The organism is Spiroplasma endosymbiont of Aspidapion aeneum (genome assembly GCF_964031045.1).
Classification (GTDB): domain Bacteria; phylum Bacillota_I; class Bacilli_A; order Mycoplasmatales; family Mycoplasmataceae.
In genome coordinates this window covers 1,038,087-1,095,757 of record NZ_OZ034994.1, presented here as the reverse complement: position 1 = coordinate 1,095,757, position 57,671 = coordinate 1,038,087, and the positions used below count along the sequence as shown (strand labels likewise).

Annotated in this window: 67 protein-coding genes (2 of these 67 cut by a window edge); 64 read left to right on the top strand and 3 right to left on the bottom strand. The window is 28.6% G+C overall.

Going from position 1 to position 57,671, the window contains the following annotated elements:
• Positions 1–755, bottom strand: partial view of a hypothetical protein gene (locus tag AAHM97_RS04805; protein WP_342268811.1) — the 5' portion only. The gene continues 409 nt to the left of window position 1, outside the view; 755 of the gene's 1,164 nt are visible here — the first part of the coding sequence; the start codon lies at positions 753–755; the stop codon falls past the left edge of the window.
• Between the two features lie 135 nt (positions 756–890).
• Here AAHM97_RS04805 and rpsL point away from each other — a divergent pair, with 135 nt between their 5' ends.
• The 7 genes from rpsL to AAHM97_RS04770 all read left to right on the top strand — a co-directional run bounded on the left by rpsL (position 891) and on the right by AAHM97_RS04770 (position 10,774).
• The gene (rpsL, locus tag AAHM97_RS04800) at positions 891–1,310 is read left to right on the top strand and encodes a 30S ribosomal protein S12 (RefSeq protein WP_342268810.1); all 420 of its coding nucleotides are present in this window, start codon (positions 891–893) and stop codon (positions 1,308–1,310) included.
• 36 nt (positions 1,311–1,346) lie between these two features.
• Positions 1,347–1,814, top strand: coding sequence for a 30S ribosomal protein S7 (rpsG, locus tag AAHM97_RS04795; protein WP_342268809.1), 468 nt, complete (start codon positions 1,347–1,349; stop codon positions 1,812–1,814).
• Positions 1,815–1,835: 21 nt separating this feature from the next.
• Entirely contained in the window at positions 1,836–3,905 is a 2,070-nt protein-coding gene (gene fusA / locus AAHM97_RS04790) for an elongation factor G (RefSeq protein WP_342268808.1), read from the top strand.
• Positions 3,906–3,984: 79 nt separating this feature from the next.
• The gene (tuf, locus tag AAHM97_RS04785; protein WP_342268807.1) at positions 3,985–5,172 is read left to right on the top strand and encodes an elongation factor Tu; all 1,188 of its coding nucleotides are present in this window, start codon (positions 3,985–3,987) and stop codon (positions 5,170–5,172) included.
• A gap of 93 nt (positions 5,173–5,265) precedes the next feature.
• The gene (locus AAHM97_RS04780) at positions 5,266–5,868 is read left to right on the top strand and encodes a hypothetical protein (protein WP_342268806.1); all 603 of its coding nucleotides are present in this window, start codon (positions 5,266–5,268) and stop codon (positions 5,866–5,868) included.
• 54 nt (positions 5,869–5,922) lie between these two features.
• Positions 5,923–8,649 carry an alanine--tRNA ligase gene (gene alaS, locus AAHM97_RS04775; RefSeq protein ID WP_342268805.1) on the top strand — a complete coding sequence of 909 codons (2,727 nt, stop codon included), beginning with the start codon at positions 5,923–5,925 and terminating at the stop codon, positions 8,647–8,649.
• A gap of 7 nt (positions 8,650–8,656) precedes the next feature.
• On the top strand, positions 8,657–10,774 hold the full coding sequence (locus tag AAHM97_RS04770) for a hypothetical protein (RefSeq protein ID WP_342268804.1): 2,118 nt from the start codon (positions 8,657–8,659) through the stop codon (positions 10,772–10,774).
• A 363-nt stretch (positions 10,775–11,137) separates the two neighbouring features.
• On the opposite strand, the gene AAHM97_RS04765 is transcribed toward AAHM97_RS04770, so the two are convergent.
• Both AAHM97_RS04765 and AAHM97_RS04760 read right to left on the bottom strand, forming a co-directional pair.
• Positions 11,138–11,995: an ABC transporter permease gene (locus AAHM97_RS04765; protein ID WP_342268803.1), complete on the bottom strand. Its 858-nt coding sequence runs from the start codon at positions 11,993–11,995 to the stop codon at positions 11,138–11,140.
• Positions 11,988–12,707 (bottom strand): ABC transporter ATP-binding protein, encoded by a 720-nt coding sequence (locus AAHM97_RS04760; RefSeq protein ID WP_342268802.1) that lies wholly within the window; start codon positions 12,705–12,707, stop codon positions 11,988–11,990. Before AAHM97_RS04760 ends, AAHM97_RS04765 begins: the two co-directional genes overlap by 8 nt.
• Positions 12,708–13,309: 602 nt before the next feature.
• Here AAHM97_RS04760 and AAHM97_RS04755 point away from each other — a divergent pair.
• The 57 genes from AAHM97_RS04755 to AAHM97_RS04475 form a co-directional block, all read left to right on the top strand.
• Complete coding sequence (locus tag AAHM97_RS04755) at positions 13,310–13,645, top strand: hypothetical protein (RefSeq protein ID WP_342268801.1); 336 nt, start codon at positions 13,310–13,312, stop codon at positions 13,643–13,645.
• A complete protein-coding gene (locus AAHM97_RS04750; protein ID WP_342268800.1) occupies positions 13,635–13,937 on the top strand; it encodes a hypothetical protein in 303 nt (100 codons plus the stop codon). The genes AAHM97_RS04755 and AAHM97_RS04750 overlap by 11 nt, the downstream gene beginning before the upstream one ends.
• Positions 13,913–14,380, top strand: a complete 468-nt coding sequence (locus tag AAHM97_RS04745; protein WP_342268799.1) for a hypothetical protein — start codon at positions 13,913–13,915, stop codon at positions 14,378–14,380. Before AAHM97_RS04750 ends, AAHM97_RS04745 begins: the two co-directional genes overlap by 25 nt.
• 32 nt (positions 14,381–14,412) lie before the next feature.
• Positions 14,413–15,198 (top strand): DNA adenine methylase, encoded by a 786-nt coding sequence (locus AAHM97_RS04740; protein WP_342268798.1) that lies wholly within the window; start codon positions 14,413–14,415, stop codon positions 15,196–15,198.
• A 36-nt stretch (positions 15,199–15,234) separates the two neighbouring features.
• Complete coding sequence (locus tag AAHM97_RS04735; RefSeq protein ID WP_342268797.1) at positions 15,235–15,378, top strand: hypothetical protein; 144 nt, start codon at positions 15,235–15,237, stop codon at positions 15,376–15,378.
• On the top strand, positions 15,378–15,587 hold the full coding sequence (locus AAHM97_RS04730; protein ID WP_342268796.1) for a hypothetical protein: 210 nt from the start codon (positions 15,378–15,380) through the stop codon (positions 15,585–15,587). Before AAHM97_RS04735 ends, AAHM97_RS04730 begins: the two co-directional genes overlap by 1 nt.
• Positions 15,588–15,744: 157 nt before the next feature.
• Entirely contained in the window at positions 15,745–16,116 is a 372-nt protein-coding gene (locus tag AAHM97_RS04725) for a hypothetical protein (protein ID WP_342268795.1), read from the top strand.
• 78 nt (positions 16,117–16,194) lie between these two features.
• Positions 16,195–16,623 carry a hypothetical protein gene (locus AAHM97_RS04720; RefSeq protein WP_342268794.1) on the top strand — a complete coding sequence of 143 codons (429 nt, stop codon included), beginning with the start codon at positions 16,195–16,197 and terminating at the stop codon, positions 16,621–16,623.
• A 3-nt stretch (positions 16,624–16,626) separates the two neighbouring features.
• Positions 16,627–18,021 carry a hypothetical protein gene (locus AAHM97_RS04715; RefSeq protein ID WP_342268793.1) on the top strand — a complete coding sequence of 465 codons (1,395 nt, stop codon included), beginning with the start codon at positions 16,627–16,629 and terminating at the stop codon, positions 18,019–18,021.
• A 6-nt stretch (positions 18,022–18,027) separates the two neighbouring features.
• Positions 18,028–19,734: a hypothetical protein gene (locus tag AAHM97_RS04710; RefSeq protein WP_342268792.1), complete on the top strand. Its 1,707-nt coding sequence runs from the start codon at positions 18,028–18,030 to the stop codon at positions 19,732–19,734.
• Between the two features lie 12 nt (positions 19,735–19,746).
• Entirely contained in the window at positions 19,747–20,259 is a 513-nt protein-coding gene (locus tag AAHM97_RS04705) for a hypothetical protein (protein ID WP_342268791.1), read from the top strand.
• The gene (locus AAHM97_RS04700) at positions 20,237–20,692 is read left to right on the top strand and encodes a hypothetical protein (protein ID WP_342268790.1); all 456 of its coding nucleotides are present in this window, start codon (positions 20,237–20,239) and stop codon (positions 20,690–20,692) included. Before AAHM97_RS04705 ends, AAHM97_RS04700 begins: the two co-directional genes overlap by 23 nt.
• A gap of 60 nt (positions 20,693–20,752) precedes the next feature.
• On the top strand, positions 20,753–22,540 hold the full coding sequence (locus tag AAHM97_RS04695) for a phage terminase large subunit (protein WP_342268789.1): 1,788 nt from the start codon (positions 20,753–20,755) through the stop codon (positions 22,538–22,540).
• A 262-nt stretch (positions 22,541–22,802) separates the two neighbouring features.
• A complete protein-coding gene (locus AAHM97_RS04690) occupies positions 22,803–23,933 on the top strand; it encodes a hypothetical protein (RefSeq protein ID WP_342268788.1) in 1,131 nt (376 codons plus the stop codon).
• Positions 23,923–25,500 carry a hypothetical protein gene (locus tag AAHM97_RS04685; protein WP_342268787.1) on the top strand — a complete coding sequence of 526 codons (1,578 nt, stop codon included), beginning with the start codon at positions 23,923–23,925 and terminating at the stop codon, positions 25,498–25,500. The genes AAHM97_RS04690 and AAHM97_RS04685 overlap by 11 nt, the downstream gene beginning before the upstream one ends.
• A gap of 13 nt (positions 25,501–25,513) precedes the next feature.
• Entirely contained in the window at positions 25,514–25,957 is a 444-nt protein-coding gene (locus AAHM97_RS04680; protein ID WP_342268786.1) for a hypothetical protein, read from the top strand.
• The gene (locus tag AAHM97_RS04675) at positions 25,926–26,144 is read left to right on the top strand and encodes a hypothetical protein (RefSeq protein ID WP_342268785.1); all 219 of its coding nucleotides are present in this window, start codon (positions 25,926–25,928) and stop codon (positions 26,142–26,144) included. The genes AAHM97_RS04680 and AAHM97_RS04675 overlap by 32 nt, the downstream gene beginning before the upstream one ends.
• Positions 26,144–28,237 (top strand): hypothetical protein, encoded by a 2,094-nt coding sequence (locus AAHM97_RS04670; protein WP_342268784.1) that lies wholly within the window; start codon positions 26,144–26,146, stop codon positions 28,235–28,237. Before AAHM97_RS04675 ends, AAHM97_RS04670 begins: the two co-directional genes overlap by 1 nt.
• A gap of 32 nt (positions 28,238–28,269) precedes the next feature.
• Positions 28,270–28,863, top strand: coding sequence for a hypothetical protein (locus AAHM97_RS04665; RefSeq protein WP_342268783.1), 594 nt, complete (start codon positions 28,270–28,272; stop codon positions 28,861–28,863).
• A 65-nt stretch (positions 28,864–28,928) separates the two neighbouring features.
• Positions 28,929–30,050: an IS3 family transposase gene (locus tag AAHM97_RS04660; RefSeq protein ID WP_342268782.1), complete on the top strand. Its 1,122-nt coding sequence runs from the start codon at positions 28,929–28,931 to the stop codon at positions 30,048–30,050.
• A gap of 305 nt (positions 30,051–30,355) precedes the next feature.
• Positions 30,356–30,667 carry a 30S ribosomal protein S10 gene (gene rpsJ / locus AAHM97_RS04655; protein WP_342268781.1) on the top strand — a complete coding sequence of 104 codons (312 nt, stop codon included), beginning with the start codon at positions 30,356–30,358 and terminating at the stop codon, positions 30,665–30,667.
• A gap of 59 nt (positions 30,668–30,726) precedes the next feature.
• Positions 30,727–31,548: a 50S ribosomal protein L3 gene (rplC, locus tag AAHM97_RS04650; protein WP_342268780.1), complete on the top strand. Its 822-nt coding sequence runs from the start codon at positions 30,727–30,729 to the stop codon at positions 31,546–31,548.
• 11 nt (positions 31,549–31,559) lie between these two features.
• Positions 31,560–32,180, top strand: a complete 621-nt coding sequence (rplD, locus tag AAHM97_RS04645) for a 50S ribosomal protein L4 (protein WP_342268779.1) — start codon at positions 31,560–31,562, stop codon at positions 32,178–32,180.
• Positions 32,180–32,464 carry a 50S ribosomal protein L23 gene (gene rplW, locus AAHM97_RS04640; RefSeq protein ID WP_342268778.1) on the top strand — a complete coding sequence of 95 codons (285 nt, stop codon included), beginning with the start codon at positions 32,180–32,182 and terminating at the stop codon, positions 32,462–32,464. The genes rplD and rplW overlap by 1 nt, the downstream gene beginning before the upstream one ends.
• Positions 32,465–32,523: 59 nt before the next feature.
• The gene (rplB, locus tag AAHM97_RS04635; RefSeq protein WP_342268777.1) at positions 32,524–33,363 is read left to right on the top strand and encodes a 50S ribosomal protein L2; all 840 of its coding nucleotides are present in this window, start codon (positions 32,524–32,526) and stop codon (positions 33,361–33,363) included.
• A gap of 17 nt (positions 33,364–33,380) precedes the next feature.
• Positions 33,381–33,650: a 30S ribosomal protein S19 gene (rpsS, locus tag AAHM97_RS04630; RefSeq protein WP_342268776.1), complete on the top strand. Its 270-nt coding sequence runs from the start codon at positions 33,381–33,383 to the stop codon at positions 33,648–33,650.
• A 22-nt stretch (positions 33,651–33,672) separates the two neighbouring features.
• Complete coding sequence (rplV, locus tag AAHM97_RS04625) at positions 33,673–34,008, top strand: 50S ribosomal protein L22 (protein ID WP_342268775.1); 336 nt, start codon at positions 33,673–33,675, stop codon at positions 34,006–34,008.
• A gap of 17 nt (positions 34,009–34,025) precedes the next feature.
• On the top strand, positions 34,026–34,736 hold the full coding sequence (rpsC, locus tag AAHM97_RS04620; protein WP_342268774.1) for a 30S ribosomal protein S3: 711 nt from the start codon (positions 34,026–34,028) through the stop codon (positions 34,734–34,736).
• 2 nt (positions 34,737–34,738) lie between these two features.
• On the top strand, positions 34,739–35,158 hold the full coding sequence (gene rplP / locus AAHM97_RS04615) for a 50S ribosomal protein L16 (RefSeq protein WP_342268773.1): 420 nt from the start codon (positions 34,739–34,741) through the stop codon (positions 35,156–35,158).
• Complete coding sequence (gene rpmC / locus AAHM97_RS04610; RefSeq protein WP_342268772.1) at positions 35,151–37,088, top strand: 50S ribosomal protein L29; 1,938 nt, start codon at positions 35,151–35,153, stop codon at positions 37,086–37,088. The genes rplP and rpmC overlap by 8 nt, the downstream gene beginning before the upstream one ends.
• A complete protein-coding gene (rpsQ, locus tag AAHM97_RS04605) occupies positions 37,088–37,351 on the top strand; it encodes a 30S ribosomal protein S17 (protein ID WP_342268771.1) in 264 nt (87 codons plus the stop codon). Before rpmC ends, rpsQ begins: the two co-directional genes overlap by 1 nt.
• A gap of 21 nt (positions 37,352–37,372) precedes the next feature.
• Positions 37,373–37,741 carry a 50S ribosomal protein L14 gene (gene rplN, locus AAHM97_RS04600; RefSeq protein ID WP_342268770.1) on the top strand — a complete coding sequence of 123 codons (369 nt, stop codon included), beginning with the start codon at positions 37,373–37,375 and terminating at the stop codon, positions 37,739–37,741.
• Positions 37,742–37,753: 12 nt separating this feature from the next.
• The gene (gene rplX, locus AAHM97_RS04595) at positions 37,754–38,071 is read left to right on the top strand and encodes a 50S ribosomal protein L24 (protein ID WP_342268769.1); all 318 of its coding nucleotides are present in this window, start codon (positions 37,754–37,756) and stop codon (positions 38,069–38,071) included.
• A gap of 14 nt (positions 38,072–38,085) precedes the next feature.
• Positions 38,086–38,628: a 50S ribosomal protein L5 gene (gene rplE, locus AAHM97_RS04590; protein WP_342268768.1), complete on the top strand. Its 543-nt coding sequence runs from the start codon at positions 38,086–38,088 to the stop codon at positions 38,626–38,628.
• Positions 38,629–38,638: 10 nt separating this feature from the next.
• On the top strand, positions 38,639–38,824 hold the full coding sequence (locus tag AAHM97_RS04585; RefSeq protein WP_342268767.1) for a type Z 30S ribosomal protein S14: 186 nt from the start codon (positions 38,639–38,641) through the stop codon (positions 38,822–38,824).
• 26 nt (positions 38,825–38,850) lie between these two features.
• Positions 38,851–39,240: a 30S ribosomal protein S8 gene (gene rpsH, locus AAHM97_RS04580; protein WP_342268766.1), complete on the top strand. Its 390-nt coding sequence runs from the start codon at positions 38,851–38,853 to the stop codon at positions 39,238–39,240.
• Between the two features lie 19 nt (positions 39,241–39,259).
• Complete coding sequence (gene rplF, locus AAHM97_RS04575; protein ID WP_342268765.1) at positions 39,260–39,799, top strand: 50S ribosomal protein L6; 540 nt, start codon at positions 39,260–39,262, stop codon at positions 39,797–39,799.
• Positions 39,800–39,818: 19 nt separating this feature from the next.
• Positions 39,819–40,169, top strand: coding sequence for a 50S ribosomal protein L18 (gene rplR, locus AAHM97_RS04570; RefSeq protein ID WP_342268764.1), 351 nt, complete (start codon positions 39,819–39,821; stop codon positions 40,167–40,169).
• A gap of 15 nt (positions 40,170–40,184) precedes the next feature.
• Positions 40,185–40,853: a 30S ribosomal protein S5 gene (gene rpsE, locus AAHM97_RS04565; RefSeq protein ID WP_425288827.1), complete on the top strand. Its 669-nt coding sequence runs from the start codon at positions 40,185–40,187 to the stop codon at positions 40,851–40,853.
• 11 nt (positions 40,854–40,864) lie between these two features.
• Positions 40,865–41,302, top strand: coding sequence for a 50S ribosomal protein L15 (gene rplO / locus AAHM97_RS04560; protein ID WP_342268763.1), 438 nt, complete (start codon positions 40,865–40,867; stop codon positions 41,300–41,302).
• The gene (gene secY / locus AAHM97_RS04555; protein ID WP_342268762.1) at positions 41,302–42,777 is read left to right on the top strand and encodes a preprotein translocase subunit SecY; all 1,476 of its coding nucleotides are present in this window, start codon (positions 41,302–41,304) and stop codon (positions 42,775–42,777) included. The genes rplO and secY overlap by 1 nt, the downstream gene beginning before the upstream one ends.
• 14 nt (positions 42,778–42,791) lie before the next feature.
• On the top strand, positions 42,792–43,433 hold the full coding sequence (locus AAHM97_RS04550; protein WP_342268761.1) for an adenylate kinase: 642 nt from the start codon (positions 42,792–42,794) through the stop codon (positions 43,431–43,433).
• Positions 43,433–44,191 carry a type I methionyl aminopeptidase gene (map, locus tag AAHM97_RS04545; protein ID WP_342268760.1) on the top strand — a complete coding sequence of 253 codons (759 nt, stop codon included), beginning with the start codon at positions 43,433–43,435 and terminating at the stop codon, positions 44,189–44,191. Before AAHM97_RS04550 ends, map begins: the two co-directional genes overlap by 1 nt.
• Before the next feature lie 11 nt (positions 44,192–44,202).
• The gene (gene infA, locus AAHM97_RS04540) at positions 44,203–44,433 is read left to right on the top strand and encodes a translation initiation factor IF-1 (RefSeq protein WP_342268759.1); all 231 of its coding nucleotides are present in this window, start codon (positions 44,203–44,205) and stop codon (positions 44,431–44,433) included.
• 61 nt (positions 44,434–44,494) lie between these two features.
• A complete protein-coding gene (gene rpmJ / locus AAHM97_RS04535; protein ID WP_342268758.1) occupies positions 44,495–44,608 on the top strand; it encodes a 50S ribosomal protein L36 in 114 nt (37 codons plus the stop codon).
• A 50-nt stretch (positions 44,609–44,658) separates the two neighbouring features.
• Positions 44,659–45,024: a 30S ribosomal protein S13 gene (gene rpsM / locus AAHM97_RS04530; RefSeq protein ID WP_342268757.1), complete on the top strand. Its 366-nt coding sequence runs from the start codon at positions 44,659–44,661 to the stop codon at positions 45,022–45,024.
• A gap of 25 nt (positions 45,025–45,049) precedes the next feature.
• Positions 45,050–45,439 carry a 30S ribosomal protein S11 gene (rpsK, locus tag AAHM97_RS04525; RefSeq protein WP_342268756.1) on the top strand — a complete coding sequence of 130 codons (390 nt, stop codon included), beginning with the start codon at positions 45,050–45,052 and terminating at the stop codon, positions 45,437–45,439.
• A 3-nt stretch (positions 45,440–45,442) separates the two neighbouring features.
• On the top strand, positions 45,443–46,408 hold the full coding sequence (locus AAHM97_RS04520) for a DNA-directed RNA polymerase subunit alpha (RefSeq protein WP_342268755.1): 966 nt from the start codon (positions 45,443–45,445) through the stop codon (positions 46,406–46,408).
• A gap of 15 nt (positions 46,409–46,423) precedes the next feature.
• A complete protein-coding gene (rplQ, locus tag AAHM97_RS04515) occupies positions 46,424–46,786 on the top strand; it encodes a 50S ribosomal protein L17 (RefSeq protein WP_342268754.1) in 363 nt (120 codons plus the stop codon).
• 228 nt (positions 46,787–47,014) lie between these two features.
• On the top strand, positions 47,015–48,217 hold the full coding sequence (locus AAHM97_RS04510) for an energy-coupling factor transporter ATPase (RefSeq protein WP_342268753.1): 1,203 nt from the start codon (positions 47,015–47,017) through the stop codon (positions 48,215–48,217).
• Positions 48,218–48,495: 278 nt separating this feature from the next.
• The gene (locus tag AAHM97_RS04505; RefSeq protein ID WP_425288837.1) at positions 48,496–49,407 is read left to right on the top strand and encodes an energy-coupling factor transporter ATPase; all 912 of its coding nucleotides are present in this window, start codon (positions 48,496–48,498) and stop codon (positions 49,405–49,407) included.
• Between the two features lie 2 nt (positions 49,408–49,409).
• Positions 49,410–50,324 (top strand): energy-coupling factor transporter transmembrane component T, encoded by a 915-nt coding sequence (locus AAHM97_RS04500; RefSeq protein WP_342268751.1) that lies wholly within the window; start codon positions 49,410–49,412, stop codon positions 50,322–50,324.
• Entirely contained in the window at positions 50,324–51,064 is a 741-nt protein-coding gene (truA, locus tag AAHM97_RS04495; protein WP_342268750.1) for a tRNA pseudouridine(38-40) synthase TruA, read from the top strand. The genes AAHM97_RS04500 and truA overlap by 1 nt, the downstream gene beginning before the upstream one ends.
• 11 nt (positions 51,065–51,075) lie before the next feature.
• Positions 51,076–51,726 carry a hypothetical protein gene (locus tag AAHM97_RS04490; RefSeq protein WP_342268749.1) on the top strand — a complete coding sequence of 217 codons (651 nt, stop codon included), beginning with the start codon at positions 51,076–51,078 and terminating at the stop codon, positions 51,724–51,726.
• 389 nt (positions 51,727–52,115) lie between these two features.
• Complete coding sequence (locus AAHM97_RS04485; protein WP_342268748.1) at positions 52,116–52,346, top strand: hypothetical protein; 231 nt, start codon at positions 52,116–52,118, stop codon at positions 52,344–52,346.
• A 39-nt stretch (positions 52,347–52,385) separates the two neighbouring features.
• Positions 52,386–56,762, top strand: coding sequence for an ABC transporter permease (locus AAHM97_RS04480; RefSeq protein ID WP_342268747.1), 4,377 nt, complete (start codon positions 52,386–52,388; stop codon positions 56,760–56,762).
• Between the two features lie 215 nt (positions 56,763–56,977).
• A protein-coding gene (locus AAHM97_RS04475) for an ABC transporter ATP-binding protein (protein ID WP_342268746.1) crosses the window boundary here: on the top strand, positions 56,978–57,671 show its beginning. Its footprint extends 860 nt past the window's final position; 694 of the gene's 1,554 nt are visible here — the first part of the coding sequence; it begins with the start codon at positions 56,978–56,980; its stop codon lies off the right edge, out of view.

Sequence of the window (57,671 nt, the reverse complement as noted above, 5' to 3'; positions counted from 1 at the left end):
AAGATTGGTTTTGTAATTTCTATAACGGGTTGCTCTATAATCTTTTGTTTTTGAGATGCAAAAATATCCACCGATTTTATCTTATCAAATTGGTTGATTTTTTTCACAACAGGTTCATTAATTAGGACAACCTTCTCAGGTACCTTCTCAGTTTTCATTGTAATATTTTCTAACAGCGTTCTAACATCTGTTGTTTTCCTATTAATTTGTTTTTTATTAGATGATTTTAAAGGATCTTTTAAATTTAAATTTAACGGTTTCTTTTCATTTTGATAATCAAATTCCAATTTGCGGCCTTTAGCATAAAAATTGTTATCCATAACATCTTCTATGTTTGAATGAATAAATTCCCCATCATATTTTTTATTAACATCATTTTTTTGTTTTTTTGGCTTCCTTTTTTGAAATACCAAAACAAAATCTCCCTCAACACCTGTGTTAGGATTAGTCTTACTCTGTAAATGAATATCACCATCATTACACATATCAAAAATTATCAATCTAACAGACGGATTTGCTAATATATTATTTGGAAGTTTTGAATAAAGTAGTTCAACACTTATTGACCTATTTTGTTGAACTATATCAGTTATTGTTTCTCTTGTTTGGATATAAGCCTGTGATGTCCTATCTGAAAATGAATTTTCTTGCTTTGAACTTATAGATTTTCTTGCCAGTTCTTTAATTCTACATTTATCAATTCAAGAAGTTAATGCTTTTTCAGTAGATGTGCCAAATATTGTTCCGGATTTCAATTTTTATTATTCCCCTTGAATATTATTTTAACAAATTTTTATGATATTTTAACTATTTTTTACAAAAAAAATATTAAATAAGATATAATAATAAATGACAATCAAAACACCCGGTTTTGTGGAAAGGAGAACACTATGCCTACAATTAATCAGTTAGTTAGAAGACCAAGAAAAGATAAAACTTTTAAAACAAAGGCTCCAGCATTAAATAGAGGAGTTAATAGTCTTAAAAAGAAGGTAACTATGATTTCATCACCTCAAAAAAGAGGTGTTTGTACAAGGGTTGCCACAATGACACCTAAAAAACCCAACTCCGCATTAAGAAAATATGCAAGGGTTAGGCTAACAAATGGGATGGAAGTAACTGCATACATCCCCGGTGAAGGACATAACCTTCAAGAACATAGCGTTGTGTTAATACGTGGAGGAAGAGTTAAAGACTTACCTGGGGTAAGATACCATGTGATACGTGGTACATTAGATACAACAGGGGTAAACGGAAGAATGCAAGCGCGTTCTAGATATGGAACAAAGAGACCTAAGAAGGCAGCATAATTATTAATTAATTTTTTAGAGAAGAAAGGATAAACGATGCGTAAACACCAGGCAGAAAAAAGAGATGTTTTACCAGACCCACTATATAATTCAAAATTGGTAACAAGAGCTATCAACAAAATTATGTTAGATGGGAAAAAAGGCATAGCACAAACTATATTATATGACGCTTTTAATAAGATTAAAGAAAAAACGGGATTAGATCCAAAAGAAGTTTTTGAGAAGGCAATAGATAATATAAAACCGTATTTGGAATTAAAAGTTAGAAGAATTGGGGGAGCTAATTACCAAGTACCAATTGAAGTTTCAAATGAGAGAAAAATTACACTATCATTAAGATGGTTAATTAATTATTCTAGATTAAGAAATGAAAAAGAAATGGTAGATAGATTAGCTAATGAAATCATTGATGCATCAAATGGCATTGGTGGTTCTGTTAAAAAACGTGAAGATATCCATAAAATGGCAGAGGCAAACAAAGCATTTGCTCATTATCGTTGGTAATAAGGGAGAAGTAAATTTTATATGGCAAGAGATTATAGTTTAAAAAATACAAGAAATTTTGGAATTATGGCCCATATTGATGCTGGTAAAACCACTACAACAGAAAGAATACTTTTTCACACTGGAAGAATTCATAAAATTGGTGAAACACATGAAGGTGAATCACAAATGGACTGAATGGCTCAAGAACAAGAGAGAGGGATCACAATTACATCTGCTGCAACAACTGCTTTTTGAAAAGATCACCGATTAAATATAATTGATACTCCGGGCCACGTTGACTTTACGGTTGAGGTTGAAAGATCTCTTAGAGTTTTAGATGGTGCTGTTGCAGTTTTAGATGGGCAAAGCGGAGTGGAGCCTCAAACAGAGACTGTTTGAAGACAAGCGACAAATTATAATGTCCCTAGGGTAGTGTTTGTTAATAAAATGGATAAAACAGGAGCAGATTTTATATTTTCTGTAAAATCTATTGGGACTAGATTAGGAGCAAAAGCAGCACCAATTCAGTTGCCAATTGGAGCAGAAGACAATTTTACAGGAATAATTGATCTTGTCGAAATGAAAGCATATGAATTTGATGGTAAACCAGAAGAAGTGGCCAAAGAGATTCCGATTCCACCGGATTTAAAAAAACAAGCCGAGGAGCTTAGGGCACAGCTTATTGATTCAGCTGTTGAATACGACGAAAAATTAATGGAAAAATATCTTGAAGGAATTGAACTCACTATACCAGAAATTAAACAGGCTATTAGAAAAGGTGTAATTTCCGCAGAATTCTTTCCTGTTCTAGCTGGGAGTGCCTTTAAAAATAAAGGTGTTAAATTACTATTAGATGCTGTCATCGATTATCTACCAACCCCATTAGATATTCCGTCAATAAGAGGTCATTTAATGAACGGCGGGGAAGCTGAGAGACATGCTTCAGATGAAGAACCATTTTCAGCATTAGCATTTAAGATTATGACAGACCAATTTGTTGGTAAATTAACATTCTTTAGAGTTTATTCTGGTGTCCTTGAAAAAGGGAGTTATGTTTACAATGCTACAAAGGATAAAAAAGAGAGAATTGGAAGACTCCTTAAAATGCATGCCAATAATAGAGAAGATGTAGATAAAGTATTTGCAGGTGATATTGCAGCCGCTGTTGGTTTGAAAGACACAACAACCGGAGATACACTTTGTGATGAAAAAAATCAAATAATTCTTGAAAAAATGATATTTCCGGAGCCAGTTATTAGCTTAGCTTTGGAGCCAAAAACAAAGGCTGATCAAGAAAAAATGGGTATTGCCCTGAATAAATTATCAGAAGAGGACCCAACATTTAGAACATTTACTGATGAGGAAACTGGTCAAACTATTATTGCGGGTATGGGAGAGCTACACTTAGATATAATAGTTGATAGAATGAGACGTGAATTTAAGGTTGAAACAAATGTTGGAGCACCACAAGTTTCATACCGTGAAACTATAAAGTTACCTGCTAAAGCTGAGGGTAAATACATCAAACAGTCAGGTGGTCGAGGACAATACGGACATGTTGTTATAAATTTTGAACCAAACCATGATAAGGGTTTTGAATGGGTTGATAAGATTGTCGGTGGTAAGATTACAAAAGAATATATTAACGCTGCAAAACAAGGCCTAATAAACTCACTAGATAACGGAGTGCTTGCTGGGTACCCTATGATTGATGTAAAAGCAACAATTGTTGATGGTTCGATGCATGAGGTAGATTCATCTGAAATGGCATATAAAATTGCAGCATCAATGGCACTCCGAGATGCCGCTAAGAAGACAAACCCTGTTTTATTAGAACCAATAATGTCGGTTGAAGTAACTGTGCCAGATGAATATTATGGTGATGTTATGGGGAATATATCTTCAAAAAGAGGATTAGTTGAGGGTTCCGATGTTAGAGGGAACGCACAAACAATAAGATCTAAAGTGCCACTATCTGAAATGTTTGGTTACGCAACAGAGCTTAGATCATTCACACAAGGTAGAGGAAATTACACAATGATTTTTTCACACTATGCAGAAATGCCTAAAAACCTTTCTGAAGAAATAATCAAAAAAAATGCTAAATAATTTAAAATAATTGAAAAATTCTTTTAAAATAAATTAAAATTATATTGTTACATAAAATAAGAAAAAGGAGAAATTAATTATGGCAAAAGAACAATTTGACCGTAGTTTACCCCATGTTAATATTGGTACAATAGGACATGTTGACCATGGGAAAACTACATTAACTGCTGCAATTACAAAAGTATTGGCAGCGAAAGGAAACGCAGAATTTCAGGATTATGCAGATATTGATAATGCACCTGAAGAAAAAGAGCGTGGTATAACAATTAATACAAGACATGTAGAATACAAAACAGATAAAAGACATTACGCCCACGTGGATTGTCCTGGACATGCTGACTATGTTAAAAATATGATTACTGGTGCAGCTCAAATGGATGGGGCAATATTGGTTGTTGCTGCAACTGATGGACCAATGCCTCAAACAAGAGAACACATCCTTTTATCAAGACAAGTTGGCGTGCCAGCAATAGTTGTTTTTTTGAACAAATGTGATATGGTAGACGATGAAGAACTTATCGAACTAGTTGAAATGGAAGTCAGAGATCTACTTAGCCAATATGAATTTGATGGTGATAATACACCTGTTATCCGTGGTTCAGCATTACAAGCGCTTAACGGTGATGAAAAATGAGGAAAACAAATTGATGAATTAATGGCAGCTGTAGACTCATATATACCAACTCCAAAAAGAGACAAAGAAAAAACATTCTTGATGCCAATCGAAGATGTGTTTACCATTACTGGACGTGGAACTGTGGCAACTGGTAGAGTTGAACGAGGTGTTATTAAGGTAAATGAGGAAGTTGAAATAGTTGGTTTATTAGAATTAAGTAAAAAGGTTGTTGTTACCGGACTAGAAATGTTTAGAAAATTACTTGATTTTGCAGAAGCGGGAGATAATGTTGGTGCACTTTTACGTGGTGTAGATAGATCAGAAATCGAACGTGGACAAGTTTTGGCAAAACCCGGAACTATTAAACCACATACAATCTTGAAGGCTTCTGTTTATGCTCTAACACAAGAAGAAGGAGGGCGTCATAAACCCTTTCTAAATAAATATCGCCCACAGTTTTACTTTAGAACAACAGATGTAACTGGTGAAGTTACATTGCCAAGTGGGGTTGATATGGTTATGCCCGGAGATAATGTTGAACTTGAAATAGCATTAATAAAACCTATTGCCGTTGAACAAGGAACTAAATTTTCTATTCGTGAAGGTGGTAAAACCATTGGTGCTGGAACAGTAACTGAAATTAAAAAATAATTATTAGAAAAATTAAAAGTAACCACAACAAGAGTGAATAATATTCACTCCTCTAATATAAGGGTTACTTTTTTATATTTTTAGGGAAATTATATGTATAATATTTATATGCATGAATTTTATAATATAAGTATACGCAATAGGTTAAATAGTGTTATTAAAGATAAAATTACTATTTCCGTAGATGATATAATGAAAAAAAACCAAATAATTTCTGGTGTGTATTTGTACTATTGCATTTTTGAAAATAATATTTTATTTACCTATGTTGGTGAAAGTCTTGACATTTATAAAAGGTTAAAAAACCATATTTTTAAAATTAAATCTGCAATGGTGGAAAAAATTAAGAACAATCGAATAAACAGAAAATATTTTCAAATTAAGAAATTATTTGAAAAATATCATTTAGATTATAAAGATATAAATTTTATAATTTTAGATGTTGTGGAAGATAAGAATAATCGATATATATCAGAGTCTATTAACATAGTAAGATTATGAGATAAATATAAAAGGCAAGAATCAACAACACTTAATAACTCAAAAAGAAGTATCAAAATGAAATGTTATAATAATAGGGTTAAACTGGTTGTGAATGTAGTAACAATTGATAATCAGTGATGCATATTAGCAAGGCACAATCCTAAATCATTGTGTGATTGTAATATGGTGCTGGGATATATTTCAAAACAATAAGAAAAAAAGTTTTTTTTTTGATAAAATAATACTAATGAATGTATTGGAGATTATATGAAAAATTTAAAAGCAAATCAAGTTAGGAAAATGTGAATTGATTTTTTTGTGAAAAAAGGTCATTATTTTTTAGAGCCGGTAAGTTTAGTTCCTAATGATGATCCGAGCTTACTATGGATTAATTCCGGGGTTGCAACCCTAAAACCTTTTTTTGAAGGAAGAGAAGAACCGCCACATAAAAATTTAACTAATTATCAAAAATGTATTAGAACAAATGATATTGATAATGTTGGGATAACAGCTAGACATCAAACAATGTTTGAAATGTTGGGCAATTTTTCTATAGGGGGTTATTTTAAAAATGAGGCAATTCATTTTGCATGAGAACTTTTAACAAGTGAAAAATGATTCGGTTTGGATAAAGAAAAACTATTTATAACAGTATTTGAAGAAGACAAAGAGGCGTATGATATTTGAAATAAGGAGTTAAATGTTCCAAAAGAGAGAATTTTTAAAGGTTCATCAAAAACTAACTTTTGGGATGTTGGACAAGGTCCTTGTGGTCCAAATACTGAGATTTTCTTTGATAGGGGAGAAAAATATGATCCTAATAAAATTGGAGTAAAATTATTAAAAGATGACATTGAGAATGATAGATATATTGAAATATGAAATATTGTGTTCTCACAATTTAATAATGATGGAAAAAATAATTATACCGAATTGCCAAGAAAAAATATAGATACAGGCGCCGGTTTTGAAAGACTTGTATCTATTTTTCAAGATTCCCCAACGAATTTTGATAATGACTTGTTTCTTCCAATAATTAAGGAAATTGAAAAATTAACGGGCAATAAGTTTAAATACGATATCCAAGCATTCTTTTCAAATGACCCATATAAGTTGGGTATTAACACCTCTTTCAAAGTAATATCTGATCATATTAGAACTATTGTATTTTCAATAAGTGATGGAGTATACCCCTCTAATAAAGATAGAGGATATATTATAAGAAGACTTATTAGGAGAAGTATGATACACGGAAGAAAAATTGGAATTATTGGAGGATTTTTAAGTAAACTTGTAGATATTGTTATTTTTATAATGAATGAATTTTATCCTAATATAATCAATGAAAAGAAAAATGTTATTGAAACAATTATTATAGAAGAAAACAAATTTTTAGAAACTCTTAATAAGGGTTATAATCTTATAGAGGAAATAATCAAAAAAAATAATTCAGTATCTGCAAAGGAATGTTTACTCCTTTTTGAATCCTTTGGATTTCCAATTGAGATCACAAAAGAATTGGTTGATGAGAAAAATAAATTAATCAAAGATTCTAATAATAAAATAAAGATTGATATTAAAGGATTTAATAATCTATTAAACAAGTCAAAAGATTTAGCAAGAAAATCAAGGAAAGATAATAGTGCATGAAATCCACTCTCATTTATTTTGGAAAATTTAACCGTTCAATCTGAATTTGTTGGATATGATAAAGAAAAAGAAATATCGAAAATAGTTTATATGTACAAAGGTGAGTTGCAAATTGATCATATTAAAGATAATACTTGTAATGTTGTTTTGGATAAAACTCCGTTTTTTGCTACTAAAGGTGGACAAGAAAATGACACAGGTTATTTAGTTGCGAAAAATGGTGATATTTTTAATGTAATTGATGTTAAAGAAGCTAAAAATGGACAGTATATTCACGAAATTGTTGTAAATGGTGAATTAAGAATTGGTGACGAAGTTGAAGCTTGTATTAATACTGATAAGAGAAGATTAACAATGAAAAATCACTCAGGTACACATTTAATACATTCTGCAATTAAGAATGTATTAGGTCAAAACTGTAATCAAATAGGAAGCTTTAACAATGATGAAGGATTTAGAATCGACATAAATTATAAAGGCATGCCAAATGATGATCAAATTAATAAAATTGAAAAACTTGTTAATAATAATATTAAGCTAAATCATATACGGGAAATTTATTACTGTGATTTAAATACTGCAATTAATAAATATAAAGCAATTTCTTTATTTAATGAAAAGTATAAAGAGGAGGTAAGGGTTATAAAATTTGGCAATTTCTCATCTGAGCTTTGTGGTGGAACTCATGTTGAAAAAACGGGTGATATTGAGAGATTGGTTATTACAAAGGTGGAATCAAAAGGAAGTGGTGTTATTAGATTTTCTGCAATAACATCTTATGAAACTATAAATAAATTTATAAATGATAAATATAATCATTTTAACCTAGCGCTAAAAGACATTGATAATAAGTTTGAACTATTAAAAAATAAAATAAATAAATATAATTTAACAAAGATTGATTTTTCTTCGATGGAAGAGATAATTTCAGAATCAAAAAAAAGTATTAATGAACGTAAAAATTATAAAGAAATACAAATGCTGGAAAATTCTATGCGAATAATTTATAAAAAACTTGATTCTGCTGTAAACGAATCAATTGATTTACTATTGGTGAATAAATATACCAATTTAGAACCTATTATAAATAATGAATATAATTTATTGAATATTGAGGCGAATGACCTTAACCTAAAAAATGCCAAAATTTTATCAGATCTTTTGCAAAACAAGTATGATGATTTAATTCTACACATTTACAATGTGAAATCAAAAATATACCTTGTTTCAATTGGAAAAAATCTGGAGAACAAATATAGTGCTATAGAATTATTTAAAAAGGTTAATAATTTTAATTTAAAGGGTGGAGGAAATAAATCTTTAGCCCAAGGAAAGATAGTTTAAGGAAGAGATGAAGCATTTAAGTGATGTAAGATATGAATTTGAAATACTAAAGAGAAAAAGCAATGTGGTTCGCCCTGTAATAATATGAAAATTATTGAATGGGAAAAAAGTATTAGCGTTTTTTCCTTATATAAGTATTTGTTTTTTGGTTGCCGCCGCAATTATTTTGCCAATGTTTTTTCAAATTTTTAATTCATATAATATATACAATAGTAATATAAACAAAATTTATAATACTACAAAGCTATATAAAATTTACAATTGAAATTCATCGGCATCTACACCATCAATTATTCAAAATGAAACTGATAAAAAAAGTTTTTTTGTAATTATTTTTGCAATGCTCATGCCCTTCCAATTTATATGTTACGCCTTTATATTTGTTTTCCCAATGGGGATTGCAACTAAATTAGTTAGAAGTGATAAAAATTTTACAGATAGATATAAAAATCTAGGATTATTAAATTGCATTATTGGAAATCTAATATTTTTATTTATAGTTTATTTATTAATGTATTCATTTGAAGATATATATATATATCAAGTTTTTAAATTATCCAATAATGATGATATGGGTTTATACTCTTTACTACAACATATTCTAAATGGATATATAGTGTCATCAATTTTTCTTTCATTTTTACTCTTATTTACAATTTTATTCACACTTGAAGCAAAGTTTATTTTAATTGTTTCTGTACACACAAGTATGATTATACTGATCTTATTATACAATATTGTACATGTCCAACCACTATATGATTTACTATCAGCGAATTGAAATTATGGGTTTTATCCCCTTTTGTACATTTTTATGCTTTTATTTTGCTTTCTATATTCATATTTTTCGAAAACTTCAATTGTAAAAATTAGATATAGGTATTCAGATTTATCTTTAAAAGAAATGTTTTTGATAGGATACCAAGGAATACCATCCTTTATTGTCAATGTATGTGTTGGAGTATTCTATATATTATCAGTAGTTATCACACAAAATAATAACCTAATGAATGGGGTATCAAATGGTAGTAATTATATATTTGTTATGCCAAAGTTTATAAAAAGTGGAAAATTTAATGTGGGTGACATGGGCAATATTTCATTTAATAAGGCCATTACATTGTATAATGATCAAGTTTCTATAACATGTCAACTCGTTTTTTACAACTTTTCAATATTGATAATTACTATATTTTTTAATTTCTTTTCTCTATTGTCTTTCTATTGCCATGTTAACCGTAGGTTTAAATTATCAAAAAATAGTTTGTATATTGCTGCAATATTTTGTATATTGCTCATTACGTTATGTTCGGTTATTGTATCATTGACACATGAATTCAAATGATTATACAATAATTTTAATATACATAATTTTTATTGAACCTTATGAGCTTCATTAATTATATTAAATGTTTTAAGTTGAAGCTATTTTAATTTTATCGCGCTTTTTAAATTCAATTATGCTCTTTCATTTATTTTTTTCCTTTCTATAGCGGGTAATTTTTCTGGACTTATAATTGCAGAAGTATCTAATTATAGGAGTTCAACAAAAAACGACTCTTATTTTATTGATTTATACTTATTGTTATATCTGGTGTCTATGCTGCTATCAAATTCATTTGTTATTATAGTTTCACGAAAGGTTGTAATTCGAATAATAAAACTTGAGTATTTTATGTTGGCAGACAATAGTTATGACCTTCAAGAAAAAAATTTCAAATATTTACAATTATTGTATAAGTTTATATGTATACAAAATTTTTATACCAATAAAAAACGAACTAATATAGATGTCCTAAACGGGTCATATTTATATGATATTGAAACATTACGTTTAAGAACAGAAATAAAATTCTTATTAATTAATATCAAGAGAATATTAAAGGAGAATAAGAACTACAATAGAGGTTTAATAGCTAATAAGAAAACTGAAATAAAATCTCTTAAGGCATTACTTTTATATATAAAATGTAGACATAAATATCTTGTTGATGCTAATAAATTTTCTGATAATTTAGATATAAATAAGTACCTTAAGGGTTTTAAAAATGATTCTATTTTAAAAAATATAAATAATTTTGATGAAGAAATTCCGCAGATTATTTATAATACACATCCATTTTAAGCAATATATAAGGAAGCAAGCTTATCGGAGCATAAAACTACGTTATTCTGCTTTCTCTTATTTTGATATAGATATATAAAATATGACATTTAATAAACTATTTTTAAACTGTCTTTAAATTATTTATATTAAGGATTATACTTTAAAGTATTTTAATAAATATTTATTAAAAATAATATGGTAATCTATAAATTAATTATTATAAAAAAAATATATTGATCAGTTATTTGTCGTTAAACAATTTTGATAAATATTATCTAAAAATAAAAAATCTTAATGTGATAACTTATCAAATAAATAGTTTTGATATTTATTTTGTCATTACATTAAGAAAATTATTTTCAAATCTTATTTAATTCTAATTTATTTTTTTGATGACCATTTAAATGTAAACATTGTTGCAACAAATAAAGTTATTAATATAGCAAATGCAACTCCAATTGGAATAAAAATACTTGAAAAATCTCCATTAGTCATAGAGTTGTATACTTCCTCGCCAAGTGAATAGTGGAATATTGCTACCGCATATTTAAGTGGAACTATATATGATAATATCCTCATAAAGGTAGATGTCTCAATGACAGATGTTGGTATCATTACTCCACCTAAAAATATACATAAAAAGTAAACCATCATTACAATACCTGTTCCACTTCCCTCATTGTTAATAATTCCACCAATAAGCGTAGATATTGCTATACAAGTGATTGACACAAGTGTCACTGCAAAAATCATTACTAGTCAATTAACATTCTTTAATACCTGAGTGTAAAAATCACCTTTTGTGATTAATACTCCAAACAATATTTGCAACGTAAATCCTGAATAAGATATAATTAAATAATTAAATCATATAGCAAATAAAAATATTGATTTTTTTATACCAGAACCATCTATTCGTTTAAGAAAAACAGAATTTTTTCATTCGATTATTGCTATTGATAATGATGTTAAAATTGTAAAACACGGTAATAGTGTATAACTTAGTAAAATACTTACCCCATAATCTTTATAAATTGAATAAAATAGTCAACTAAAGAATGTTGGAACAATATACATAAAAAGTGGTCCGCGAGGGCTTCTAAAAAAAGATTTTAGTAATAAAATGCTAATTTCTTTAAACGAGATAAATAAATTTATTTTGCTATTATTTAATTTGTTGTTATTGAAATCAACATTTTTTTTCTCAACATTTTTTATTTGTTCATTTTTACTAGACATTAATGACACCTCTTTCAAAATATTCATGCATTAAACTACGAATCGATATTTTCTTCTTGAATAAATTTTCTGTTTTTTCATCTAATAAAACTTTTTTATCTCCAATTATTATTAATCTCGTACATAACTGTTCAACCTCTTCCGGCATATGAGAAACAATTAATAATGTTTGGCCCTCTTCGATTGTGCTTTTCTTAAAAAAATCAATTAACTTAAATTGTAATTTCATGTCCAATCCAGTTGTTAATTCATCAAGAATTACAATTTTTGGATTATTTAAAACTGCCAACATGGCGTTAAACCTTTGTTTTTGCCCACCTGATAAACGGTTTAATGTTGATTGTTTAAAAGATGAAATTTCAAATATTTCTTCTAAATATTTTTCTCTTTCATCATTAAAGTTTGGATAAATCGACTTATAAAACTTTAACATATCATTTGCTGAAATTCCTGATGGCCAGTTTCCTTCCTGGAACTGAATTCCTATCTCTTTTTTTAAGTTCCCTTCAATATTGATTTTTATTGTTCCACTAGTTGGCTTTGTAGTTAATGAAACCATATCAACCAATGTAGTTTTGCCGGCTCCATTTCCACCAAGAATTGCAACTCTTTCACCGGGATATATGTCCAGGCTTATATTATCTAAAATATCCTTTTTACCAAAGCTTTTATTAATACTTTTTATTTCAATTATTGGTTTATTTTCTCCCATCTTTTCTCCTTTTTTTGTTATCTTTTTTGGTAACTCTTTAAATTATATCATATTAATAAAAAAATAAATAGTTGAAATTATATAGCGAGTATGACTCGTTGATAATTATAATGCATAATATCTATACAATATATATATTATTGCATTTAAAATTGAAATGTTTCTTTGTATCTTGTTTCATATTGTAAATATTGGTTTCAAATACATTTTTATTTAGAGTGAACCCCAAAAAGTAGACCGTTTCAAAAAGTCCAAAATTGTGTGACAATTCGCACTTTTTTTATATTTTAAGAGAAGCTTTTATCTGTGCGAATTTAGAAGCTTCTCTTAAAATATAAGAAGAGTTCAGCAAAAAGCAACCGGTTGAGCAAAAATAAATGTGATTATCTAAGAAATAGAATTTTTTAACATACCAAAAAAGCAATATATTGTAATTTTATTTTGCCTTTATGCGTGATTTAAATCTATGTTTTAAAATTCTTAGATTAATAATTTCGTATGAAATTATAAAAAGTAAATAAATAAAAATAATTTAATTAAAAAATCTATTATTATTATCAATTATAGTTTATTTAATTAAAGATTTAAATCAAGGAGATTATATGCAAAAAAATAAGATAATATGATGTCATAAAAACAACTTCATAAAATGAAATATTAATAAAACCGCCTTCAGAGTACGATCACCTTTTAACGAGGATAATATTTTTTGATTCAATAAAAATTACTACAAGAATAGTCAATTTTATAATTACTTTGGAATTGAAATTCCATTTTACCATTACAAAACGGGAGAGCAAATTGAATATCTAGAATATAATCAGGACAGAAAAATTATTAATATCTACGATGCAATTCAGCTAATAAATCAATTTAAAAAAGTTGCTAAGGAAAATTCCATCGAAAACAAGTCATTTATTGAGGCTTATGAGGATTAAGATTTATATTTATACAATTGATTTTATTTTTGATGATTATCAAAACAAGATCACAAAAATATATTTTATTGTTTTTGAAAAAATTTTTAATAAGCATTTTAAGCTTTTTGATGATTTTATAGAATTACCTGCAAAATATAAATACTTATATGATGAATATAAATACCTTCAAAGCAATAAATATCTAATTTATGAAAATATTGATTTAGATATACCATTTAATTTAACAGACATAATTTTTGCAAATTTAAAAATAGCAGGAATAAGATGAATTCACCCAACAAAAAAATAGGCTATATTGGCTTAGACTTGTCTGGAACAGGAACTACAGCTATTTTTGATGGTAAAAATATTGTTAGTTTTTCTGCTAAAAATTGGTTTGATCATTACAATTTTATTAAAAATTATCTATCAAAAAAAAGAACATCAATCTTATTTTTTGAAGGATTACATAAAATTCAAAAGCAACAAAAAACTAATATCGATCTTGTACATCTAGCTTATTTAATTGGAGCATTAAACATTAAATATAAATATAAACTCGAAGTAACATCATTTATGATCAAAAAAATAGGAAAAATGATTGCAGGTAATAAAAAAAATATTCCAAATTTGGAATATAAGGCAAAAAGGGGATTTTATTATAATAAAAATAAAATAAATCAACATGAACTGGATGCTATAATTATCTACTTTTATGGGCGTGCAAAAATTAATAAAAAATATTGATTATAATTTCTATAAAAAAAATAGAATAAGAGGTTAAAATGGCTAAATCAATTTCACCAATAACTTGACCTGGTGGAAAATCTAAAAAATGAGATTTAATAAAATCATTTTTTCCAAGTAACACATCTGAAATGTACTACCATGAGCCATTTTTTGGTGGGGGTAGTGTTGGGCTTAATAGTTTAAATGAAGGATTGTTTAAAAAGTATTATTTTAATGACAAAAATAGTGAACTTATGTGTTTTTGAACAAATATTTCAAAGGTAAATTTAAATGAATATTCGTTTTACCCAAATATAAATTTGAAAAATTTAGATCTTATTTGTCGTTTATCAGAAAAATATATACAATTTTTAATTAATAATAATTTAGGTTTTAATGGTCTGCCGAAATCTACATGGACACAAAAAAGATTACAGCAAAATTGAAATATTAACAAATTTGAAAGAATACAAAAATGTGCATTGTGTATCTATCAAAATAGAGATAAAATAAAGTTTAGCAATTGAGACTGTTTTTTCTTTTATGACAAAATTAAGGAATATGAACACAAAAAATTTTGATATTTAGACCCACCGTATTTTGATGTGGAAACAAAAATATATAAATATAATGATATAAATTCATCAGACTTACTTTGTTTGGTAACAAATATAGATAGAGATGGTGGCAAATTTCTATTGTCTATAAATAATAGTGATAATATTAAGAAAAAATTTAAAAAGTTCAACATTGTTGAAAGAGAATGAAAATATACGATGACAAATAATAGTAAGCAAAAAGCTTGTAAATTAGGAAAGGAATTATTTATTAAAAATTATTAGAAGTAAGAAAATAAGAAATTTAAGGAGAGAAAAAACATGAATTGAGAAAAAGAATACACAAAATTAATAGAAAAACTACAAGGTTTAAATTCTAAGATGGTAAATCACAAATTTGATTTTAATATAATTATAGATGCTGCCATTAGAATTTTATTAAAGGCACAAGAAGTAATTTTATAATGAGAGACAGATTTACAGGAAGAGAATATCCAAAACTAATGCACAATCATCCTAATCAAATGAGAACAATGGATATTATACCCTGTGCTAATGTTTATTGCTTGGGTCTTGGATATAGTCCATCCGGAGCAGAAAGGCATTATGTTAATGGAGAATTTTTTGAAATTATAGTTTGTTGCTATTGTTTTGAGGAATTTTATATGAATTAAGGAGAATAAAAATGAATAAATTTTGTATTTTATGTAAAAATAGATACACAAAAAATTACTTATTAGAATACAAAAAAGGTATTTATTTTTGTAGAAACTGCTTTGAAAATTTATTATATTTTAATCTTAATAAGATATGTATGAAAGGAAAAAAATAATGAAGGATACATTATTTAAAAAGGCGTACCCAAATTACATCAATTTAGCAGTTGAGGTGTATAGCTATCCAGAAATTGCAAACGTTAAATTTGGTAACTCTACTGTTGACCGCAAAAGAATAAAGGTAACTTTTAAAGGTGGATATTTGTTCTTACAATTTGATGACAAAGAATTATGAAAAATTGCAAAAAAAGCAAAACCAGGCAATTATTTCAATGTAGAGGGACAATTACTTATTTCAACAAATTTTAAGACATGAACTAGTTTTGTAGCAATTAACGTAACTAAAATTATTTCTTTAGAACCTGGTGAAAATAAATATATGTCAAAACAAAATCAAAAAAGGCGTCGGCTGTTAAATCAAAAGTAAAAATAACCCGAAATTAAAATGCTATTTACAAATTTAGCATTTTTTGTTATTCTCAAATTACTCGTCAAGGAGGATATTATGGAAGAAAAACAAATTCAGGAAAACGCTGAAACTGAACAGCAATCTCAAAAAAAAGATAATTTATCACAAAATGAGAAAAATAGCATAAATATCGAGCGCAAATTTACTCAGCAAGAATTGGATGAAATTATCAGAAAACGCATAACTAAATCACAAGCAGAAATAATCGAATTAAAGGATTATAAAATTTCTAATGAAATATCCAATATTTTAAGTAATGCTGGTTTGCAACATAACAATAATCAAATTGATTTGATAAAAAAATTAGATATTGATGTATCAAATTCTAAAAATGTGATTGAAACATATAAGAATTTATTTTCTATAAAAAATGATATTTTAGAAAAAATAGATATTAAGGAAAATAAAGTTAATAAAGCTAAATTTAATCCTGCAGATCCTGCGGGATTACTTGGAAAGGAGTAAAAAATGGATATTTTTAAAACATTTAAAAATCAAAATGGTTTTTTTGACATCAATAATGATACTGATAGATCAGAAGTTATAAATAATTTATACAGGGTGGTCTACCCCATGAATATGGGTTGAGAAGTTTATTTCCCATTTGAAATTGTAAAGGATAGAAACACTAGATTTACCAGAAAAAAACCGATAAAATACAAAGTTGGTATTGGGGATAATTTCTTGACTGATACCAAAAAAATTATTGAATATTCAATGCCAGAATATGAAGAAAAATATATTCACATTGATAAGGCTTTTTCATTTGGTAGAAAATATACACCATTAGAAAACCTAACACCCGAATTAATAGCTGCTGATTTGGATGAATTATCCAACACAGAAGTGCAATTAAAAAGAAAAGCAATTTTAGATATGATCCAAAATGAAGGCATTTTAATTGATATAAATAACAGCTTTGATATAACTAAGGACGCTTTAAGTTTACACGATAACATTATCGATTATTGTTATGAAGTAGGAATAAATATTCAAAATTTGATCTTATTTTGTTCGATGGAATTTTTACGCTCGATAAGAGATACTTTAAAATTGACTATTGGAGCTACTAATCAAATTGAAGACGTCCTCAATGGTGTTGGAGTTGCACCAACAGGAATGTATACCAACCTTGAAGGACTAACATATATAGCCATTCCCAAAAAGGTTACAACAATTTCACCAACAGGAAGTATTCAAAAAATCGCATTATTAGGAGATGGTGTACATGTTTGTGGGGTTGAAATGAATTCATTAACAAGGCCGTTTAAAGCGTTGCAGTGAGTCCATACACCATTGCGTGCTGGAAAAAATGGTGTTGGTAATGGTGAAGGAAATGTTGATATAATAGAGGAGGCATATGGATATGATGTTTGTTTAATAGAGCCATTAAAAGTATTTTATGCCAAAATATCAACCCAAAGTAAACCTGTTGAATTAAGCAGTATTATTACTACTTTAAATTTGGGAGAAATTTTAGATAAAACTGAAACTACAATTTTAGAGGCAATAAATACAAAAAATTCGCTTAATTTAACTACTAGTGATATTTTAATTGCATCAATTACTGATACTGGTGCAAAAATTTCTGCTAAAAATACAACTAAATATTCAGGTAGTTTAAATGTAGTATTTTCACTAAAAAGTGTAAGATTGCAAAAAGAAGCCGAAGCAAAAGCAAAACAAGAAGCCGAAGCAAAAGCAAAACAAGAAGCCGAAGCAAAAGCAAAACAAGAAGCCGAAGCAAAAGCAAAACAAGAAGCCGAAGCAAAAGCAAAACAAGAAGCCGAAGCAAAAGCAAAACAAGAAGCCGAAGCAAAAGCAAAACAAGAAGCCGAAGCAAAAGATACTAAAAAAGCTTAAAAATTAATGTCAATTGGAACTAGTGTGGCTTCACAAAACGCTGTTAAAACCAACAATTTAAAGCTATCAAATATCACTGCTGAACAATCAAGCAATGATAACTCTTCAACGTTACTATCAATCTTAAAATTTGTCGGTGTTGCAGTTGTTGCATCAATTGCCGCTGGACTTGGACAAGAATGAGCTGCTGCTAGTCTTGCTGAAATTGGATTTTCTGAATTTACTGTATCGACAATTTCAACAACATTTGCAGCATCAACAGAATTTGGAATTAATCAAGGTTATGATGCTTTAACAAATTCAACGTCAAAATATACAACCCTCTTAAACTCATTACCATTCTTAGCAGCCCTTTCTGCCTCTGCAAAAGGGTTAAAATTGTCTCAAATTTTAAAAAATGCTAACAAAACAGGTCTTTTTAAGGATTTAGATATTTCTTCAGAGGAATTTAAAAATTTAAGTAAACTAGGAAATACCCTAGAAGGCAATAAAATCAAAATTGGAAAAAATATTTATGATTTTTTTGATGGTGTAACAAAACCACAATCCTTGGCATTAATTTCAACTTTAACTAAAAAAAATGCTTTATCACAAATGTATAAAAATATAAGATTGGGTAGAGATATTGTTGATGCTGATATAAAGAAATTTTTAAAAATTAATGATCTCTTAAGGAATGTGTCACCAAATCTATTTTCAAAAGTAGAAAAGCAATTTTATGATGAAGCTTATAAAATTTTAGATGATAGCAAATTTAATATATCTGACTTAAGAAGTGATGATTTTTTTGATAAAATAGCAAACACAAGCAAATTAACTAATGGAAATAAATCTGCAAAATTGATATGGTCGCTTTATTCTATTCGACAGGCAAAAATTATAGAAAATTCATTTTTAACCAAATTAAATAAATATTGGAAGAAAATGAATAAAATCATAAAAAAAGTTAATCCTGTTGAAATTTTTGTTGAAGCTGCTAAAACAGTTATTGAAGTCATCATGCATCAAGTTGAAAAAGGTGTTGAAAAAATTATTGAAAAAGTAGAAAAAACCAAATTCTATAAAATATCTAAAAATATTTTTTCTAAAATCAAATTAATTAATAAGCTTGAAATTGCTGGAGATATTGAAAAGGATGCTTCAAAATTGCTAATTCCTGTAGATTCAACTTGAATCCTTGGTTATAAAGTAAAAGCAATGATTGATGAATCTTACATTGTAATGATCTATTTTCAAAATTCTAAATATCAGCCACGCACATTTTATTGAGACAAGTTTGAGTTTAATGAGTGAGTTGCAAATTGTTTAAAGCATAATGCAGGAGAATATTACAAAGCTAAATTAGAAATGGGGTATAATTTAAATTTTTTTGGACTATCATCAATTGCAAAATTTATGCCACCAATCATAGTTTCCTTTATAAGGGATGGAATCAAAACTTATAGATTATACAAAAAATATACAAAACAACTACATGAATTTAAGGAAGAAGGTGTTGCACCAACAATACAAGAAGATGTAATTTCAAAATCGAAAAGAAAATTAGAGGTTGAAATACTATCTATTCTTTTCTTGAGTCCACTAGCAAAAAAAATTACTAGATCAATAATTTCTAAAAAGTCAAATTCTCAAATTTTAAGAGTTGTAACAAATCACAAGGTTAAGAAAATTCGTAGAAAATATGGAAATAAGAATTTTAGAAAAATTAGGTAAAAAGGAGCTTTAATGGAAAGACCAAACATAAAGGATTATGGATGAACAGTATATATTCCCTGAACAAAACAAAGGCGAAGATATAACAATGAATATGAAGATTACAAATTATCAAAATTAGATATTGATGATCAAAAAATTTACAAAATTAGAAAAAATCAATTATCTAATATTAATTTCATTAATTGATTATTAATTGCTATTATCACAACATTATGAGGTTTTTACTATCATATTCCCTTTTTACAAAATAATATGCCTTTCTTAAGCATAGGATTGCATAGATCAAATCCATCATGAGTGGAGAAGGGAACATTATTCTTTGTACCAGCTGTGGCAGGAACATCAATACACAATCTACCTAAATTTGTACCATCTAAAAAATTTAAATTTATAACACATGCAGTAATCAAAATAATCCCAATAATAATATTGATTACTTGTGCATATTTGCCATTAACAGAAAATAAAATTTTTAAAATAAAAAGAGGAGAGAAAAACCATGAACAAGAACAAAAAATTTAGAAACACAATTTTATTTAAATTATTACCAATTCTACTAGCATTAGGAACGTCAATATTATTTTCATTTTTCTTTAATAAAATTGATGCAATAAAAAACATGTCAATCACAAATATAATGATTACAAACATTATATTTACTATTATAATAACATTATCATTTTTATTTATTTCTTATGAAATTTCAAAAAAAATAGATAATTTTGAACTAGAAAAAGGTTTACAAGCAAAATACATGCTAGGACATAGAATAATAAATATTGATATTCAAGATCACAAATCCGCAAAAGAATATAAAAAGCAAACAAAAGAAAAATTAAAAAATGCTATCTTTGAACATAATAAAGCAAACAACACATTAGACTCGTTTGCAAAAAAAGCCAAGCATTTAAATAAAGTTGGATCAATCAACGATATTGTTACACCATCAGAATAAAAGCAAAATTATCAATATATTAAAAAGAGCATTATTGCTCTTTTTTAAATGGGAGGCATAATGAAAAATATAAATGAAAAATTGACTGAAAGCGAAATTGCAAAAGCAAAAAAATTTAAAGTTTCAAAAGAAACTTGCACAAAATTTAACATAACAAATGATAACTATGGATTTACATGACCAATTTTGATTGATTCTCTAGCATGACAATATAGATCGTGACTATGCACAAAGGCTACAACAAGAGCTGCAGAAACAGCAAGGTGAACATTTAAAACATATTCACAATGCTTAATTTTTTTATTTAAACTATGTAATTTTACAGATTGGAACGGAATCATCTTGAGAAAGGATAAATCAACACATCTATCAACGACAATTGTTACAATGAAAAAGGTAACTAATATGCTACTTAAAAATTATGATATTGATTTAACACAAACATCAATTCATGCCTTTAAATGAATTTATGGAGAAAATAAGATAGAAAATAAAATAGTTCACCCAAATAAAAGAGTTATTTTATTTGATTCTATAGGTAAATACTCAGATAGTCAACTAGGTAAAGAATTTGAAGTCGGCGGCATCGGGGATATTTGGGCAGATGAAATGTCATCACCAGCAAAAGATATTATTGAGGAAAGCGACGAGGAAATTTATTCAAATATTCAAATGCTTCTTGGCTCTGCCATACGTGGAGAATATACTATTAATGATGAGCCAATTTTAGAATTTTGTACGTACATACCTAAAGCTGATGAAGGTGGCAATTATATATTAGAAAATGATTCATCATCTTCTTATGCTTCAATTTCAATTTTTTCTGATGGAAAAGAAAATCAGATTTCTATACAAGTTGAAAAGTCATATTTTTATAAAAATGGTGTGAATTTAACATTTACATTGAATCCTTGAGAAGAAAACAATTTCTTTCATGAACGTTACTTTGAAGATATCTGACCAACAAGTTATGTTTTAGAACAAAATTTACTAAATCAAAATATTCTTACATATACAGCAAATTTAGATGAAGAGTCAATATTTTTAGTACGTGCATCTGCATGATTAGCTAAGGATAACGCATTCATGAATCCTGCTACAGAACGATACTTGCGCAAATTGAAATCAACAGATTATACATATTATAGAACTATCGCCTTAGGACAAATTTTAGAATCTAGTGATTTGTCAAAATTTACCTATAGAACAGATTTAAAATCGGTAATTTTACGGCAAACTGAACCTAATGAAATTTCGATTTTAACAATTGGAATTGATTGAGGTTTTTCTAAAATTAAATCAAAAAAATCAGCAATCACTGTATCTGGAGTATCAAATTGAAATGGTTTAAAATGAGAGAAAATATATTTTTTGGCTGATTGGTGGGCAATTTCTAAATCTAACTATGTCGATTCAGAAGACAAAAAAATTGAATCTGCTGCAAAATTTATATCTAATATTTATGATGAATATAAAAATTACATAAATAAAAAACCTTTTGTTTGATATGACTTACAAGATAAGGTTACTGCCCGCCAGATACAAAAATTATTATCTGATAAGTATGGTTTAAATTTAGTATTTTTTCCAGGAGCAAAACACAAATCGGTACTTAACAAATGAGATATTACTGCAAGACAAGCATATTTTAAGGGATTGTTGTCTAGCGGGAGATGCACAATGAATATTAGAAAATGCCTTTTATTATATAAGGAACTAAATAATTGTATTAATTCTAAGGGTTCATTAATAAGAGATAAAAGATGTGCAAATGACGCTACAACAGCGCTTGAATATTCATGAACAAATCTTCATAAAATAGTAAACACAACAAAATTAGAAAAATAACCTGAAATCAAAATGCTATTGATTATTAGAAAATTTCTTGTTATAATTTGTGCAAACACGCATCGTGTCACCAAGTGTTTTATGGGAATTTTATTCCTTGAAAAAACATTGCCGCCCTTTTGTTGTATGGGGAGCGGCAAAAAAATTTATTTTTTTGTCAAAGGTTCCCTTAAACAACAGAAAGTTGCTCAATCTTTTTTAAGAGAATCAAATTTTCCTAAAAAACAAGGGTGACACGATAGCGTCATAATTTGAGGTGTATATGGATAAAAATAGGATGATGATCAATAACAGATATGGATTTCCAGAGAATAAACGTGCACAAGACATAATTAATCAAATTTGTGTTGAACGTATAAACTCGTTTGATATTAATAATATAATGTGTAATAGTGATGTGTTTAATAATTGAAAAAATAACAACAGTAACTGGTATGACATTATCTACAATGCGCTCTTTTACGGCTTTCAAAATAATTATTATGCCATCCATATTTCCGAATTTGGGGATAGTTATTATATTGAAGTTGTAAAAATAATTAATTATACGTTACTTAAGAAGCAAAATAAATTAACCCAAATTTGTGTTGAAATCGATACTATTGAATTAAGCAAAACAACATATAAGGTTGTTATTGAATACAATATTGCTGAGGGTGTTCCGCAATCAACGATTTTAAATTTAAATGGTTCAAAAGTAAATAAAAATATCTTATGTGATTTTGATAATAATTATGCAAAAAATTATTTAACATCATTCAATCCAAAAAAGGCAGGATACATTCCAGTTGTGATAATCAATTCATCCCCTCAGCAAATGGGATTAAATAATTTTAGTGATATTGCAAAATTGGTTGATATGTCATTTAATGTTTTACCAGATCAATTACTGAATGCACAACAAAAAAAGGCAAAAGAAAACATAAGTGAATCCGGGGAAATATCAAATGACGTTGATATTGCAGAATATCAACAACCAACAATTAATATTGATAGTAGTAATTTTGAGGGTGGTGCTAGTAAGTCGATTTATACACCATCAACTACAAATTTAAATGATATATATACATTTAATCAAAATGTTGAATTGTTGCTTAAAAAATCTTTAAAAGCAATGATTGATGACGATAATGATTCTGCACAAAAAAGTATTTTAGAAATTGGTTTGATCAACAAAACTGCATATGACATGCTAGCTATTAATAAAATGTATTTTGAAAATGTATTCAAAAATGTTTGTTTTATTTTGGAAAAAATGAGTGGCATATCTAAAAATATTAATGATATTATTTTTGAAATACCATATTCCAAATTTGTAAGCTTCATCATAAAATCGTTGGATAATACAACATTGCAAGCAACAAAAAAAGAGGTTAATAAAGATGATAAATAAAGAATATGAGTCTCCTTGATTTAAATTAGATGACTATTTAAATGAGAATCGATACGGAATTCAAAAATTAATAGGTTTGCCGTCAAAGTGAAGGAATGAATTTTCAACATTGGACGAAATGTGATCAACAATAACAATTGACATTCAATACTGCATAAATTTGTACTTTATTAATTTCTTTGATCATGTAAATTTTTCAAATTTAAACAGTAAACTAAAGCGGATGATAAAAAATTGCTTGTTTTATACATTTACATCGATTCTATATGGGAAATTACCGGTTCAATCTAATGTTGTTACTAATTATAGTGATACGGACGGATACAGTTATAATAGTAGCTATAAATATGATAATCGTGACTACAAAGATATTTTTAGCCCAACAGCACTAAAATCTCTAGAATTAACAAATATAAGACCTGCTATGAATTTATATAATGATCCAATACAAGTAAATCAATATTTAAATACTTTAAATTATGATGATGTTGTGCTATTATCCCAATTAAAAGAATTTGAAAATGAGGTTCATTCAGAATTGGATTTGATATATGAAGAAATAGATATTGAAATTCTTGAAAAATTTGATTCCCTTAAAAGAGACAGCAATTTTATAAAAGATTTTGTTGATATAGCTGAAACTCCTTTAGAGGAAAGACTATCAGTAAATAAAATTTTAAATGAAAATCTACAAAATAATGCACTAAATAATTCAAATTGAAATGCTAAGTTGGAAATAAAATTACAAGAATTGCTTGACAATGACAAGCAATTTCAAACATCGTTAGAAAATGCTATAGATAAATTATTAGAAAAAGACAGTCAATTCATTAAAAATGTTGCACTAAATAAAGATCTACAAGAATTATTGAAGAAAAATATTTTGTCTGATAAAGAATTTAAAAAGTTGCTGAGCGAACAAGCTGGAGCAATATTAGCAAAAGATAGCGATTTTATAAATGCAATTGCATTAAATGACGCATTAACTAATTATGTTATAAAAAATGTTAGCAAAAAAATTGATGATTTATTAAATGCATCATTTGTAAATTTGATTAAAAATACTAAAATTGACACAATGAACAATTTAACATTACAAAATTATATCGATGTTATTTTACCTATTGGTGTTATATTGCCATTTGATACATCTATAACTCCAGACCCTGAATATTGAGAAATTGTTAATACAAGTTTTAATGATGGGTATGGATGGACATTGATTTCTTCACCTGGCCATGTGGGCGAATCAAATGGACGAGTTGCCAATCACCTCCACACAATAACCGATGTAAGTCATAGCCATATAAATTTTTTTTCCTATTCAAGTCAAGGTGGTCAAGTTGTATACTCAGATGAGATACAAGATGGTTCCTCTAATTTAGGCGGACTTAGTTCCGGCCAATCAAACGCACATTTAGCCCATGGAACTGCTATACAAGAAAGTTTAAGCGGAATTAAACAAACAAACTGAATTTTTGGTGACTATTCATCAGATAATGATAGATGAAATGAAAAAAACTATCCAGCTGGTTTATATGTTCATTTCTATAAAAAAATTAAATAAGAATGGAGTTTTTATGTTTTTAGAGAATATGAATAATCATAAAATTCACTTAAGAGAGGAATATTTTAACCCCAAAAAGAAATCTATAAAGGCAGATAAAATTAGAAAGCTTCAGCAATTAGAACAAGAAAAATGTCATATTTTAATTGAAAGAGTTAACTATAGCAACCAAAAATCAAATGAAAATACAACCAATATCATCTTCAAAAATCACAAATTAGAGCAACAATTGGAAAAAATTGAGTCAGTAATTAGTAAAATTAATGAGGAAATTGACAATATCAACACTAAAAATGACATAATTGATGAACAAATTGACAATTTACATATTAAAAATATAGAAATTGAGTATAAAGCAAATGCAGCGTATTCAGAACTAGATTATCAACTAAAAACAATATCGAACACCAGTATGGAGGAAATTTATGGACCAAATTCACAAAAACAAAAGATATAAAGTAATTTCAAAATTAAAAAAATATAGATTTAATCATTTGTTAGAAAATAAAGAAAAAATTTTTAAAGAATTGGAGGAGATCGTTATTAAAAATGGATGGGCTTCTCTTGAGGCTTATTGAGTGGCGCAAGCTCTCAACATGATCAATTACTCTAAAAACAAAAAAATAGAATTTGCAGGAATATAATGGAAAATTGAAATAAAATTGGCATGGATGAATTTGATAAATTGGCAGCAGATGAATCTATTAATAATGATGAAGATTATTTAACAGCATCACAAAACGCTATATTTTACTTGTATCCATTAAAGAATGTTATTAAAAATGACAACTCAGAACTGGTTAAATATTCACCAAATGCACTAAAAATTTGTTTTGTAGATCCAGATGATAAAATCGAATTTGTGGTCAATGCTTCGCAAGCAAAAAAAATGGCGTATACCACCAAGCAAGCAATGTCAAATATTGATGGAGAAATAGCAGTTTATGAGTCTTATTCAACAACAATAACATCAAAAGATAAATTATTTTCAAATTTGTCATTTGATAAGCTTTATTTAGTTTCTGAAGTTGAATTGATAACTGATGATCAAATTTATAAATATGGTAAAATTATTGAATCGATTACAGACAAAGGTTTTTTAACGGATTCTATATCTAAAGAGAAAGAATTGAATCTAGTAGATATCAACGCATGAACAACAAAAGATGGTAACCAAATAGTTATTAGAATTGGAAAGCAATTAGAAGACATAACAGTAACTGGAATTGAAATTAAAAAACCCGGCACATTTTTATTAAACTCATTTAAAATATTGGGGCTTGATAGTGATGGTAACAAAACATTTGCAGACATAACATCAAAAAACAAGCTTTATCCGCTTTGGTTGAATCCAATACAAGTTTTGGAAAGTGGAGAGGTAAATTTTTTAAATTTGTGATTATTCAATGACTTTATTTTAGATTTTGAAACTTGTAAGGATTTTATTGAGGAAAATTCATTATCAACATTATTGGGTGCAGATGACATAGTGGACCACGATTCAGTTAATGTTGATCCAATACAAGTAAGGTATAAGGAAAAAGGAACTAAGGAAGTTGGGAGTTGAAAAGCAGTTGGTTACAACCCTGTTTATTATGTTTTTCAACAAAGTAGCGAAGATTATGAAGAAGATGGATTGATTAAACCGGGTGTTAGCTACGTATATGATTCATCTACATCACCTGATGGATTACAAGTTATTAAATTGAAAAAGACTCCAACGTCATTAACAGATGCAAGAATAGAATATGAAGTAGTTCATAAATATTCAGCAATTTACCATTTGTTACAAGAAGTACTAACAGCAACATATAATTATAATAACAATTTTAAAGGAGCGGGATATATTAACGGCGACTCATCTAAGGGGTTAAATAAAATGGCACTTTATAAGCAACAATTTGAAGGTAAAAATATTTCAGATTATGTTGATGGTTTAGAAGCTGCATTTGAAAAAAAATATAGTAATATAATTGAATCTGAGCAATATAAAAATTATAAGAAAATTAAGGTTATGTTAAGCAAATATGTTAATGGTACATATTCAATTGCAAATGGCGGAAATGATGATTACACAATATTGTTACCATACTATTTTGAAATGTCTACAGCTCCTATTTGAAATGGTGATATAGGAAATGTTGACAATGGTTCTGGAATATGAACATTTATTCTTACAAGAGATGGTTATAATTCGGATTATTCTTCTAGCGATGTAAATGATATAAAAGTTATATTAAGATCAAAATACTTTAATTTTCCAAACAAAACAGATAAATATATTTTAGAACCTATAAACAACATTGTCACTTCACAATATGTGTTTAATAATAAATCACAAATATTTTATTGAGAGAATATTAATAAAAGTATAGAAGAAACTAAACTAGCTAGCACACAACCCAAGGATTTAAAATTATCAGATTCTAATATTATTAAATATATGCTTCTATCTCAAATAGATCTAACTGATAAATACTGTAGAACAAAATACCCAATTTTAACAAGAAATATTACAAATAGTATAATCAAAGATAATAATAATTATATTTTTGATATTAACAATATCATTAATCCTATTTTATTTGAGATAAGTGGTATTTGGGGTTCTGGTTTGTGATATTTTAAATTATTATACAATGATATAGCTAATAATCAAAAAGAGCTTGAATTAGACAATATTTCACTATTCAATATTAACAAGCAGGACATAGCTTTTTTAAAAATTTATTTATAGATTTGATATAATAAAATTGAGGTGTTTGATATATGAAGAAAATGCTAAGTTTTATTTTAGGGATAAGTTTGTTTTCAGTGATAACAAAACCAATTTCTTGTAGTTTTGGCAACACTGATGTTCCTAAAATTAAAACAGAATTAACAAATGATGATTGAGATAAATTATACAAAATTTCAAAAACTCTTAAATTTGAGATTAATTCACAGTGATTGGTTACAAATACTATAAGTGACGATAAAAATTGCAAGGTAAGAAATTTTTATAGTATGAATGTATTTCCTCAAATTAATGGTATTGATAATCAAACTATTTATTTGTTTGAAAAATTAGAGGTTTGGATTACATTCTTCCATAAAAATGATGATGTTGAATCACATAATAAGAATAACCATGAATGAGTTTTATATGGTAGCGGGTCTGCCAAAACAAGTGGTGGAGCAAATTGAGAAGATTATATAGCAGATGGCGACATTTTAAAACGTGGTGCAACCCTCAAGGATTTTAACGAAAAATACAATACATATATTTTTATAGGTAATAGTAACTGAATTAATGGTACCGATAATGACCAAAAATCAAACCAATTTAACTACATTCCTGCAACACTAACAAATTGGTTATAATTTATGGTATAATATAAATGTTAAAAGGTTTCACTTATTGAAACCTTTTTTATTTGGAGAATTTTATGGCAAATTTAGGACAAAAATTTAAAACATATGACCCAATTTTTAGAAGAAAAATAGTAAAGTGATTTTTTAATGGAAAAAGCATATTACAAATAAGCGAAGAATATAACATTAATAGATCAACAATTAAATCTTGAATTGCTTCGTTTAAAAAAGGAAAATTAAACAATTCTCGTGGAAATTATAAAAACACAGAATTTGACTCTATACAATCACTACAAATTTATAAGAATTTTTCGCTTGTAAAAAAAGATAGCAAGATTGAAAAATACAAGTTTATTATTCAAAATTCTAAAAATTACAAGCTTAAAAATTTATTAAATGCACTTGATATTACTAAGAGTGCATATTTTAAATTCTTAAAAAGGGGTTGAAAAAGACAAATTCAAGATGAAAAGGATATTAAGATAATCAAAGAGGTTTTTGATGAATCAAGAAAGCAATATGGGTACAGACGTATAGCAACAAAAATAATAGCAAAAATAGGCATAATCTGAAATCATAAAAAAGTATTACGGCTAATGCATAAATTTGGAATAATAGCGAATTATGTTATCAAAATGATTAAAAAGGCTAAACGAAAAAAAATAAATTATAATCAATTTCCCGACCTAGTTAATCGAAAATATTCTGAAATTAAGGAACCATTAACTACTGTATATACTGATGTTACATATTTAATTCTAAATAGAAAAAGAGCATATATGTCAACTGTTATCGACGCAGCAACAAAGGAAATTATTGATTTTAGAATTAGTAGAAAAAATAACATGCAATTAATAATTTCAAACATAAATGCAGCTGCTAATAAAATTAGGCAAATAAAAAATGATCAAAGTAAAATTGTAGTCCACTCAGATCATTGTGTAATATATTCATCACAAAAATATCAAAATTTATGTAAAAAATACAATTTAATTATATCACAAGGCCGCTATATGAGTTGTGCAGATAATGTTGTAATTGAAAGTTTCCATGCATTATTGAAAAAAGGAACAGTACATAATAATGATTATAAATCTTTAGATCAATATATAATCGACATCATTAAATGATGTCGTTGATACAATGCTGAAAAAAACTCTAAATTCCACTTAAAAAATGTATTAAATGCTATATAGCATTTTTTCAACAAAAAAATTGTTTTTTATGGCTAAATTTATAAAAATTTAACCCTTTTTTGATTTAACGTGGTATTATTTAAACAAGCACAGTTGAGTGATTTTTTTATAACTTCACTAGACTTTTTAAAAAAGTGTCCCAATTGGGGTTCACTCTAATTTATGTTAAAAAAATAAAAAATTTGAAAATAAACCTTTTTTTTGTTGAAATTCACTAATAAATATGTAATAATATTAGCACGTGTATATTTTGTATGTTCATTAACAATACACTAAAACAAGTTGTATTTAAAAAAGGAGGTTTTATGGGTCAACAAAACATTAGAATTAAAATAAAAGGATTTGATCATATTGCGGTCGACAATTCTGCAAAAAAAATTATATCAGCAGCAGAATCTACAGGAACTGAAGTAATTGGTCCCATCCCGCTACCAACTCATAAAAATATTATTACAATTTTAAGACCAGTTCATAAATATAAAGATAGCCGTGAACAATTTGAAATTCGAACACATCAAAGAATTATAGATTTAAAAAATACATCACCACAATCAATTGATGCATTGCAAAGACTTAATTTACCAAAAGGTGTTAGTATTTCAATTAAAATTGCGTAAATAAGATATACAAAAAAACATAACAATATACATAAACACTAAATAGGAGGAAATATCGCATGAAAGGAATCTTAGGACGAAAAATTGAGATGACTCAAATTTTTTCAGAAAACGGAAAAATGATTCCCGTAACAGTAATTGAAGTACAACCCAATAAAGTACTACAAGTTAAATCTGTTGATAAAGATGGTTACTCAGCACTTAAATTAGGTACTGGAGAAAAAAGAGAAAATCTTGCAAATAAACCAGAGATCGGGAATTTTAAAAAAGCAAATTCAACACCTAAGCGCTTCATAAAAGAAATAAGAGATATGAGTGGATACGAAATGGGTAACGATATTAAAGTTAGCGACGTATTCAAGTCTGGTGAATTTGTTGATGTTACAGGAATATCAAAAGGAAAAGGAACAGCCGGAGTTATTAAAAGACATAACTATAGTCGTGGACCAATGGGCCATGGTTCTGGTTATCACAGGGGTATCGGTTCAATGGGGCCAATTATCAATAGAATCCTAAAATCAAAAAAAATGCCTGGTCGAATGGGAAACGAACAAGTTACTATTCAAAATCTTGAGGTTGTATCTGTTTTAACAAATGAAAATATAATTTTGATAAAAGGTTCATGTCCCGGCCCAAATAAAGGATTCGTCATCATAAAAGAAAATATTAAAGGATTAAAAGAAAAAGATGGTTTAGAAATCCTAATTAGAAATAATAATAAAGTTGTTAGTGAAGAAAATGTTAATGTGACAAATACTGCAGCACAAGAAGTTGTTGAATCAAAAAAAGAAGTTGAGCCAGTTATTAAAGAAGACAATTCTACACCAGGAAGTACTGACCAGACAGAAGAAGTATCACCTAATGATACAAATAACGAGTAAGGAGGTTCAAAATGAAAGTTAAAGTGTTAAGTGTAACTGGAGACTTAGTTAAAGAAATAAATCTTAATGACTCAGTCTGAAATATTGAACCCCATCAACAAGCTCTATATGACACAGTTATTTCTCAAAGAGCTGCTCTAAGACAAGGAACAAAAAAAGTTAAAACAAGAGCTGAAGTTAGAGGTGGAGGGAGAAAACCTTGAAGACAAAAAGGCACAGGTAGAGCTAGACAAGGGTCTATTAGAGCCCCTCAATGAAAAGGTGGAGGAGTTGCCTTTGGGCCAAACCCAAATATAAATTATAAAAAAAGCGTCAATAGAAAAGTGCGCCAGTTGGCAATGAAATCAGCATTAAGTGTAAAGGCAACTGATATAGTTGTTTTAGATAAATTTATATTTAATAAACCGTCAACTAAAGAAATGATATCCATTGTAAAAAATGTTAATTTAGATACACAAAAAGTGTTAATTCTTACAAGGGATAAAGATGACCTTGTAAATAAATCAGCTGGGAACTTACAAAATATTAAGACATTAAATGTAGCAAAATTGAATGTTTATGACCTACTGAATGCATCAAAATTGTTAATAACTGAGGATGCTATTAAGGCAATTGAGGAGGTGTATGTATAATGCATATTACAGATGTTATTAAAAAACCAGTATTATCCGAGAAAACTTATAAGGGTTTTTCAAACGGTTCATACACCTTCAGAGTAGCTATAAAGGCAAATAAATCACAAATTAAAAAATCGTTCGAAGAGATTTTTGAGGTTAAAGTAAAAAGTGTTAGAACCTTAAACTACATTAAAAAAGATAAAAAATTAGGAAAATATGCAGGTAAATTACCAGCATATAAAAAAGCTATCATCACCTTAGTTGATGGTCAAAAATTAGAATTACTTTCAGACTTATAGAAAAGAGTTGTCTGCTCGAATTATTGTAAGACTGTAAATGGGCATTGAGGAGGATTATTATGCCAATTAAAAAATATAAGCCAACAACAAATGGGCGAAGAAATATGACAACACTTGATTATTCCATTCTTACCACTTCTAAACCAGAAAGTTCATTGTTAGCCAAAAAACCTAACCACGCTGGTAGAAATAATCAGGGTAGAATAACTACACGCCATAAAGGTGGAGGTCATAAGCGAAAATATCGTATAATTGATTTTAAAAGAAATAAATATGATATTCCGGGAAAAATAGCAACAATTGAATATGATCCAAACCGTAATACATTTATTTGTTTAGTAAACTATATTGATGGAGAAAAACGCTATGTTCTTTATGCAAAAGGAATGGTTGTCGGACAAGAAATTATCTCTTCTGATAATGCTGACATAAAGATCGGAAATGCAGCACCACTTAAAAACATACCTGAGGGTACTTTGGTTCATAATTTAGAATTAAAACCTAAAAAGGGTGGGCAAATAGCAAGAAGTGCAGGTTCAAGTGTTCAAATATTGGGAAAAGAAGACAATAAATATACAACTGTAAAGTTAGGTTCTGGAGAAGTAAGAAAAATTCTTTCAGATTGTTATGCAACTATAGGTGAAGTTGGTAATGAGGAATTTAACTTAGTTAATTGAGGTAAGGCCGGTAGAAACAGATGAAAAGGAATAAGACCAACAGTTAGAGGGTCTGTTATGAATCCAAACGACCACCCACACGGAGGTGGAGAAGGTAGAACTCCAATTGGTCGTAAAGCACCTGTATCTCCATGAGGTAAAAAAACACTAGGTGTAAAAACTAGAGATAAGAAAAAAGCGTCAAATAAAATGATAATTAGAAGACGAAACGCTGATAAATAAAAAAAGAAGGAGTAGACATGGGAAGATCACAAAAAAAATTACCTTACGTTGATTCTAATCTAATCAAAAAGGTTGAGAATATGACTGAAAAAAAAGTACCAATTAAAACATGGTCAAGACGTTCTGAAATTCACCCTTCTTTTATAGGGTATACATTTAGTGTTTATAATGGTAAGGATTTTTTACCAGTTTATGTAACGGAAGATATGGTTGGGCATAAGTTGGGAGAATTTTCACCAACAAGAAAATTTGGTGGACACGGCGATGACAAAAAAAAGAAAAAATAATCATTAGTTTAAGGAGTTTATTATGGAAGCAAAAGCAAAATTATCAATGATTAGAATTGCACCACGAAAAGTTCGCCTTGTCGCTGATAGTATTAGGGATAAGGGCATTAGTGATGCAATATCAATCCTAATCAATCAAGAAAAAAAATCTTCAGAAATAATATTAAAATTATTAAACTCAGCTGTGGCAAATGCGGTAAATAACGAAGGAGCATCAGCTGACCAACTATTTATTAAAACAATTTATGTAAATGAGGGCCCAACTCTAAAAAGGATTAGACCAAGAGGACATGGCCGTGCATTTGAAATTTTAAAAAGAACAAGTCACATTACTATAACTGTTAGTGACGCAAGATAAGGGAGGGAAGTAAAAAAATGGGACAAAAGGTATCACCAAATGTAATGCGTATTGGAATAATTAGATCTTGAGATGAGAACTGATATGCAGAAAAAAATACATACATTAAATGGTTGCATGAAGATATTAGGATTAGAAAAGATCTTTTAAAAAAATATAAAAATTCTGGTGTTTCTAAAATAACAATTGAGCGAGATACAAAAGAATTAAAAGTAACCATTCATACTTCTAGACCCGCACTTGTTCTTGGGCAAGAAGGAAAAGAAATTAATGGAATTGTTTTAATAATTAAAAAAATATTAAAAGATAGAAAAGCGAATGTTAAAATTAATGTCCAGGAAATTAAAAAACCTGACATTAATGCCCAACTAGTTGCACAATGAATAGGAGAACAAATCACAAATCGTGCCTCATTTAGAACTGTTCAAAAAATAGCAATTAGAAAAGCTATGGAAGCCGGAGCTAAAGGAATTAAAACCTCTGTTTCTGGAAGGCTTGGTGGTGTTGATATGGCTAGAACTGAAGGTTATCTTGAAGGTTCTGTACCTCTCTCAACTTTAAGAGCAGATATTGATTATGCACTTTATGAAGCAAGAACAACCTATGGACAAATTGGTGTTAAGGTTTGAATCAATAAAGGTGAGATAATAGGCAAAAATAAATCTGATTTATCTTTACAATCTGATTCTAACAATCCTAAGAGAGAACACCAAAAAGGAGGTAAGTAACTATGTTAATGCCAAAAAAGGTTAAATACCGTCGTCCTCATAGAGTAAGTTATGAAGGAAAAGCAAAAGGTGGAAAGACAATTGAATTTGGTGAATATGGTTTGATGTCTCTTGATGGAGCATGAATAACATCTCGTCAAATTGAGGCTGCCCGTATTGCGATGACTCGTTATATGAAACGTTTTGGAAAAGTTTGAATTAGAATATTCCCCCATATGGCCAAAACTAAAAAACCATTAGAGGTACGTATGGGTTCTGGAAAGGGTTCACCAGAGGACTGAGTTGCTGTAGTTAAAACTGGACAGTTTATGTTTGAAGTTGCTCAAGTAAATGAACAAATAGCTCGTGAGGCTTTAAGACTTGCAATGCATAAATTGCCAGTCAGATGCAAGATTATTAAAAGAGGTGAGGAAAATGTCTAAAAGACTTGATACATTAACTGAATGACGAACTAAACCAACAAGTGAATTGGAAAAATTAACAGAAGAGTTTAAAGCTCAACTTTTCGCTCTAAGAGTTCAGGCAGCTATGGGGAGTTTAGAGAAGCCTCACCAAATAAGTAGTATTAAAAAAGATGTTGCTAGATTAAAGTATCTTCTTTTTGAAAGACAACAACAAGGAGAAATTGTTGGTAAAACAATCAAAGCAGATTATAAAAAAATTGTAGACAAAGCAGATAAAGCAGGTAAAAAAGTTAGAGAAAAAGTTAGAAAACAAATTGCTAAGTTAGAAGAGGAAAACAACCCAAATATGGGAAACATTGACTTTTCCAATATTAATGACACTGTAGATTCATTAAATGATATTGAAAATACAAATTTAAAAATAAGCGCAGATAATGTTAGTCCAGATATAATTATTTCAAATAATAAAGTAGATAATAAACCTGGATTAAGCAATGATTGGACAAGCAATAATAACGAAATATACAGTACCAATCCTATTGAAGAACTCCACGTTGAAGATCTAAAGGTCCAAGAAACAAAAGTTCTAAAAGATAAACAAGCTCAAGAAGTTCAAGAAGCCCAAAAACAAGCCGAAGCTCTAAAAACTAAACAAGCTGAGGATGCTCAAAAACAAGCAGCTGAAGCTCAAAAACAAGCCGAAGCTCTAAAAGCTAAACAAGCCGCCGAAGCTCAAAAACAATCCGAAGCTCTAAAAGCTCAAGAAGCAAGAGATATAGAAATTGAAAAAATTGAAGAAGCTCAAAAACAAGCCGAAGCTCTAAAAGCTAAACAAGATGCCGAAGCTAAAAAACAAGCCAAAGCTCTAAAAGCTAAACAAGCCGCTGAAGCTCAAGAAGCTCAAAAACAAGCCGAAGCTCTAAAAGCTAAACAAGCCGAAGAAGCAAAAAAACAAGCCCAAGAAGCAAAAAAACAAGCCGAAGCCCTAAAAGCTAAACAAGCCGAAGAAGCTAAAGAAGCTCAAAAACAAGCCGAAGCTCTAAAAGCTAAACAAGATGCCGAAGCTAAAAAACAAGCCAAAGAAGCTCAAGAAGCAAAAAAACAAGCCGAAGCTCTAAAAGCTAAACAAGCCGCCGAAGCTCAAGAAGCAAAAAAACAAGCCGAAGAAGTTAAAAAACAAGCCGAAGAAGCTAAAAAACAAGCCGAAGAAGCAAAAAAACAAGCCCAAGAAGCAAAAAAACAAGCCGAAGCCCTAAAAGCTAAACAAGCAGCCGAAGCCAAAAAACAAGCCGAAGAAGCTCAAAAACAAGCCGAAGCCTTAATGGCAAAATCTCATTCTGAAAATTTAAAATCAAAAGCTCATATGGAGGCTAAAATTAAGGCTGATGAAAAAAAACAAGAAAAAATTAAAAAAGACGCCCTAATTCTTAAAGAAAAAATTAAAAAATACGCCGAAAAAACCAAAAAAGAAATTGAGTTTGAAAAGAAAAAAATTATTTTAGAAGCTCAAAAACAAGCGAAGGCTAATAAATTAAAAAATGAGGCATTATTAAAAGAGGCTGAGAAAAAAGCAAATCTTAGAAAAGCACAATTAGTAGCGGATGCAAAAAAAGCTCAAAAAGAAGCTGAGACTGAAGCAATTAAAAAAGCAAGACTTGATGCTGAGAAAATGAGACTTAAAAAATTAAAAAACCAAAAAGATAGTTTTGAGATCAAACTTCCAAAGGTAAAAATAGGAGATACCCCTGAATCTAGAAAAGTCAAAGGGATTGAATTAACATTAAGTAAAAAACCAAAAGATGCAAAAACATATACTTTTGGTTCCAATGCTGCTGCTGCTAAACAACAGATTGATGAGCAAAACAGATTATTAAAAGAACAACGTGAAGCAAGAATTAAAAAACAACAAGGAACATTTCAAATTAAAAAACCCGGGGGTAGTAAGTAATGGAAAACGGAAGAACAAGTAGGAAGACTTTTATTGGAAAAGTAGTCTCTGATAAAATGGAGAAAACAATAACAGTATTAGTTGAGACATACAAAAATCATCCCATTTATAAGAAAAGGGTTAAGTATTCTAAAAAGTACAAGGCTCACGATGAAGAGCAACTTGCTAATCAAGGCGACCGTGTTGAAATTATGGAAACTAGACCACTAAGTAAAAATAAAAATTTTAGATTAGTAAGAATTATTGAAAAAGCTATTATTTAAGAAAGGCATGGATAATTAATTATGTTACAAACTGAGTCAAGATTAAAAGTTGCGGATAATTCAGGCGCTAAAGAAATTTTAATTATTAGAAATCTAGGTGGAAGTGTTAAGAAATTTTCAAATGTTGGAGATATTGTTGTTGCAACTGTTAAAGCCGCAACCCCAGGAGGGGCTGTTAAAAAAGGTCAAGTTATCAAAGCTGTAATTGTTCGTACTGTTCGAGGATTAAGAAGACAAGACGGTACATATATCAAATTTTCAGAAAACGCTGCTGTTATTATAAAAGAAGATAAAAGTCCTCGAGGAACACGTATTTTTGGCCCGATAGCAAGAGAAGTAAGAGATGCTGGTTTTCAAAAAATCGCATCCCTTGCTCCAGAAGTTTTATAGGAGTGTATGATTATGAATAAGACTAAATTTGTAACAGGTGATATTGTGAAAATTACCACAGGAAAACACAAGGGTGAACAAGGGCCAATTATCAAATTTTCAAAAGATAGAAGCAGAGTATTTGTCGAAGGTATTAAAGGAATAAAACACCAAAAACCAAGCCAACAGTCAACTGAGGGTGGAATTATTGATATTGAAAAAGCAGTACATATTTCAAATGTACAATTAGTAGATCCTAAAAATAAAGATCAAACAACAAGAATTGCATATAGCTTTATAGATGGAAAAAAGAAAAGAATTACCGTTAAATCTAAGGCTATTCTTAAATAAGGAGAGGTTCAAAAATGAAGTGCGTTTTACAAGAATTATATAACACAAAAATAAAAGATGAACTTTTCAAAGAAAATAAATATAAATCTATTATGCAAGTACCAAAAATAGACAAAATAGTTATTAATATGGGGGTTGGCGATGCTGTTTCTGACTCTAAAAAATTAGATGAAGCAGCCCATGAATTAAGTCTGATAACTGGGCAAAAACCATTAATAACAAGAGCTAAGAAATCATTGGCAGCATTTAAATTGAGAGAAGGAATGCCGATCGGGTGCAAAGTCACATTAAGAGGAAAAAAAATGTATGACTTTTTATTGAAACTTATATCGGTTGCCTTGCCAAGAGTTCGTGACTTTAGAGGTGTATCAAAAAAAAGTTTCGATAATTTCGGCAATTATTCATTAGGAATTAAGGAACAAATAATTTTTCCAGAAATTGATTATGATAAGGTTAAAAAAATTAGAGGAATGGATATTACAATAGTTACATCAACAAATTCAAGTGAGGATTCAATGAAATTGTTGGAAAAAATTGGTATGCCGTTTACGAAATAGGGGGTATTTAATGGCTAAGAAATCATTAATTGTTAAACAACATAAAAAACAAAAATTTAAGGTTAGAGAGTATACAAGATGTGAAAATTGTGGAAGACCACATTCAGTTTTAAAGAGATTTAAATTGTGCAGAATATGTTTTAGAGAATTTGCATATAAAGGACAACTACCCGGTGTTACTAAAGCAAGCTGATAGACTAAGATTTAAGGAGAATATATAAAATGACAACAGACGTTATTGCAGATATGTTAACTCGCATTAGAAATGCGAATCAAAGATATCACAAGGATGTGCTAATTCCGGGAAGCAAGGAAAAAAAACATATAGCTGATATCTTAAAAAAAGAAGGATTTATTGAAGATTTTGTTGAATCTGATGACTTTAGAAAAGATCTAGTAGTAAAACTGAAATATTTAGGAAAGAATAGAGTGATTCATGGTTTAAAAAGAATTTCAAAACCTGGTCTGCGAGTTTTTTCAAAAGCTGAGAATATACCTCATGTATTAAATGGATTAGGAATAGCAATAGTTTCAACATCACAAGGGATTATGACAGACAAACAAGCTCGCCAACAAAATGTTGGTGGTGAAGTCTTGGCTTTTGTTTGATAGATAGGCAAAGGAAGATAAAATGTCACGTATAGGAAATAGAGTATTGCAAATTCCGGCAGGAGTTGAAATTAAGATTGATGGAAATGATATAACCATTAAAGGTGCTAAGGGTGAATTGAAGAAATCTTTTTCACCTTTAATAAAAATAACTACAACACCTTTAGGTATTAAAACAGAGCGTAGCAACGATGTAAAAACAACAAAACAGCTACACGGAACAACAAATTCAATAATTTCTTGAATGTTATTGGGTGTTAGTGTAGGGTTTGAAAAGGAATTAGAAATCAATGGTGTTGGTTATAGAGCGGCTTTAGCTGGTGATAAGATTAATCTATCATTGGGTTATTCCCACCCTGTTGAGTATCATATTCCCAAGGGTGTATCTGTTGAAATTCCAAAACCAACTATTATAAAATTATCTGGAATAGATAAACAAGTTGTGGGACAAGCAGCGGCACATATTAGAGCATATAGACAACCTGAACCATATAAAGGTAAGGGAATAAAATATAAAGATGAGCACATAATAAGAAAAGAAGGAAAAAAAGCTGGTAAGTAACAGCTAATTAAGGAGACCTATGAAACATACTAAAAATAAAGCGCGTCAAAAAAGACACCTTAGAATTAGAAAAAAAATAGTTGGAACATCTTCTAAACCAAGATTATGTGTTTATAAATCAAATAGATTCTTTTATGCTCAATTAATAGATGACAATAAAGGGGAAACAATTGCTGCGGCACATTCATTAAAAATGGGCTTAAAGAACCCATCAAATATTGACGCCGCAAAGGCGGTTGGAAATGATATTTTAGAAAAAATGAAATCTAAAAAAATAATTGAAATAGTTTTTGACCGAAGTGGATATATTTATCATGGTAAAATCAAAGCATTTGCAGAAACACTAAGAGAAAAGGGAATTAAATTCTAGTAAAGGAGGAAAATGATGGAAAATGAAAAAGTAGTAACCAACATAGTTCAAGAAAAAACAAATATTAATCAAAACGATTCTAATAAGCCACCCTTCGAGAAAGGAAGAAATTCTAAATTTGGAAAAGGACCTAATTCTCGTTCTGATGACAAAGGATCTTTTAGAAGAAAACCAATGCAAAGAGATAAATCTTTCGAAGAAAAGGTTGTTAAGATTAATAGAGTTACGAAGGTAACAAAAGGTGGTCGTAGATTTAGATTTGCAGCAATTGTGGTTATTGGTGATAAAAAAGGAAGAGTCGGACTTGGAACTGGTAAAGCAAATGAAGTTCCCGATGCTATTAAAAAAGCAATGAAGGATGCTAGAAAAAATCTAGTAAGAGTCCCATTTGATGGTACAACAATACCTCATGATGTTATTGGGCATTTTGGAGCTGGTAAAGTTATGATCAAACCAGCGAAAAAAGGAACTGGTGTCATTGCCGGAGGACCAGCAAGGGCTGTTATGGAATTAGCGGGTATAAGTGATGTATATGCAAAATCACTAGGATCAAATACGCCAATAAATATGATTAGAGCAACTCTTGATGGATTATCTCAAATGATGACTAGGGCACAGATAGAAGCTTTAAGATTTAATAAATCCGTTAAAAAACCGGAAACTGAACAAATCGCAACTACTTAAGGAGGAAAAATATGAAATTACATGAATTAAAATACACTCCCGGTAGTAAAAAGGATGTTACTCGTGTTGGCCGTGGAATGGCGTCTGGTAAAGGTAAAACTTCTACAAGAGGACATAAGGGTCAAAATTCTCGTTCCGGGGGCGGAGTAAGGCCAGGCTTTGAAGGTGGACAAACTCCTTTATTTAGGAGAATACCTAAGGTTGGTTTTACAAATATTAATAAAAAAGAATATGTTATTCTTAACTTATCAACAATTAATAACCTTGGTTTGACCGATATCAACCACGACTCATTAATTGAAAAAAAGGTTATTAAATCAAAAAAAACTTTAGTTAAAATATTAGGAAATGGTAAAATAGATAAAGTTATTAATGTCAGAGTTAACAAAATATCTAAAAATGCAGAAGAAAGTATTAAAAAAGCGGGCGGAAAAATAGAGGTGATTTAATGTTGGATAAGACAACTGTTACTGGTTTGAAGACAAGAAAATCTAAGGTAATTAAAAATAAAAAAAATAAAAAAAATAAAAATTCAGTAAATCCGATTAATTTTGGTAATGCTAGTTTTTTTAAGAGAAACAAAGATTTATTTAAAAGAATTTTTATTACACTTATGATAATTCTTTTGATAAGGGTTTTAAGTTTTGTCACAATCCCTAGTATTACATTGTCCCCTTCATATACACAAAATGTGTCCAATAGTGAGTTCTTTCAATTACTTTCGACACTTGGTGGAGGAACTTTGGGTAACTTTTCAATTGTTGCTCTTGGTGTATCACCATATATTACCGCTTCAATTATAGTGCAATTATTATCAACAGATGTTATCCCTGTGCTTAGCAACTGATCAAAATCTGGGGAAAGAGGTAAAAGAAAACTAGATAAACTTACAAAAATTTTGTCTATACCATTTGCCATTATGCAATCAATTGCTACAATATTTACATTAACATCACAAGGATTAATTAGTCCGAAATGGTCAAGTAGTGATAGTGGTATAGGTCCATCTTGATTTTATTATATGTTAGTTCCGCTTGTTATGATAGCTGGAAGTTTCTTCTTATTATGATTATCAGATCAAATAACATTAAAAGGTATTGGAAATGGTGTTTCTGTTATTATCTTCGCTGGTATTGTTACTAAAATGCCAAATAGTATAATATCTACATTTAAATTTTGAATTGATAAAAATGACGAGTCATCTGTGCTATTAGATGGTATTCTGAAATTTATAATATATTTATGTGCATTCTTATTCCTTATTTATATGATTGTTGTTATGAATGAGGTTGAAAGAAAAATACCAATCCAACAAACTGGTGCTGGCCTTGTTGATTCCTCAGAACACACACCATACTTACCATTAAAATTAAATAATGCAGGTGTTATTCCGGTTATTTTTGCAAGTGCAATTATCTCTACACCCGTAACAATTTCTCAAATATTAATTTCCAGTGGAAAAACAAATTGATTTGTGCTATTTTGTAATAATTATTTGTCATTTAGTTCATGACATGGTATTATAATCTATGCAGTATTAACTATTTTATTTACATTTCTTTATTCTCAAGTTCAAATAAATCCTGAAAAAATTGCAGATAACTTTCAAAAATCTGGTACATTTATCCCGGGTATAAAACCTGGGAAGGACACAGAGAAATTTATAAGCGCAACGATCAATAGGCTTAGTTGAATGGGTTCATTCTTTCTTGCATTTATTGCTGTATTACCATATGTAATTTCGAAATTAACAAACCTTCCAAGTAGCTTAGCTATTGGAGGGACTGGATTGATTATTGTTATTTCTGTTTCAATTCAAACTATTCAACAAATTAAAAGTAGACTTATTGAACAAGAGTTCGTTAACCGTAAGAATAAAAATGTTAAAGTTGTTGAATCATCAAAAAAATCACATATTTGATAACAAGGGGGATAATAATGAATTTACTTTTATTAGGTTTACCAGGAAGTGGTAAGGGTACTTTTTCAGAACATTTAGAAAAAGAAAAGAAAATGCTTCATATGTCAACCGGCGATTTATTTAGAAAAAATATAGATAATAAAACAAAACTTGGTTTAGATGCGAAGAAATATCTTGAAAGTGGTAAATATGTCCCAGATCATATAACAATAGATATGGTCAAGGATTATATTAAGAAAAATAATTATTTTGATAATTTAATTTATGACGGATTCCCTAGAACAGTTTTCCAAGCCCAAGCATTAGATGATTTTCTCATAGAAAATAATTCAAAATTAGATAAAGTAATCTACATTGATATTCAAGAAGAAATAGTTGTTAATAGATTGAAAAATAGGCTTGTCTGTAGCAAGTGTCAATCTATTTATAATAAGAAAACAAAAGCGCCCTTAAAAGAAGGTGTGTGTGATTTTGATGGAGAAAAATTATTAACAAGAAAAGATGATCTTCCTGAAAATATTGCAATTAGATTACAGGTCTATAAAGAACAAACATCGCCCTTACTAGATTACTATAACGAAAGAATATTTAATGTAAATATAGGCGATCACAATATTGAGGAATTTATTAAAACCGTTTATGATGGATTAAAGATTTAATGAATATAACAATTAAGAATAATAAACAAATAGATGATATGAGGATTGGCGGAAAGCTCTTAGGAAGAGCGCTAACCTTATTAAAAGAAAGTATTAAACCAGGTTTTAATTGCTTAGATTTGGATAAAATATTTGCTAACTTTTTGAAAGAAAATAATTGTGATAGTAACTTTAAAAATTATATGGGATATCCAAAATATATTTGTGTATCTATAAATGAACAACTAATTCATGGTATACCACAAGATAGAGAAATAGAAAATGGTGACATTATTTCAATAGATGCGGGTCTAATATATAATGATATGCATTTAGATGCTGCATTTACAACTATTTGTGGTAAGCCAAAAAATGAAAAGGATATAGAACTTGTAAAGATTACAAAAGAATCATTATTCTTGGCAATTGAACAAATTAAAGCCGGTGTACGAATCGGAACCTTATCTTCTACTGTTCAAAAAATTATTGAAGAAAAAGGTTTTCACTTGCCAACCGCTTATTGTGGACATGGGATAGGCTATGAAATGCATGAAGACCCTCAAATTCCAAATGTTGGAAAAGAAAAAACAGGTATAAGACTTGTAAAGGGAATGACAATATGTATTGAACCAATGGTTCAAATAGGAACCCCAAAAACCATAGTGGAAAAAGACCAATGAACGGTAAGGTCTGCGGATAATAGTATGGCTGCTCATTATGAGCATACAATCTTAGTCACAGAATATGGTTATGAAATACTAACCGCCTGGGAAGACTAATGGAGGATTTAATGTCTAAAGAAGATTATTTAGAAGTAGAAGCAGTTGTGGTAGAAGTGCTACCCAACACAAAATTTAAGGTTAAATTAGAAAACGACGTTATTATTGACGCTCACGTTTCGGGTAAAATTCGTATGAACTACATTCGAATTGTACCCGGTGATAAAGTAACAGTCGCTATTTCTCCTTATGACCCAACACGTGGGCGTATAACTTATAGACAAAAAAATGAGACTACTTAATTTATAAGTGGTCAATATAGTTGATAAACTAACTTAATTTATAGAAAAAGGGGTTAGAAAGATGAAAGTAAGATCATCTGTGAAAAGAATATGCGATAAGTGTCGTGTTATTAAAAGAAAAGGTCGTGTTATGATAATTTGTGCACAACCAAAGCATAAGCAAAGACAAGGCTAATTATTTAAAGTTTAATTTTTGCATTATAAAGTCAGAAAGGAAAAGTATAAATGGCTCGTATAAACGGGGTAGAGATACCAAATAATAAAAGAGTTGTCATTAGTCTAACCTATATTTATGGTATTGGACTTTCAATGTCTAAACATGTTTTAGATAATTGTAAGATAAGTGAAGATATCAGAGTAAAAGATTTAACTGAGGAACAATCTAAAAGAATATCATCCGAAATCTCAAAAATAACAACCGAAGGTGATTTAAGACGTAAGGTCTCATTAAACATTAAAAGATTGATGGAAATTGGGTGTTATAGAGGAATAAGACACAGAAAAGGGCTACCAGTTAGGGGACAATCTTCAAAGCAAAACGCTAGAACAAGAAAAGGTCCAAGAAAAACAGTTGCCAATAAGAAAAAATAGTTAGAAAGTAGAGTGTTATATAAAGATGGCAAATCCAAAAAAAACAACACGTAAAAAAATAAAGAAAAATATTCCAGTCGGTGTTGCACACATTCATTCAACATTTAATAATACAATCGTAACATTGGCTGATGAAGCTGGAAATGCAGTTGCCTGGTCTAGTGCTGGGTCACTTGGATTTAAAGGGAGTAAAAAATCAACACCTTATGCAGCCCAAATGATTGCTGAAGCTGCTGGAAAAGGAGCTATGGATAATGGTATGAGAAAGATCTCTGTAGAAATCAGAGGTTCTGGGCCAGGACGTGATGCTGCAATAAGAAGTTTGCAGGGTGTAGGTTTAGAAATTACATCAATTAAAGACAAAACACCAATTCCACATAACGGTGTTAGACCTAGAAAAAGACCAAGGGGGTAGTATATGAAGTTGTTTACAAGACCAGAATTTGATATCAATGTAACTGCAGAAGATAGCTTTTATGGAGAATTTAAAGTTGAACCATTAGAAAGAGGCTTTGGTGTTACACTGGGTAACGCTTTAAGAAGAACATTGATTTCCTCAACACCAGGAGCAGCTGTATTTGCAGTTCAATTTAAAGGTTCTACTATTCCAACGCATGAATTTTCTGCCATAGATGGTGTTGTTGAAAATATGAGTTTAATAATTTTAAATATTAAGCAATTAGTTTTAAAGATTAATATTGAAATGTTTGACGAAGATGAGTATGCTGAAATAAAATTTAAATCATCAAATAAAAAAGGTGAGGTTTTTGCAAAAGATTTTATAACTCCAACAGGTGTAGAGATTATTAATAAAGATTTAAAAATATGTACAATTAATGAAGGAGAGTTTGAAATCACCCTATTTGCTAAAAACGGTAGAGGATATAGAACTTTTAAGGATAATAAAAAAGAATCTCAAGTAGCTACTAATACTATTGCTATTGATTCACATTATTCTCCAATACTAAATGTTAGTTATGATGTTGAACCAACTAAAATCGGAAGATTATTAGATTTTGAGAGACTAACAATGAAAATTAGAACTGATGGTTCTATATATCCATTAAATGCAATATCAATGGCATCTAAAATTCTTTCAGAGCATATGACATTATTCATAGACTTGGATAAAAATTTATCAGCACTAGAAATTATCGGTGCTCCAAATGATGAAGACGACAAAGAGTTGGATAAACCAATTGAAGATATTGAGTTAACACCTAGAAGTCTAAATTGTTTAAAAAGAGCAAGGGTTAACACTATAAGAGATTTAGTTACAAGAACTGAAGATGAAATTGGAGAAATCAGAAATCTAGGAAGAAAATCATTAAAAGAAATAAAAGATAAAGTCGCACAGTTGGGACTGACATTTAGACACGGTTAGAAAGGGGCGAGAATTATGTCATTTATTCAAAAACAAGGAAAAAATACAGCATGAAGAGAAGCATTAATGAGAAATCTAACAACTGAACTTATCATTAATGAAAGATTAGAAATAACAGAAAAACGGGCTAAGGAACTGAGAAAACATTTGGACAAAATGATTACCTTAGCAAAAAGACAAGACTTGCATGCGAGACGTCAGGCCATAACATGATTAAGAAATACTAATGTAAACAACAAAGAAACTGCATTACAAAAATTATTTAATGAGCTTGCTACGCGTTTTAAGAAGCGTGATGGAGGATATACTAGAATACTAAAATTAGATAATAGAAGAGGAGATAATGCACCAATGTGTATTATTGAGTTAGTCAAGTAGAGTTTTTATTTTATAAATATGAGGGCCATAAGAATTTTCTAATGGTCCTCTTTTACAAATAAAAATATTAACAAAATTTTTACATTATAGTTGTGAATTTATTTAAATAAATTATTTTATAGTAAAAAATAATACAAAATTTTGTATTTATACTTTTAAATCAAGCGCTATTTTCTATACTATTTAATCATAAATAATATATAATTTAATTATATGGAAGGTATATATATGAGTGAAAAATTAAATTTAACCAATAGTGATCTAAATGATTTTCGAATAGTGCTAAATGGATGAAATGATAAACTATTGTTATCAAGTAGGGAAATGATTAAGGCAAGAACACTATGTTCTGCTGGAAAAATTACTAGAAGTGAATACCAGTCATATATATCTAAATATAACTCATTAAAAGCGGAGTATAATAAGCTTGCAGATACCTCAAAATTTAAACAATATTATATTCAGTGCAAAAGGGATAAAAAACTTGCTAATAAAAGTAAAATTGAATATACTCAAGCAAAATATAAATTTAATGAATCAAAAAGATTTTATAAATTAGCAACAGAATCAGTTAAAAATAGAGGTATTGACGGAGAACTTATTAAAATATCTAATATAGCATTAAGGGTTAACAATTTGTCATTTAGATATGATATAAGTCTCCCTATTGTTGTTGATGGGGTAAGTTTTGATGTTGAACACGGGGAATATGTTGCTATTATCGGACACAATGGAAGTGGTAAGTCAACTCTATCGAAAATATTAATAGGAGTTTTAGAACCGATTAACGGGGAAATATACTATTATGGTAATCTTTCGGGAGTGGGAAATATAAATTTAATTAGAAAATTTATGGGAATAGTTTTTCAAAATCCAGATAATCAGTTTATTGGCTCAACTGTTAGAGATGATGTTGCATTTGGATTAGAAAACCGTCGTGTTAATCCAATTGAAATGACATCAAGAATTAAGAATGCAGTAACTAAGGTTGGAATGGAAAAGTTTTTAGATTCTGAACCATTAACATTATCGGGTGGTCAAAAACAAAGGGTAGCAATAGCCTCCGCATTAGCCCTCTCATCAGATATTTTAATATTTGATGAAGCAACTAGTATGTTAGACCCAAAGGGAAAATCTGAAGTAAAAAAAATAATGGTTGAATTAAAAGAAACAAGAAATCACACAATTTTATCAATTACTCATGATATGGATGAAATTCTAAACGCAGACAAAGTTCTTGTTATGAATCAAGGAAAACTTGTTAGATTCGGAACACCTGATGAAGTTTTAAAGGACAAAAAATTTTTAAGGTCTATTCACCTTGATATTCCTTTTGTTTCACAAATAGAAGAGGCTCTTGCTACCGTGGGGATAAAAGCAAAAGGTTCTAAGAATATAGACGAATTGGTGGATAAAATATGTCAAAAATAAATAACAATTTTGAACATTCAATGACTAAAAAGGAATCAAGAAAAATAATTCACGAAGACCTTAGACAGCTATCTATTGAGTGAAAATCTAACATGCAAAAAATAAAATTAAATCGCAAAAAGCGAAGTGAATTAATTAGGGAGGATAGAAATAATCAAAAGCAATATCAAAAAGAAATTAGGATATTTGAAAAATCCGATCTAAAAAATAAAAAATCAAGAATAAATTCTGTTAAAGAGTGATATACTAATATTGAAAAAAGCAAATCTAATAAATTTATTTACAAATATAAAAAATCTCAATCTAAAAATGTAAATTATGATTTTTCAGGAGATGTTGTTTTCGAAAATGTCACTTATACTTATTCAAAGAATACCCCCCTAGAATTTAATGCGCTACGCCAGGCAAATTTAACAATAAAAAAAGGTTTAATAACTGCGATTATAGGAACAACTGGTAGTGGTAAGTCAACTTTGATACAACTAATAAATGGGCTAATAATTGCAGAAACAGGACGTACAATTATTGGAAATTTCCAATTACCAGCCTCCACTAAGAAAATTAAATATGTAAAACCATTAAGAAAAGAAATTGGATTAGTTTTTCAATTCCCGGAGTATCAATTATTTCAAGAATCAATAGAAAAAGATATAGCTTTTGGACCTATAACAATGGGTGTCCCCAAAGATGAAATAATGAAGAAAGTTCCAGAACTTTTGAAAATGGTGGATCTTCCAGAAGATTATGTATCTCGTTCTCCATTTGCATTATCAGGTGGTCAAAAAAGAAGAGTTGCTATAGCTGGAATAATAGCTATGGATGGAAATACATTGGTTTTAGATGAACCAACAGGTGGGCTTGATCCACAAGGTGAAGAAGATTTTATGAGAATTTTTGAATCCCTTAACAAGGACAAAGGCAAAAGAATAATCATTGTAACACATAATATGGATCACGTTTTAAAGATAGCTGATGAAGTCATCGTTATGCATGAAGGTGATGTAAAAAAAATAGGAAAACCTTTTGAAATATTTCGAGATACAAAATTATTAAAGTTAATAGATATTCAACCACCAAAATTATATCAATTAGCATATAAATTAAAGGATAAGGGCGTAGATCTAACCCAGGATGAATTTAGAACAATTGATGATTTTGTGAAACTATTAAAGAAAAAAAGAGGAAAATAAGTATGAGACTAGCATTTGGGAGATATATTCCGAGTAATTCGATTATTCACAAAATGGATGCTCGACTTAAATTATTTATGTTACTTTGCTTAATGGTGAGTATATTTTTTCCTATTGGATTTACAGGCTTGATTGGAGTAACAGTTATTGCTACTGTCCTAATAATAGTTGGGAATATTAGTTTCCCGATGATGATGAAACTATTCAAACCAGTTATATTAATGTTTATATTAATGTTTATAATTAATATCTTTATGATAAAAACTTCATTATCAAATATATCGATAACACACACTTATAGTATATTTGATGTAGGTAAAAGTGATAGCCTAGGATACTTTTTAAGAATAAATGGAAAATATTTATCTGAGAGAGCACTATATAAAGCTTTTTATATGGCGTGAAGAATATTTTTAACAATAGGTTTTGCAACAATACTTACATCTACAACACAACCAATAGAATTGACATTGGCAATTGAAGATCTTTTATCACCTTTAAAACTTATAAAAATACCCGTTTATATTTTTTCAACAATTATATCAATTGCGCTTAGAATGATACCAACACTTATTGAAGAAGCAACTAGAATAATGAAAGCCCAATCATCTAGGGGTATAGATTTTAAAAATGGAAAAATGAATGAAAAGGTTAAATCAATAGTTTCTTTGATAATACCACTTCTAGTAAGTTCATTTCAGAAAGCAGAAGACCTTGCATATGCGATGGATTCAAGAGGATATAATCCAAATGGTAAAAGAACTAGATATAGACAAGTTAATATAAGGGTCCAAGATATTATAATTTTTATAATAGGTGTTGGGGTTGCTGGAATGGCTATTGCATATGCATTTACTCCATCATTTAATTCATACCAAATACCTCACGTTGATGCTATTTTAGGAATAATTTCATAGTGAATTATTACTTGTTAACAATAAGTTATGATGGAAGCGAACTACATGGGTGGGCAAAACAAAATAACTTATTGACTGCTCAAGGTGAACTTGAAAAATCATTTGTTGCAATATTTAAAAGTAATTTATTTCATACTTTGGGAGCAAGTAAGACCGATGCGGGAGTACACGCCCGTAATCAAAAGGTTTTTTTACAAACAGAATTTAGATTTAATCATAGATTAATAGCTAGAGATATTAATTCAAGAATAAATAAAAATATATTTGTTAAAAGTATTGTAGAAATAAGCCCAGACTTTTTGGTAAGAAATTGTAAACAAAAGACCTATAGATATTATTTATCAACTAATGAATATGATCCATTGAAAAGAAGATACTATCATTTTTTAAAATTCGAATTTAATAAATTTAAATTTGAAGAAAGTCTCAAATTATTTGTTGGCTTACATGATTTTAGAAATTTTAGTGGTCTTAAGAAAAATGAATATGACAATTATAATTTAGAAAGAAAAATTGACCATATTAATATTATTAGTGAGGATGATAATAATCACTATATTGAATTTAAAGCAAAAGGTTTTTTGAGATATCAAATTAGAAAAATAATTGGCACATGCATTGCTTATAATAATAACACAATTACGTTGGAAGATATAAAAAAATCATTATCTATTAATGGAGAGAAAATGAAATTTATTGCTGATCCATCTGGTTTGTTGCTATATGATATAATATATTAAGGTGTAGAATTATGAATATAAATTGTGGCATTTGTTCAAATGATATTAATATTGAATATAACAATACTTGTTTTTATTGCACAAGTTTGTGCTGTTCTAATTGTATACAATTTTCTGAATGAGATGAACAAACATGTGTAGAATGTTTAAGATACTTACCATTAAAATCTCAGTTTGATGACATGGTTAAGAATGGTGAAATAAAAAATTCTCTTTTAGAAAAACACAAATTTTTAAATCATAATAACCCCAATATAATGCTAAAATCAAAAGATGTTACTTTAGATCCATTAGTTCCTAGAATTATGTTCGATTGTAATTGTGGTGTATCTGAAACCAAGGGTTTTAAACTACATATGGGTGAACTAACCCTAAATCCTTTTAATTTTTCAGAAGAATCCTTAATTGAACAAGAGGTTGTCGATTTATTTAATGATAAAATTTTTATAAGAAATAAACCCAAAGGAAACAAAAATATATTTTTCTTACATTATCAAAAATGTGGTGAAAAAATGGAAAATAAAATACTTGTAAAGTGGTTAAATATAGAAGGAAAATATAGATATGAATTAAATCTATTTCAAATATGGTCATGTGAAACATGTAAGTTGGAATTTGTAAATATGTTTAAGGAAAGTCTAAACTCTTTCACATATAATTAATATATAATATATAAAGAGGGAATTAAATGACCAAGAGATTTATAATTTATATTCACTTATACCTAGCATCTCTATTTCTATTCTTGGAATTGAGAATTTTTTCTTCTAAATTATATATAAATTTTTCATCAAATATAATAAATGATTTTTTATCAATAAATTTTTTGTTTTTTATTATAAATATTTCATTGTTTTCAATAAATAAAATGTTTAATAATAAGTATTTTAATACAAAGTGCATAGTAATAAGATTTTTATTTTTATTGATTCCATTATTAATAAATTTCCTTATAAATATTATCCCTTTATTTTTTTATTCAATAGTGGGTATATTTATAAAAAATGATTTATTTTTATTTGTCTTTGCATTTGTTGTTGGTATTTTATATATGATTTTAATAACAAATAGTGAAGATGAAAATATATATAATATTGAGAAAATTGTTTCTTTTGCAACCATCGATAAAAATACTGATCTTTCTATTGATTCAAATAAAAAATTTATTAAAAAAAGAGATATAACACTTTTTTTTAATTTAGAAAATATTAAACTAAGAATAAATATTATTAAAAGCTTACTTTTAAATATTAAGAAGAAATCACTACTTCCACCTGAATAATAATTTTTTATTATCAATAGAAAAGGGTGGTTTAAATAAATGAATAAGACAAGAAGGCTTTTGTTAAAAAATTCATTTAAAACAGCTTTCAAACACTGGACACAATTGATAGGGATAACTGTTCTTGTAATGCTATTTGCAACCATAATATCATTACTTGGAGATATTTCTAAACGTATAATTGACGGTAATTCTGAATTAACAAGAACATCTCAATTACATGATTTTATTAACTCCCAATCAAGTAGCTATACAGTTTCTATAACTGATAAAAGCTTAAATGAATACTTGAAGGATGAAAATCCCGGTGAAAAAGAAAAAGTTTTAAATGAATGAAAAAAAATTAATGAACAAGGAGACCAAGAGTTAAATTCTCAGTTCTTAATTAATTTATTATCTAAAAAATATGATTTTAATTGAACAAGAACCGAGGGAAGAACATTCAACTCCGTAAAATTAAAATCTAAAAGTATAACAATAAAAACATTAATAAAAACAGGATCAAATTCCGATGGTTCAGCAACTGATGATAAGTTGGTTATAACTAGTGGAAGAAACATTTCTTCAGATCTCAAAAATGCCCAAAGACAAATAGTTATTTCACCAAATTTTGCATCTAAAAATAATATTAATATAGGAGATATTATTAGAGTAGAGAAGGATACCCTAGGTTCTGATTTAAAGGTTAATGATGATATTGGTGATCGTAAAGCTGCGTTCAATGAGCTTCAAGATCAAATAAAAAATATAGGTCCATCAGCAATAGATGATACCGAATTTTCACCGTTTATGTGGTTTGTAGTATGTGGTTTTGGTCAGTCAGCAGATTTTGCCTTCCCTGTTGTAGACAAAACAACATATATTCCCGATGTATCTTCACAGGCTATAATGTATGTTGATAAATCATTATTTGGTATGAATGATTATAAATTGAATGGCAACCAATTTTATTCTTACACCAGTACCGATGCTAAATTATATGTCTCTTCCGATTTTGATAAGGAAGTGTCATTCTCTTGTAAGTTTAAAGATTCTAAAAATAAAATAGCAAATAATATCTTAGATAGAATACAATTAGATTATAATTTAGTTTCAAATATAAATTTATCTAATAAAAGTCTCTACTCGCTCTCAGATAAAGATTATATATATAAGTCTAGAACAGCAACATTTTCAAAAATTATAAAAGCATATACTGTCCTTTCAACCACATTATTAGTAATCGTTGCAATTCTTACCTTTATCACTATTACATTAATGACAAAAAAACAAATAGATGCTATTAGAAAACAGGTTGGAACTTTAAAGGCGTTAGGTTATAAAAAAAGAGAAATAATTGATAATTTCCTTGCCGCCTCTTTAATAACCTCATTAATAGGAACTATATTTGGTTATATTTTAGCGTTTCCAATTGAATTTATAATAGTTAATACATTCTCCAATTATTTTGCAATCCAATTTTATGGATGACATTTTCAATATGTCCAATTTATTGTCGGATTTGTTAGTGTATATATTGTTAACTTATTAATGGTTTTTATATCTGGATATGCAATTTTAAATCAACCCGCATTAATTTTACTACAAGGAATGGTTGCAAAAACGATTTCAAATTTTAGTATTAAAATCAAAAAAATGTATGCTAAAAGAGGTTTTAATACAAAATTAAGAGGAGCAATAATAACATCATCTTTTGGGAAAATAATTGGAATAGTTGTGACCATGTTTATTGGTTCATTATTAATGACCCTATCACTAATAGCTCCAAAAGTTTTGGCTGATAATAAAAAAGCATCATTTAATGGGATAAATTATAACTCACAATATATTTACAATTCTCCGATTTTTTCTAATCCACTATCTTTTTATAAAACATATGATTATAACAGTGAAAATACTGGAAATAAAGGGAGTTGGGGGTATTCAAATGATAAAAACGCAGCTATAAATTTTGGCTTAACTAATCAGAAATATGATGGTTTGACTTCATACCCATTAAATGATGATGGGACAATCAATTTTGATATTGTATTGTCTTCGCTTGTATCTGGGCAACAACCTGCTGATTATTATTCATACAATATTAGTGGTTCAGGAAGAACCCTTTATAATCTTTCTTCTTTTCAATGAAAAAATATATCAACTAAATATTTGGAATTATTAAATAAACAACAATATGTTGGTGGTGGTGCAGGTGAATCATTGGTAATAAAAAGTGTTATTAATTCTATTTACTTACAATGAAAAGATTATGAAAAACTTATGGCAAAACTTTCAGACATCCCCAATGAAGATGTAAACAAGAATATTAATACAGCTAATTTGTTATTATGATTTTACAAAATATACTCTCAAGGTTTATCATTGAAATTAAATACAAATATTTATGATAATAACAAAGATGAAGATAATAAGTTTAATTATCAAAACTTTAAAACTAATATTAATCAAAATGATATTTTGAAATCAATTGCATCAAAGGATATTTTTGACCCAATTGAATCGGAAAAATTATGAAAAGATTTATATTCACAAATTAATGAGGATACAGGAAATGCACTTATTTATTTAAACAACAAAGAGGTTAGTAGTTTTACAAAATCTGAAATTGAATCTTTACCTACAGCTGGCTCAGGTGATACATTAGAAAAGCTTAACGATCTTCTTTTTGCCTGACTTGTTGGAACTGTTGAAAATAGACTAGGAACAGCGATGTTGATGGCTACTTATTCCTCATCCCCATACTATATTCAACAATCTATAAAATCTGCATTTGATAAACCAGATTCTAATTATAATATATCATTTGGTTTAATCCCTTATGATTCAAACATTGATGAAATTGGAACTGTTCTAAATACTACATTTAATGATAAAATAAATAATAAACAAAATATGTACACTTATGGAGTTAAAAGAACAGATAAACTAGTTTCTTTAAACGATTCTAACGGGACTAACCTGATGAACAAACTTTATACAAGTAATTCTAAAAATCCGATAGTTATCAATCAAACTGCTGCAATTAAAGCAGGACTTAAAATTGGAGATAAAATTAACTTAGCATATACTAAAAAAAATATATATAATAAAGATAATAGGAAACTCACTCTTGATAATGATTTTAACGGCGGGTGGTTCAATAAAACAGCAGAAACAGCATTATCAAACCCAAATGTATCAAATTCTTCTAAATCATATGTTGATAAAAATGCATATTCTTTTTGTGATAATAGTAATTTATTAATGTCTTCAATGGGGGGGTACTCACTATCACAAACACCTGATACAATTTCAAATCCAGCAGATATTACTTCTGCATATAGTGATGGAGACATATCATTACAAACAAAAACAATTCCAAATAATGAATATACTATCGTAGGTATACAAAATAGTTACGGAAATAGCCAAGCATGAATTAAAAATGATTTAGCTAATAAATATATGGGTTATGATAAAACACAACAGTGGATGTTTAATAATTACTTTGTTCCAGAATGATATAGTGCATCAAGTAAAAAAATGTTAGCTTATGCAAACCAAAATATTTTAACAACTGATGATGATATTGATGAATATAACATATTTAACAGTTATATAAAAGAAAGCCTATCTAATGGTATAGAAAAATTAAATAATTACAATGGTAATAATAAATCCTGCTATGAATTTTTGAAAGAGAAAGCAGAAGAAGATCTTAACTCTGAAAAGGATAATAGTTCGTGAATTAATTTATGAAATTTCTTTAACAATCAATATCCGGTTTTTAATTACAAAAATTCTGAATCATCAACGATTATTGATATTAGTAATGGTATATCAACAACTCAGCAGCTTGGTGACTATAGTAGTATAGGGCTTAGTGGAACAAAAATATCAAAATTATCAAGCAATAAAAAATTTTCAAATTATGCTCAAGTGACTAAAATAATTACTGGAATGGCACAAGGAACAATTGATCTAGCCTATCCATTAACAACTCAGAGACAAATTTTATCACAAATTAGTGACTTGGTTAATATGGTCACAATATTGTTTATTGTAGTTTCATTATTGATTTCAATAGTAATTGTCATGCTTGTAACAAATTTGATTATTTATGAAAATAAAGATTTTATTGCAACAATGAAAATAATGGGGTATAGCAACTTTTATATTATTAAAATAATCATTGCAATATATATACTACCACTACTTATTACTTTTACTTTTGGGTTCCTTCTAGGTTGGCTACTTTTTTCTAAGATACTCGCAATATTAGCGTTGTATTCAATGTGGGTTCTTCCCTTGTATATGACATGGTATATGCCATTTGCTGTATTTGGTATAATTTCTACAATTTATATTATATCATTTATAGCATCTTTTGGAAATATTAGGATAATAAGCCCATTAGTAGCCCTACAAATATAATTATAATAATTCCTTTTGATTTCTTTAATAGAGACTAATAATGTTAAAAAAGAAAGAAAGTAGAATAGTCATTGGATTAACTGGTGTACTTAGAGTAATTTGTTCTATATTAATAATTAAAAAATTATTTTTTAATTGTGAAATTTTCTACATATAAAAAAAATAATTATGATTTGATTACTCGTTTATGGTATAAACAAATGAGAAAGGATTATATGAAAGAAAATAATATTTACGCAGTCGAAATGCAAGACATTAACATGATCTTTAATAAAAAGATAATTGCTAATAAAAATATTAATCTTAAGGTTAAAAAAGGGGAAATTCATGCAATTATCGGAGAAAATGGAGCTGGAAAATCTACATTAATGTCAATATTATTTGGTATATATCAGCCAACAAAGGGTAAAATTTTTATCAATGGAAAAGAAGAGATTATAAATAATCCAGTAAAAGCAAACCACCTGAAGATTGGAATGGTTCATCAACATTTTCAAATAATTGATATCTATCGTCTATGAGAAAACATTGCTTTGGGTTATAAAACTAAGGGCTTTTTACTTAATAAGCGAGAGATTGAAGAAAAAATTAATATAATAATGAATAAATATAATCTTAATATTGATATAAATAAGCTTGCAAAAAAAGCAAGTGTAGGAGATCTACAAAAAACAGAAATTTTAAAATTGCTTTTTAGAGATAATGAAATTTTGGTTTTTGATGAACCTAGTGCAGTTCTAACATTGGAGGAAATTGAAGGATTGTTACAAGTTATGAAGAATCTAAAAAAAGATGGTAAAACTATAATTCTTATAACGCACAAGATGAATGAAATTAAAGAGGTTGCAGATACAGCGACAGTAATTAGAAGAGGGGAAGTGGTTGGTCATTATGATGTAAAAACTACCT